43 protein-coding genes and 1 other RNA gene are annotated in these 49726 nt (G+C 40.5%); 33 read left to right on the plus strand and 11 right to left on the minus strand.

Annotated features, from left to right (window positions below; genetic code table 11):
• The first annotated feature begins 66 nt into the window (after positions 1 to 66).
• The 13 genes from DW640_RS19700 (at position 67) to DW640_RS19770 (ending at position 16944) form a co-directional block, all read left to right on the plus strand.
• Positions 67 to 1188, plus strand: a complete 1122-nt coding sequence (locus tag DW640_RS19700; RefSeq protein ID WP_074859735.1) for a Wzz/FepE/Etk N-terminal domain-containing protein — start codon at positions 67 to 69, stop codon at positions 1186 to 1188.
• Positions 1189 to 1232: 44 nt separating this feature from the next.
• The gene (locus DW640_RS19705) at positions 1233 to 2330 is read left to right on the plus strand and encodes an MraY family glycosyltransferase (RefSeq protein ID WP_008762422.1); all 1098 of its coding nucleotides are present in this window, start codon (positions 1233 to 1235) and stop codon (positions 2328 to 2330) included.
• 51 nt (positions 2331 to 2381) lie between these two features.
• Complete coding sequence (gene wecC, locus DW640_RS19710; RefSeq protein WP_008762423.1) at positions 2382 to 3584, plus strand: UDP-N-acetyl-D-mannosamine dehydrogenase; 1203 nt, start codon at positions 2382 to 2384, stop codon at positions 3582 to 3584.
• Between the two features lie 58 nt (positions 3585 to 3642).
• Positions 3643 to 5145 carry a lipopolysaccharide biosynthesis protein gene (locus DW640_RS19715; RefSeq protein WP_117578863.1) on the plus strand — a complete coding sequence of 501 codons (1503 nt, stop codon included), beginning with the start codon at positions 3643 to 3645 and terminating at the stop codon, positions 5143 to 5145.
• A 47-nt stretch (positions 5146 to 5192) separates the two neighbouring features.
• A complete protein-coding gene (locus DW640_RS19720; RefSeq protein ID WP_129593472.1) occupies positions 5193 to 5378 on the plus strand; it encodes a hypothetical protein in 186 nt (61 codons plus the stop codon).
• A gap of 734 nt (positions 5379 to 6112) precedes the next feature.
• Positions 6113 to 7141: a glycosyltransferase family 2 protein gene (locus tag DW640_RS19730; protein WP_032850544.1), complete on the plus strand. Its 1029-nt coding sequence runs from the start codon at positions 6113 to 6115 to the stop codon at positions 7139 to 7141.
• Positions 7122 to 8117 carry a glycosyltransferase family 1 protein gene (locus DW640_RS19735; RefSeq protein ID WP_032850546.1) on the plus strand — a complete coding sequence of 332 codons (996 nt, stop codon included), beginning with the start codon at positions 7122 to 7124 and terminating at the stop codon, positions 8115 to 8117. The genes DW640_RS19730 and DW640_RS19735 overlap by 20 nt, the downstream gene beginning before the upstream one ends.
• Positions 8118 to 9440: 1323 nt before the next feature.
• The gene (locus DW640_RS19745) at positions 9441 to 10517 is read left to right on the plus strand and encodes a glycosyltransferase family 4 protein (RefSeq protein WP_008762429.1); all 1077 of its coding nucleotides are present in this window, start codon (positions 9441 to 9443) and stop codon (positions 10515 to 10517) included.
• A gap of 579 nt (positions 10518 to 11096) precedes the next feature.
• Positions 11097 to 11795, plus strand: coding sequence for a WecB/TagA/CpsF family glycosyltransferase (locus DW640_RS19750; RefSeq protein ID WP_008762430.1), 699 nt, complete (start codon positions 11097 to 11099; stop codon positions 11793 to 11795).
• 2 nt (positions 11796 to 11797) lie between these two features.
• A complete protein-coding gene (gene wecB / locus DW640_RS19755; protein ID WP_032850569.1) occupies positions 11798 to 12967 on the plus strand; it encodes a non-hydrolyzing UDP-N-acetylglucosamine 2-epimerase in 1170 nt (389 codons plus the stop codon).
• Positions 12968 to 13576: 609 nt separating this feature from the next.
• A complete protein-coding gene (locus DW640_RS19760; RefSeq protein ID WP_117578864.1) occupies positions 13577 to 15655 on the plus strand; it encodes a BT4734/BF3469 family protein in 2079 nt (692 codons plus the stop codon).
• Positions 15656 to 15992: 337 nt separating this feature from the next.
• A complete protein-coding gene (locus DW640_RS19765; RefSeq protein WP_008762435.1) occupies positions 15993 to 16466 on the plus strand; it encodes a DUF805 domain-containing protein in 474 nt (157 codons plus the stop codon).
• A 103-nt stretch (positions 16467 to 16569) separates the two neighbouring features.
• Positions 16570 to 16944, plus strand: coding sequence for a RidA family protein (locus DW640_RS19770; protein ID WP_008762436.1), 375 nt, complete (start codon positions 16570 to 16572; stop codon positions 16942 to 16944).
• Here the strand turns inward: DW640_RS19770 and DW640_RS19775 are convergent.
• Positions 16912 to 18387, minus strand: coding sequence for a folylpolyglutamate synthase/dihydrofolate synthase family protein (locus DW640_RS19775; RefSeq protein WP_055301227.1), 1476 nt, complete (start codon positions 18385 to 18387; stop codon positions 16912 to 16914). The two genes, DW640_RS19770 and DW640_RS19775, sit on opposite strands and share 33 nt — an antisense overlap.
• 131 nt (positions 18388 to 18518) lie before the next feature.
• Between DW640_RS19775 and DW640_RS19780 the strand changes: the two genes are divergently transcribed.
• Positions 18519 to 19844, plus strand: coding sequence for a PhoH family protein (locus DW640_RS19780; RefSeq protein ID WP_008764954.1), 1326 nt, complete (start codon positions 18519 to 18521; stop codon positions 19842 to 19844).
• A 106-nt stretch (positions 19845 to 19950) separates the two neighbouring features.
• On the opposite strand, the gene DW640_RS19785 is transcribed toward DW640_RS19780, so the two are convergent.
• The 4 genes from DW640_RS19785 to DW640_RS19800 all read right to left on the minus strand — a co-directional run bounded on the left by DW640_RS19785 (position 19951) and on the right by DW640_RS19800 (position 22765).
• Positions 19951 to 20931 (minus strand): dihydroorotate dehydrogenase-like protein, encoded by a 981-nt coding sequence (locus tag DW640_RS19785; RefSeq protein ID WP_016267231.1) that lies wholly within the window; start codon positions 20929 to 20931, stop codon positions 19951 to 19953.
• Positions 20932 to 20963: 32 nt separating this feature from the next.
• Positions 20964 to 21632 (minus strand): YggS family pyridoxal phosphate-dependent enzyme, encoded by a 669-nt coding sequence (locus DW640_RS19790; protein ID WP_016267232.1) that lies wholly within the window; start codon positions 21630 to 21632, stop codon positions 20964 to 20966.
• A 6-nt stretch (positions 21633 to 21638) separates the two neighbouring features.
• On the minus strand, positions 21639 to 22118 hold the full coding sequence (locus DW640_RS19795) for a DUF4494 domain-containing protein (RefSeq protein WP_008762440.1): 480 nt from the start codon (positions 22116 to 22118) through the stop codon (positions 21639 to 21641).
• A gap of 83 nt (positions 22119 to 22201) precedes the next feature.
• Positions 22202 to 22765 carry an HdeD family acid-resistance protein gene (locus tag DW640_RS19800; protein ID WP_008762441.1) on the minus strand — a complete coding sequence of 188 codons (564 nt, stop codon included), beginning with the start codon at positions 22763 to 22765 and terminating at the stop codon, positions 22202 to 22204.
• A 137-nt stretch (positions 22766 to 22902) separates the two neighbouring features.
• Between DW640_RS19800 and tpx the strand changes: the two genes are divergently transcribed.
• Positions 22903 to 23406, plus strand: a complete 504-nt coding sequence (gene tpx / locus DW640_RS19805; protein WP_008762442.1) for a thiol peroxidase — start codon at positions 22903 to 22905, stop codon at positions 23404 to 23406.
• A gap of 152 nt (positions 23407 to 23558) precedes the next feature.
• Positions 23559 to 24443, plus strand: a complete 885-nt coding sequence (locus DW640_RS19810; RefSeq protein ID WP_008762443.1) for a DUF3078 domain-containing protein — start codon at positions 23559 to 23561, stop codon at positions 24441 to 24443.
• Positions 24444 to 24544: 101 nt separating this feature from the next.
• Here the strand turns inward: DW640_RS19810 and DW640_RS19815 are convergent, their stop codons facing one another.
• From DW640_RS19815 to DW640_RS19830, 4 genes are all read right to left on the minus strand, one after another.
• Positions 24545 to 25186, minus strand: coding sequence for a DedA family protein (locus DW640_RS19815; RefSeq protein WP_008764956.1), 642 nt, complete (start codon positions 25184 to 25186; stop codon positions 24545 to 24547).
• 30 nt (positions 25187 to 25216) lie between these two features.
• On the minus strand, positions 25217 to 26653 hold the full coding sequence (locus DW640_RS19820; protein WP_117578865.1) for a tetratricopeptide repeat protein: 1437 nt from the start codon (positions 26651 to 26653) through the stop codon (positions 25217 to 25219).
• Positions 26654 to 26857: 204 nt separating this feature from the next.
• Positions 26858 to 28597, minus strand: coding sequence for a glutamine--tRNA ligase/YqeY domain fusion protein (locus DW640_RS19825; RefSeq protein WP_054960075.1), 1740 nt, complete (start codon positions 28595 to 28597; stop codon positions 26858 to 26860).
• Between the two features lie 51 nt (positions 28598 to 28648).
• Positions 28649 to 29461, minus strand: a complete 813-nt coding sequence (locus DW640_RS19830; RefSeq protein WP_008762446.1) for a PstS family phosphate ABC transporter substrate-binding protein — start codon at positions 29459 to 29461, stop codon at positions 28649 to 28651.
• Between the two features lie 176 nt (positions 29462 to 29637).
• Here DW640_RS19830 and pstC point away from each other — a divergent pair, with 176 nt between their 5' ends.
• The 6 genes from pstC to DW640_RS19860 all read left to right on the plus strand — a co-directional run bounded on the left by pstC (position 29638) and on the right by DW640_RS19860 (position 34726).
• On the plus strand, positions 29638 to 30834 hold the full coding sequence (pstC, locus tag DW640_RS19835) for a phosphate ABC transporter permease subunit PstC (RefSeq protein ID WP_008764958.1): 1197 nt from the start codon (positions 29638 to 29640) through the stop codon (positions 30832 to 30834).
• Position 30835: 1 nt separating this feature from the next.
• Positions 30836 to 31711, plus strand: a complete 876-nt coding sequence (pstA, locus tag DW640_RS19840; protein ID WP_008762448.1) for a phosphate ABC transporter permease PstA — start codon at positions 30836 to 30838, stop codon at positions 31709 to 31711.
• 7 nt (positions 31712 to 31718) lie between these two features.
• A complete protein-coding gene (gene pstB / locus DW640_RS19845; protein WP_008762449.1) occupies positions 31719 to 32477 on the plus strand; it encodes a phosphate ABC transporter ATP-binding protein PstB in 759 nt (252 codons plus the stop codon).
• 58 nt (positions 32478 to 32535) lie between these two features.
• Complete coding sequence (gene phoU / locus DW640_RS19850; protein WP_010538552.1) at positions 32536 to 33225, plus strand: phosphate signaling complex protein PhoU; 690 nt, start codon at positions 32536 to 32538, stop codon at positions 33223 to 33225.
• Positions 33226 to 33568: 343 nt separating this feature from the next.
• The gene (locus DW640_RS19855; protein ID WP_008766638.1) at positions 33569 to 34171 is read left to right on the plus strand and encodes a riboflavin synthase; all 603 of its coding nucleotides are present in this window, start codon (positions 33569 to 33571) and stop codon (positions 34169 to 34171) included.
• An 18-nt stretch (positions 34172 to 34189) separates the two neighbouring features.
• Positions 34190 to 34726 carry a nitroreductase family protein gene (locus DW640_RS19860; protein ID WP_022469939.1) on the plus strand — a complete coding sequence of 179 codons (537 nt, stop codon included), beginning with the start codon at positions 34190 to 34192 and terminating at the stop codon, positions 34724 to 34726.
• Between the two features lie 235 nt (positions 34727 to 34961).
• Here the strand turns inward: DW640_RS19860 and DW640_RS19865 are convergent, their stop codons facing one another.
• Positions 34962 to 36281, minus strand: a complete 1320-nt coding sequence (locus DW640_RS19865) for a YihY/virulence factor BrkB family protein (protein ID WP_008762455.1) — start codon at positions 36279 to 36281, stop codon at positions 34962 to 34964.
• A gap of 36 nt (positions 36282 to 36317) precedes the next feature.
• An RNA gene (gene rnpB, locus DW640_RS19870) (RNase P RNA component class A) lies at positions 36318 to 36679 on the minus strand.
• A gap of 98 nt (positions 36680 to 36777) precedes the next feature.
• Here rnpB and DW640_RS19875 point away from each other — a divergent pair.
• From DW640_RS19875 to DW640_RS24080, 11 genes are all read left to right on the plus strand, one after another.
• Positions 36778 to 37764 (plus strand): C40 family peptidase, encoded by a 987-nt coding sequence (locus DW640_RS19875; RefSeq protein ID WP_008762456.1) that lies wholly within the window; start codon positions 36778 to 36780, stop codon positions 37762 to 37764.
• A 32-nt stretch (positions 37765 to 37796) separates the two neighbouring features.
• Positions 37797 to 38948 (plus strand): dipeptide epimerase, encoded by a 1152-nt coding sequence (locus DW640_RS19880; protein WP_022469938.1) that lies wholly within the window; start codon positions 37797 to 37799, stop codon positions 38946 to 38948.
• Between the two features lie 219 nt (positions 38949 to 39167).
• Positions 39168 to 40706 carry a trypsin-like peptidase domain-containing protein gene (locus tag DW640_RS19885; RefSeq protein ID WP_008762458.1) on the plus strand — a complete coding sequence of 513 codons (1539 nt, stop codon included), beginning with the start codon at positions 39168 to 39170 and terminating at the stop codon, positions 40704 to 40706.
• Positions 40707 to 40888: 182 nt separating this feature from the next.
• A complete protein-coding gene (locus DW640_RS19890; protein WP_008766632.1) occupies positions 40889 to 41749 on the plus strand; it encodes an RNA polymerase sigma factor RpoD/SigA in 861 nt (286 codons plus the stop codon).
• 135 nt (positions 41750 to 41884) lie between these two features.
• Positions 41885 to 42466, plus strand: coding sequence for a murein L,D-transpeptidase catalytic domain-containing protein (locus tag DW640_RS19895; protein ID WP_117578866.1), 582 nt, complete (start codon positions 41885 to 41887; stop codon positions 42464 to 42466).
• A 76-nt stretch (positions 42467 to 42542) separates the two neighbouring features.
• Entirely contained in the window at positions 42543 to 42944 is a 402-nt protein-coding gene (locus DW640_RS19900; protein WP_008762460.1) for a hypothetical protein, read from the plus strand.
• A gap of 84 nt (positions 42945 to 43028) precedes the next feature.
• Positions 43029 to 44243 (plus strand): clostripain-related cysteine peptidase, encoded by a 1215-nt coding sequence (locus DW640_RS19905; protein ID WP_048693060.1) that lies wholly within the window; start codon positions 43029 to 43031, stop codon positions 44241 to 44243.
• A 531-nt stretch (positions 44244 to 44774) separates the two neighbouring features.
• Positions 44775 to 45755: a site-specific integrase gene (locus DW640_RS19910; RefSeq protein ID WP_008762463.1), complete on the plus strand. Its 981-nt coding sequence runs from the start codon at positions 44775 to 44777 to the stop codon at positions 45753 to 45755.
• A gap of 356 nt (positions 45756 to 46111) precedes the next feature.
• Positions 46112 to 46516: a hypothetical protein gene (locus tag DW640_RS19915; protein WP_008762464.1), complete on the plus strand. Its 405-nt coding sequence runs from the start codon at positions 46112 to 46114 to the stop codon at positions 46514 to 46516.
• Positions 46517 to 46608: 92 nt separating this feature from the next.
• Positions 46609 to 49134 carry a leucine-rich repeat protein gene (locus DW640_RS19920; RefSeq protein WP_117578867.1) on the plus strand — a complete coding sequence of 842 codons (2526 nt, stop codon included), beginning with the start codon at positions 46609 to 46611 and terminating at the stop codon, positions 49132 to 49134.
• A gap of 369 nt (positions 49135 to 49503) precedes the next feature.
• The coding region (locus DW640_RS24080; protein ID WP_233525460.1) for a hypothetical protein at positions 49504 to 49726 on the plus strand (223 nt) is incomplete at its 3' end.

The raw sequence follows: 49726 nt of genomic DNA on the forward strand, positions 1-49726 counted from the left end.
CTACTTCCTTCAGTTCTTTGGGAATGATGATTGCTTCTATTGCTAATCTGATAAAGAAATAAGATTATGTCTGAACAACATGTGAGTAAGAACCAATCTACAGATTTAGATACTTCTTCGAAAGATGAAATTGATTTAGTGGAAATCTTGTGTAAAATTATAGTAATTCGTAAAAAAATATATAAAGTTGCTGGGATAGGACTGATTATTGGCGTTATTGTAGCATTGAGTATCCCCAAACAGTATACGGTAAAAGTGACTCTTTCTCCAGAGATGGGGAGTTCTAAGGGAACTAATGGATTAGCTGGACTTGCTGCTTCTTTTTTAGGTAGTGGAGCTACAACAGGAGATGGCTCTGATGCTCTAAATGCGTCACTTTCTTCTGATATAGTCTCTTCTACTCCTTTTCTTTTAGAGTTATTAGATATAACTGTCTCTTCTTCGAATAAAAGTAAAGATATAACTTTAGCATCATATTTGGATGAACAGACTTCCCCTTGGTGGAGTTATGTGATAGGGTTACCTGGTATTATCATCAATAGTATTAAGTCATTGTTTGAAGATGACAACAATATAGATATTGATAATAAAGTAAAGAGAGGTGCTATTGAACTAACAAAGGAAGAAAGTGAAAAGATTGCTACACTTAAAAGGAGTATAACTGCTTTGGTTGATCAAAAAACTGCAATAACCAATATCTCTGTTACTTTACAAGATCCTAAAATAACTGCTGTTGTTGCAGATTCTGTAGTGTGTAAATTGCAAGAATATATTATCAATTATCGTACTTCTAAAGCTAAGGAAGATTGTAGCTATTTAGAAAAACTTTGTAAAGAGCGCCAACAGGAGTATTATGTAGCACAAAAAAAATATGCACTATATATAGACACTCATGATGATATAATTCTTCAAAGTGTAAGAGCAGAACAGGAACGTTTACAAAATGATATGAATTTGGCTTATCAAGTATATAGTCAAGTTGCTAGTCAACTGCAAGTTGCTAGGGCAAAAGTACAAGAGGAAAAACCTGTTTTTGCAGTGTTAGAGCCTGCTGTTGTGCCACAGTATCCTTCAGGGATGGGATTAAAGATATATGTATTACTATTTATGTTTTTGGCTATCGTAGGCACGATTAGTTGGATATTTATAGGTGACGATTTATGGAATCGTTTAAAAGGAATAAGATAAAAATAGTTTTGTATAATGCTTTGTTATATTCACCTTAACCAATTATGAATTTAATATTTATTATTATATCTTTTGTTATTTCTGTAGGTGTTTCCCGACTTATTATACCTCGTATTTTGATGATTTCATTACATAAGAAATTATTTGATGTACCAAATGAACGAAAAATACATAAGCATGCCATTCCTCGACTAGGTGGTGTCGCTTTTTTTCCTACAATATTGCTTTCTTGTTGTATCGTTTTAGCACTTCGTGCTTTGATGGGGTATAATATATCAATATTGCAGGCTATATATGCATTGCCTGAATGTACACTTCTAGTTTGTGGGATGGTTCTTTTATATCTGACTGGTATAGCTGACGATTTAGTCGGAGTTCGTTATCACCAGAAATTTATTATTCAGATTTTATGTGCAAGTTTGTTCCCTATTGCTGGTCTTTGGATAAATGATCTTTATGGATTATTCGGTATTTATGCTCTTCCATCCTATGTTGGTATACCTTTTACAATATTTACGGTAGTATTTATTACTAATGCAATTAATTTAATTGACGGTATTGATGGTCTTGCTTCGGGATTGAGCAGTGTTGCATTATTGGTTTTTGGTTTCCTATATATTAGTAAGGGCTTATGGTTGTATAGTATGTTTGCCTTTAGTACGTTTGGGGTCCTAGTTCCATTTTTCTATTATAATGTTTTTGGAAGCGCAGAGCGCGATCGTAAAATATTCATGGGTGATACAGGGAGTTTGACTTTGGGGTATATCTTGAGTTTTTTAGCAATCAAATATAGTCAGAATAATGTAGATGTTATTTCGTATACTGAAGGTGCATTTGTGATAGCTTTTAGTACTTTGATCGTACCTGTATTTGATGTGGTCCGTGTTATATTAGTTCGTTTTCGTAATGGTAAAAATCCATTTGAGCCAGATAAAAATCATATTCATCATAAGTTTTTGGCAATGGGATTCACTCCACGGAAATCGATGGTAATTATATTATTGATTTCTTGTACTTTTAGTGGACTAAATATATTGTTAATGCCCTATGTGAATAATACACTCATGTTGATAGCAGATATCTTGATATGGATTAGCTTGAATTTATGGTGGGATAAAATAAAGATGAATAAGCTGATTTAAATATTGACATATATAGGATTAAAGGAAAACTTTTAAAAATCATATTTAGTAATGAAAGCATGTTTTATGGGGTTAGGCTATATTGGTCTTCCTACTTCGATTATTGCCGCAAAAAATGGTATTCAAATTCTAGGAGTTGATATAAATCCAAAAGTAGTTGAAAAAACTAATGCAGGAGAACTTCATATAATTGAACCAGGTATGGAAGAAATATTGAAAGAAGTAGTTATGTCTGGTATGTTTCGAGCTTCAACTATACCTGAAGTTTGTGATGCTTATTTTATGGTAGTGCCGACACCTTTTAAAGGTAATCATGAACCGGATATTTCTTATGTTGAAGCAGCTACGCGTTCCGTAATTCCGTATTTAAAGGAAGGGGATCTTTATGTGATAGAATCAACTTCACCAGTTGGAACCACAGAGTTAATGGCGAGTATTATTTATGCAGAGCGCCCAGAACTTGAAGGACAAATTTATATAGCATATTGTCCCGAGCGTGTATTACCTGGAAATGTAATATATGAATTGATACATAATGACCGTGTTATTGGTGGATTAAATCCAGAGTCAACAGAGAAGGCTATTAATTTTTATTCTCAGTTTGTTAGAGGTGTGTTACATAAAACTAATGCTCGAACTGCGGAAATGTGTAAACTTACAGAAAACTCTTCTCGTGATGTTCAGATTGCCTTTGCAAATGAATTATCAATGATTTGTGATAAAGCGAATATAAATGTGTGGGAGTTGATTAATTTGGCAAATAAACATCCTCGTGTTAATATATTGCAGCCAGGGTGTGGAGTAGGTGGTCACTGTATTGCAGTTGATCCTTATTTTATAACAGCCGAGTTTCCTGCTGAATCTCAGTTGATAGGAAAAGCAAGAGAAATCAATAATTACAAATCTTTCTGGTGTGCTGAGAAAGTAAAAAACGCAATGCTTGAATATGAATTGAAGAATCATCGTAAGCCTATTGTTGCCATGATGGGACTAGCATTTAAGCCTAATATTGATGATTTGCGTGAGTCGCCAGCAAAGTATGTCACGACAAAAGTAATGCAAAATTGTAATAATGCCACTATATTTGTAGTTGAGCCTAATGTGAAAGAACATAACGTATTTAAGTTGACTGATTATGAGGAGGCTTATGATAAAGCTGATATTGTTGTGTTTATGGTTGCACATGATCTTTTCACGAGTCTTCCTTATCGAAAGGATAAAGTTATTCTTGATTTTTGTGGGATATACAAATAATAGATAGATATTGCATACATCCGTTGGTAAAAACAAGCGCATAGCAAAAAATACCCTAATGTTATATATGCGTATGCTGCTTATTATGGCAGTTACGTTATATACTTCGCGCATCATTCTGAATACTCTTGGTGTAGAGGACTTTGGTATTTATAATGTTGTGGGTGGTGTGATTTCTATGTTAGGATTTTTAAATTCTTCATTAGGGGGAGCCAGTTCACGCTTTATTACTTTTTCGTTAGGAAAAAACGATAAGAAGGAATTAAGGAAAGTCTTCTCTACGGTTGTTTTTATACATCTTATTCTTGCTGTTGTTATCATTCTATTGGGAGAGACGCTAGGATTATGGTTTGTTTATCATAAACTAGTTATACCTCCTGAACGTCTGACAGCAGCCTTGTGGGTATATCATTGTTCCATTCTGACTGCAGTTGTGTCTATAATAAGTGTACCTTATAATTCATTAGTTGTAGCCCACGAGCGAATGAGTGCATTTGCTTATATTTCTGTAATTGAGGTAGCTTTAAAATTAGGCATTGTTTATTTTTTGGTATATATTTCACAAGATAAATTGATCACTTATGCTGTGTTATATCTGATCGTGCAAATATTTATCCGATTTTTATATGGATGTTATTGTTCTAGCCATTTTTCAGAGAGTAAGATTCTGTTTGGTTGGAGCCCACAGTTAGTTAAAGAAATTTCAATTTATGCTGGTTGGACAGTAAATGGAAACCTAGCAGTTGTAGGATATACGCAAGGAATCAATATTCTTTTGAATTTGTTTTTTGGTCCAGTAGCCAATGCTGCTCGTGGTATTGCAGTACAAGTGCAGGCGGCGGTAATGACATTTATGCAGAATATGCAGATGGCAGTTAGACCACAAATTATAAAGTCCTATGCTACTTTTGATTTGTCATATATGCATACATTGGTGGTGGCATCATCAAAATATGGTTTTTTTTTAATGTTGGTGCTAACTTTCCCGATTATGTTGTGTGTAGATCCTATATTGAAAATTTGGCTTGGGGTAGTTCCTGGATATACGGTAGGATTTGTGCGAATCATGTTAATGATAGGTTTGTTGGAGTCCTTAAAAGTAGCATTAATTAGTGCTATACATGCTACTGGCGATATTCGAAAATTTCAAATTTATGAAGGAACTTTTTTGTTAACAGTTGTGCCTATTGCTTATGTCTTGTTGAAAGTATATCATATTTCTCCAAATGATGTGATGTTAGTATATTTTTTTGTGGAATTAGTTACTCAATGTATTCGTGTGTGGATTGTTTGTCCTCGTATTCAGATGCCTTTTACTAGTTATTTAAAGAAAATAATTTGTCCGATATTACCTCCTTTGCTATGCATACTTCCAGTCTTATCTTGGCTTTCTCTGCCTAAAGAACTTTCTTTGGGCTGCTTGGCTTTATATTTGTCTTTAGCTGTATTATATGTTTTGATTTGTATTTATCTATTAGGATTAACAAGTTCGGAACGTAGAATAATGTATAATTTTGTTAAAACAAATATTAATTGTATTTTGAATTTTTTACGAGTGTAAAAAATCACAATAAGCAATATAGTAACGAATTGTATAAATAGATGAGAATGACAAATATTGATGTTTCGATTATTATTGTAAATTATGACATCACATCTTTGGTAGTAAATGCAATAGATTCTTTATTTCATAAAATAAAAGATCTTACTATTGAAATAATTGTTATTAGTAATGTTTCTAATGATATCTCCCCCCCCCCTCCCCAAAAAGCAATTGTTAGAAAAAAATGGTAATTTTTTATTGTTGGATTAAAAGGAAGGGTCGGTTTGGGTAGAGTAAATAACGAAGGTATAAAGAAGATTAAGGGAAGAAATATTCTACTTCTCAATTCTGATATACTTTTACTTCTCAATTCAGTAAAAATATTATCTGATTATTTATATACTCATCCTAAAGTTGGGGCTTGCGGAAGGAACCTGTATAATATTAACTAAAAGCTAGTGTATTTTTATCATCGTTTTAGATCTGGAATTTTCTCAGAAGAGTTAGCAGTACTTGTGATGGGAATAAGTAATAGATTTATTTATCAGCCTCTTTTACCTATACCTCTCATCCTATTGCTGTAGGAAATGTTTCGGGAGCTAGTATGATGGTTTCTCGTAAAGTATTAGATGAAGTTGGAATATTTGATCCTGATTTTTTTATGTATTCAGAATAAACTGAATTATCTTGGAGAATAAAAAAATGGATATATAATAAAGAGCGTGCTTCAATCAAGAATTGCTCATTTGGAGGGACAAAGTTTTAAAGTGCCTGAAACAAGAATACGAATGATGTTGGAAAGTTTTATGAAATATTATATCAAAACGAGGGGATGTTTTGATTTGAAAGTAGCTGATATTTTATTATGGCTAGGTGTGGAAATAAATGTAATAGGTTGGAAAATATTAAAAAGAAGGGAACGAGAAATATTTTATAAGACGAAATGGATATTGGTAAATAAAATGTGTTCATTATTTTGGAGGTTATGAGAAATGATATTGAAAAGAGAATATTATCTGTGATTGTTCCTGTATATAATGCAGAACAATATTTGGATCAATGCATTTCCAGTATATTGGATCAATCTTTTTCTGATTTCTATTTGTTTTTAGTTAATGATGGAAGTACAGATAACTCTAGAGATATTTGTGAAAAATTTGCATTGCTAGACTCACGTGTAACAGTATGGCATCTTCCTAATAATGGACCAAGTACTGCTCGAAATTTTGCTTTGGAGAAGGTTTCTACTGAGTGGGTGTGTTTTGTTGATTCAGATGATATTCTTGAAAAGGATTATTTGAAAGTCTTTTTTAAGTACGGTGTTCCTGATAAATATTGTTTGGAGATGCAAGGAATGGAATATGTAGATTGTACTGGAAACAAAGGATTGAATCATATTATATATCCGGAAATATATTTATTGGGAGAAAATGTTAAGAATGGAATTGTTGAGCATAGATTGTTGCATTCGGGGGGGCCATGTCTTAAATTATATAATATAAACGTAATTCGGGAAAATTGTATAACTTTTAATACAGCGTTTCGCTTTCATGAAGATCATATATTTTATCTTCAATATTTATATAATGTAAAAAGCATTCGCTTGTTGTCTGGTGCTAAATATAAATATAGGCAAGTGGAGGGATCTTTGACTCATCGAATACATCCTTATGAGCAGATTGAGTTAGCTTATCACTTATTTTCAAATAAACTCGAACTGGTTATAGGCAAATTCCAAATTGAGGATTCATCTTATTTGAAGCAGATCAGGCATGATGTAGCAAGAATTCATGTTAAAGCAATTCGTTTTTGTTATCTGTCAAAACCGATTAAACTTGAAAGGGTGAAGTTTCTAGAATCTTGTAAAGCGGAGAAAGAAAATATGAAAAAAAGATACTTTCCCACTTCGTGTAAGGAATGGATTTGGAAAGCTATTCTATTGTACGTTCCAGTTTCTTTTCAGGATTTACTATTGTCAATAATAATTAATAAATATGAAGGAAAAGACAGTTAAAAAGGTGTTATTTCTACGAAAAAAAATATCTGGGGAGAATAGCATAGAGGAACTTGCTTATATTTTGATTTCTAAAATCCCTGATTTAGAGTTAGTCATATTTCCAGAGACGGGTAACTCTTTTAGTAAAATAGTTAAAAATATATGTTATGCACGGAAACATCAAGGAGACATAAATCACTTTTTCTCTCCTTCTGATTGTTATGTAATTCCATTTTTGAAAAATAAAAAAGTTGTAACTTGGCATGATGTTGGGACAGGATTGATGTCTCAATCAGTAATAAAAAGATGGATACGAAAGAAATTGTTAATGGCATTCCCTTTGTATTTTGCTGATAGATTAACTTGCATTTCAGAACATACTAAGCAAGAACTGAAAGAATTATATTCTGGTTCAGAAAACAGATCTTTGGTAATTTATAATTGTTATAATCCCAAATTAGAATATACGCAACATACTTTTAATACTCAAAAACCGATAATTTTGCAGATAGGTACTGGTATGCGTAAAAACTTAGCTCATGTTATTGAAGCATTACAAGGAATTGAGTGTGTGTTATATATTGTAGGCAAGCTAAGTAAGGAGCAAAAGAGACTTCTGGAAGAAAATGAAATAAATTATGTATCAGAATATGATGTTGATTTCAAAAGAATAATTGAATTATATAAACTATGTGACATTGTTAGTTTTCCTTCTTTTTATGAAGGATTTGGAATGCCTATAATAGAAGCTAACGTTACTGGGAGGGTAGTATTGACTAGTCGTATGGGGGCTATTCCTGAGATAGCAGGAGATGCCGTATATTATGTAGATCCTCATGATATAAATGATATTCGGAAAGGTTTTTTGCTTCTAATTAAAAATGTAAGTTATCGAAATTCATTGATTGAAAAGGGCAGGATAAACGCTAAACGTTTTACAGTAGATAAAATGATAAATAGTTATAGTGAATTATATACTCAACTTGCGAAATAAGCACCAACTAATGATAATACATAGTTATTATAGTAAATACCTTCTGTTATCTTTCTTGATTAGCTTTCTTTTATACATAGGGTTAATTTTGGTTACTGATACAATAAATGGGGAGTTTGTATGTTGGCAGATATTTACAATATTTTCTTTTTTTTCTTCTTTATATTTAGGGCTAAAGTTGAAAGTAAAAGAACTGTTTTTGCTTATCTTTAGTTATCAAATCATCTTCTCTTATATTTTACATTGGTACTTTTTATTTAAAACTAGTAGTGCTTTTGGATTCAATGCGGTCGATTCTGTTTTATATTCCCAGATTGCGTTTCAAATAAAGGATATGAATTGGATAGAATCTATTAGGGTAATAGAACGTTATTTTTATGATTTGTCTGATTATGGTTATCCGTTGTTTTTGAAATGTGTATATACTTTGGGAGGAAGTTTGGAAAATTCGATAATATTGTTGATATTTATTAATTGCGTGATGCAAACAATTGTTTGTATTATGACGTATGATCTTTCTAATATGCTATTGTATGATAGATATAAATCTCAATGGATAACTTTGTTATGGGGATTAAATACGGCATCTGTCTATTTGAATGCATCTGGACTTAAAGAACCTTTATTTTTGTTCTTATCTGTGGCTACTATTTGGAGTATATATAAATGTAAGGAGAGAAAGAATATTGGATGGCATATACTAGTATGGATGTTAATAACTTCCACTTGGTTTTTTCGTTATTATTTATCTTTGTTTTTTATAATTATATACATTGGATACTATTGGTTTCCATATCTCTATAATCGTTATTTTGGGGTAATTTGTATAGTTTCAATTGTTCTATGCCTTTATTTTACGAGTTTGTTGGTGTACTATTTCCCAGCGATATATTATGCTTTGTTAAATACCGAAGAAACATTTTCGTCTAATGGCATATTGTTTAAGTATGTTTCGTATTTGCTTGCATTTTTAAGTCCAATACCAAAATATTTTCAAGTAGCAACACCTCAAGATTTGATTATGCTTGTTTATTCCATAGTGAAATTCTCTTTTTCAATCTTTGTATTATTAGGTTCATATTTTTTTATTAAGCATAAGAAAACGCAATTTTATCCTTTAATAAGTATCGTTCTGTTTAATGTTTTACTGTTAATTGTGTCTGGTCATATGATTGAATATAGGTATTCATATGTTATAATGCCATGTTTTTTTATATTGATGATAGCTGGAATGGAATATAGAAACAAATATCTTACTACTGTATATTTGTTTTTCTCGGCTTTTATTATTTTATTGTTTAATCTGCGTTTGTATTAGTTTGCATGAAAATTTTGGTTATTTCTAATATGTATCCTTCTGTTAAGGATCCTGTGTATGGGACTTTTGTACAAACTTTTGTGGAACAAATGAAGGTGTTAAACACTGAGGGCAAAACTAATATAATCGTTATTAAAGGGCGTGATGGGGAGTATGGAAGGAAGCTGTTTAAATACGTAAAATTTTATATTAGTATACTTTTTTCTTTACTGTTTCGGAAACATGATATTGTCTATGTACATACAATTACCTATCCTATTATCCCTATCCGTTTAGCTTTACTATTTCGAAAACTTCCCTTAGTCTTTAATGTGCATGGAGGGGACGTATTGACTCATGGGAAAATAGCAGGAAAGATGAAGCAATATGCACGTCCTGTATTACGGAATGCAAGGATGATTGTTTCACCTTCCTTTTTTTTTAAGGAGATATTGTTATGCGAATTTCCTGAGCTAGAGGGGGATAAGATATTTGTATCTTCTTCTGGCGGGGTGGGTGTTGAATTTTATAAAGAGAGGCCGAAAGTGAAAAATGAGATTCCTATAATAGGATATATTTCGCGGATAGATAAAGGAAAAGGGTGGGATACATTGATAGATGCTTTATCTATATTGCGAGAAAGGGGAGTTTCGTATACTGCTATCATTGCTGGTCGTGGTACATTAGAAAAAGAAATGATGAAAAAAATAAGAGATTTATATCTTGATAATTTGATTAAATATATAGGTCCAATACCTTATCATTCTCTTCCTGAAATATATTGTACTTTAGATTTATTTATCTTTCCAACATGTTTGGAAGAAAGTCTAGGATTAGTTGGATTAGAAGCAATGGCTTGTGAAGTTCCTGTGATCGGTAGTTATATCGGTGGATTAAAAGACTATATCAAAGATAAAGAAAATGGATTCTTTTTTACTCCGGGAAATGCGGAAGAACTTTCTAATAAAATTGAATTATATCTATCTTTATCTAGTTCTGAAAAGCAAAAAATGACTGAAGCTGCTAAAAGGAAAGCGCAACGGTATGCTTCAGAAATAGTTGGAAGGGAGTTGTATGCTCAATTATTGAGGTTGATTGATTAAGATTTTATTTATCAAAAATATTATTTATATAATTTGTTTACTCATATATTATGTAATGGTTTACTATTTGTCTTTTTCAACAATACTCTTTGGAAAAATATCCTGTAAAATAAGATCCTTTTTTAATTATTATAATTTACTAGATACGAGAGGTAACTATAGATTTAAACATTAAAAATGAGAATTAAAGGACGGAAATAATTCGGGATTAGAATGTAATTTTAAAATGCAAAATGTAGTTCTGGGTTAGCTAATAATGTTATAATAAGAAGAAAAATGTTGATACCTTGGGTCTCATTTTGATAAAATTGATATTCCTATGAAATTGCAAGACTCGTCTAGTAAAATTAAAATATAAAGTGGTGATGGTGTTTGGATCGGTTCTTGTGTAATTATTCCATCAAAGTTAGAAAGAATAGACAATGGTGTGGGATAGGTGCAGGGAGAGTTACAACGAAAAACATCTCAATTACGCTGTAGCTGACGATCCTACAAAGATTGAAGGCTTAAAACTTTTGGGATAAAGGAATAGTAGATAATAATACATATAAATTTATTATTAAAAGGTTATAAATTAAGATGCATAAGATTGTTGTAAACGGGGTGGAAATTTTCCCTTTTAGTTCGGAAGCGCAGTTATTAAATTACGTAAATGAGAGGAAAGGTATTCTTATTGCTATTAATGCTGAGAAAATATTGAATGCTACAAAGGAAACTCGTTATATTATTAATCGGAATATTGGTTATTGTGACGGTGCTGGTGCAGTGATGGCTTTGAAACGGAAAGGATATAAAGATGTTTGTAAAATACCAGGTTGTGAATTATGGATTAAGATTATTAGTAAATATTGCGAAGAAAAGAGTTTTTACTTGATAGGTGCTAAGAAGCAGGTAATTGAAGATGTTGTTGCTAAATTAAAAGAAGAATATAAGGGAATAAATATACTAGGATATCGTAATGGTTACCTAAAAACGGATGAGGAAAAACAAGCGTTGATTGAAGATATTGTGAGAGTAAAGCCTGACGTGGTATTTGTTGCTATGGGATCTCCTAAGCAAGAATTGCTGATGGAGGATATTCAGAAACATCACGATGCTATATTTCAGGGATTGGGAGGAAGTTTTGATGTATATACCGGTCGCGTTGAAAGAGCACCTAAATGGTGGGTAAAGCACAATTTGGAATTTGCATACAGGCTAATAAAGGAGCCTAAGAGAATAAAACGACAAATTTACCTTGTGAAATTTGCCTATTGGTTAATGATGAATAAAATATGAAAATGAAAAAAGTAATGTTGGTATTTGGAACTCGTCCAGAAGCAATAAAGATGGCGCCATTGGTGAAAGAATTTCAAAAGTATCCTGAGTATTTTAAAACAGTCGTATGTGTGACCGGACAACATCGGGAAATGTTAGATCAAGTACTAAGCTTATTTGAAATCATACCGGACTATGATCTTAATATAATGAAGCAGGGACAAGATTTGTATGATGTTACAGCCCGTGTGTTAACCGGAATGAGAGATGTGTTGAAGGAAGCACAGCCCGATGTTGTTTTTGTACATGGCGATACTACTACTTCAACAGCGGCAGCTTTGGCTGCATTTTATCAGCAAATACCAGTAGCACATGTGGAAGCGGGGCTTCGTACACGTAATATCTATAGTCCATGGCCAGAAGAAATGAATAGACAATTGACGGGACGTATTGCTGGTTTTCATTTTTCTCCGACGGTTTTAAGCCGACAAAACTTGATTGATGAAGGTATCGCAGATAATAGAATTACTGTGACTGGTAATACGGTGATAGATGCCTTATATGTGGTGGTTGAAAAAATTAAAAGAGAAGTGGAGTTAGATGAAACATTGAGAGAAAAGTTAAAGGAGGTAGGATATGATGTGACTCGCTTGGAAGATGGTAGGAAAATGGTGTTGATAACAGGACATCGACGTGAGAACTTTGGTGATGGTTTTATTAACATATGTAAGGCTATTAAAACCTTGATAGATAAATATCCTAATGTGGACTTTATTTATCCTATGCATTTGAATCCTAATGTACGTAAGCCGATTCATGAAGTTTTTGGAGAAGATTTATCATGTCTTGGAAATATGTTCTTTATTGAACCGTTGGAATATTTGAGTTTTGTCTATTTAATGGAGAAGTCTACTATTGTTCTTACTGATAGTGGTGGCATACAAGAAGAAGCTCCGGGGTTAGGAAAACCAGTTTTAGTTATGCGAGAGACGACAGAACGTCCTGAAGCATTGGAAGCGGGGACTGTGAAACTTGTTGGAACTGATTATAATAAAATAGTAAATGAGGTATCTTCTCTTCTTGTAGATAGTATCGCATATGAAAAGATGAGTAAAGCCGTTAATCCTTATGGAGATGGACAAGGGTGTAAAAGGATAGTAAATAGACTTATTAAAGAAGTAGTAAAAGGGTAATATTTAATACTTGTAGTTTTAAAACTAAATTTTCGTCATCATCCGTCACTTCAACTATTAATCAGTTATCAATCAATGAGCTAAGAGTTACGGCAACCAGTGACGGCAAAGTGACGGCAGAATAAATCAAAATTTTGCCGTCACTTTTCTTTTTATCTAGAGTTTAGATATCCTATTGATAGTTGGATGCTTACCACTAAGAGAGTTTACTGAATGCTTATATCTAGACTATACTGCGCGTATTAGAGCAAATGCTAGTAATCTTAATATGCAGACAAGGCTTGGCCAATATGTTTTGTATGGTATATGTTCTCGTTCCATGTACGTGAAGCATTCGGACCACGTATGTGAACCCATGGGATCACGTACACGAACCGATGGGACCACGTACGTGGAACGAATTTTTGTTACTAGAAAGATACATAAATCTAGTATTGAAAACTACTTAATGGAGCCATGTCTTATTATTAAGTCAAAGAGATTATGTAAAGTTAATAGTAGAATTTTTATTTTGGAATAATACTGCTGAAATCCTTTTCTACCTGATATTTAATGACTATCTTTGAGACTCATAACCGTTTATAAATATAAAAATAGAATAAGGTAGAAATGAAGATAACACAGATAAGAGAAACAGAAAGCGCAGAAGCAATTAGTGTATTGAATTTAGAATCGTTTGTAGAAAAAATAAAAGTAGAGATTAAAGCGCGTCCGGTATCCGGATTTCGTGAGGCTTTGCATTATGTTTTACCCGGTGAATCTTGCCATCTTTCGGGTAAACTGCCTAAAATAATTCCAGCTGTTGCATTCGGACGTGTCAATGGAGTGAAGCGTATGAAGGCTTATAATGGCATTGTCGAGTTGAGTGTCGGTCCCCTTGCTGGAAAAGCAGAAATAGAGATCGTCAAGAAGAAAGCGGCGGAACTTCCGCAAACTAAACTTGCTTTTATGGGATCGAGCGGAAAGACCGTCAAGATATGGACTTATTTTACCCGACCGGATGGGACATTACCACAAACACAAGAGGAGGCAGAAATATTTCATGCCCATGCGTACCGGTTGGCGGTGAAATGTTATCAACCCCAACTTCCTTTTGACATTCAGATGAAAGAACCACTTTTGGATCAGTATTCACGGTTGAGCTATGATCCAGAATTGTTTTATCGGGAAGACGCAGTACCTTTCTATCTTTCCCAACCTTTCGGAATGCCTGCCGAGAACAGTTATCGGGAGAAGACGATTGCAGAGAAGTCACCTTTAAGTCGTGCCGTACCGGGGTATGATACAGAAGATGCGTTGGCTGTGCTATATGAGGCTGCTTTGAGGAAAACATTTGAAGAAATGGAAGATGGTTGGAAGCGGGATGATGATTTGCAGCCGTTAGTAGTGAGACTGGCAGAGAATTGTTTTCATTCCGGCATTCCGGAGGAAGAAGTGGTGCGACGGACCATTCATCGCTATTACAGGCAACAACAATCGCTGCTGGTCAGAGAAATGATAGGCAATGTGTATAAAGAGTGCAAGGGATTCGGTAAGAAAGACTTGTTGACCAAGGAGCAGCATCTTAATTTGCAAACGGAGGAATTTATGAATCGCCGGTATGAATTCCGATATAACACACAGGTGGGAGAGGTAGAATACCGGGATCGTTGCTCATTCTTTTTCCGTTTTCGTCCTGTAGATAAGAGAATACAGAACAGTATTTTGCTGGATGCCCAGAGCGAGGGGATTTCTGTGTGGGATCGGGATATCGATCGGTATCTGCATTCCAATCGTATATCTGTCTATAATCCGTTGGAAGAGTTTCTTTTTCATTTGCCCAACTGGGATGGAAAAGACCGGATTGGAGAACTGGCAGACAGAGTTCCCTGTGAAAATAAACATTGGATGATGCTTTTTCATCGGTGGTTTCTCAATATGGTAGCTCATTGGCGTGGGTATGATAAACAGCATGCGAACAGCACATCTCCGTTATTGGTCGGTGCGCAGGGTACCCGTAAATCAACTTTTTGTCGGGATCTGATGCCACCGGAACTTCGCGGATACTATACAGATAGCATCGATTTCGGCCGTAAACGGGATGCGGAAATGTATCTGAACCGTTTTGCACTAATCAATATTGATGAATTTGATCAGGTGACTCTGACTCAACAGGGATTTCTCAAACATATTCTTCAGAAACCTGTGGTGAATCTTCGTAAGCCTTATGGTAATTCCATACAGGAACTTCGGCGTTATGCTTCGTTTATAGGAACCAGCAATCAGAAGGATTTGCTGACTGATCCTTCCGGCAGCCGCCGTTTTATCTGTATAGAAGTAACTGATACTATTGATACGACCCGCCCTATTGACTACGGACAGTTGTATGCACAGGCTATGTATGAGATTTATCATGGAGAACGTTACTGGTTTGATGATGAAGATGAAGCCGTTATGACGGAAAGTAATCAGGAGTTTGAGCAGACTCCGCCAATGGTGCAGTTGTTCTATCGTTACTTTAGAGGTGCTGAGGATCATGAGGAAGGAGAATACCTGTATTTAATGGATATATTGAATTATTTGCAGAAGAAATCGACTATTCCTTTATCTTCCAATAAGGTCAATTACTTTGGAAGGCTACTGCAAAAAGCAGGGATACCCTCGAAACATACGAACAGGGGAAGGCTTTATAAGGTTGTAAAATTATAAAATACAGAAAGCATTTGCTGGTACTTTAGTGACCGAATGATACTGGTGACGGCAAAGCTGCGATTCGGAGTGACGGCAAAATGCCGGGAAGTTTTACCATCACTTTGCCATCACTGCTTGTTATTACTGCTATGTGATTGTATATCAATATATTGGCTCTAAAAGTGACGGATGACGGCAAAAAACATGTTTTTTTCTTTAAATGTATGGATGGGGTTAACTCAATATTGATACATACTTTTTTGCATAAAAGCTTTCTTTATTTAATTTATTTTATATCTTTGCTAGCATATCAAGATTACAATCAACTATTTATTCACATAAACTTAATAAAATTATGTTCAAAGCTCCTTTTTCTTTTGACGGTCGTATTCGTAGGATCGAATATTTCCTGTCTGGTATTATCGGTGGTATCGTTTTTGGTGTTGCCTATTCTCTCGGTTTAGCTACTTTGTTTCTTGGTGCGGCTGCCGGTTCCGCGGGTGGTTCCCTGTTTGGTATCTTGATTGGTATCGTAGCGGGAATAGCTTCCATATGGTTCTCTTTGGCGCAGGGCGTGAAGCGGTTGCATGACTTAAACAAGTCCGGTTGGTTGATACTCATTTGCTGTGTTCCTATCATCGGATGGGTGTTCAGTCTCTATATGTTGTTTGCCGATGGTACGGTAGGTCCTAATCAGTATGGTGAAGATCCGAAGAACCGTATGCCATATCAGCCGCAGCCAACTTCTGTAAATGTAACAGTGAATGTGTCGAGAGAAACTCCTGCTGAAGCATCTGCCGAAGAAGAAAAAACAGAAAAAGCCGAATAGTCTTTAATAAGCAGAAATATGGTTGCCTCTTGCAAAATTCGTTTTGCGAGAGGCATTTTTTTACTACCTTTGAGGATTGGTAAACAGAAAAAAGAAGATAAATATGAAAAAAGTAATTTGCAGTGAAAAAGCACCGGGAGCTATCGGTCCTTATAGTCAGGCGATAGAAGCCAATGGAATGGTATTCGTATCGGGTCAGTTGCCTATCGATGCGGCTACCGGAAAGATGGCGGAAGGAATTGAAGAACAGGCACGCCAGTCGTTGGAGAATATAAAACACATCCTGGAAGAAACAGGGCTGACAATGGGAAACATTGTAAAAACGACTGTATTTCTCCAGGATATGTCTTTCTTTGCCGGAATGAACGGTGTATATGCTACGTATTTTGACGGAGCTTTTCCGGCACGTTCGGCTGTGGCCGTAAAGGCTTTGCCGAAGGATGCGTTAGTGGAGATTGAGTGTATCGCGGTTCGCTAACAAATCGGCGACAATAAAACTGCTGCCTCCCACGAAGATGAAGTCTTTAGGGGGGCAGTTTTCTTTTGCTGCCCGCACGGCATCCACTACGGTAGGGTAGGAGGTGCCTTTCAGTCCCGCTTCCGAGGCCATTTTCATCAGCTCATCCTCCGGCATTGCACGTTTCACGCTCGCTTTTGTGAAATAGTAGGTGGCGTCTTTCGGCAACAGTTCCAGAACACTGCTGATATCCTTGTCGCTGACCATGCCGAATACAATATGCAATTCCTGATGCAACTTTTCGTGTATATACTTCAATTGCTTGCGAATACTTTTAAAGCCATCAGCGTTGTGACCTGTGTCGCAGATGAGGTCAGGATAGCTTTGGAGTTTCTGCCAGCGTCCCATCAGACCGGTCATCTCGCATACATTAGAGAATCCGGTATGGTAATCTTTATTACAGATTTCATATCCTAGGTTCTTTAAAATATCCAGTGCTGCCAGGATTGTGAGACAATTTTCTGTTTGACAGAGACCGCTCAGTTCGTAGTATAATCCCGTCATAAAACTGGAATTATGAATGGATATTGCGTCTTTTCTTTTATCCATGATTCTGTCTATCGCACGTATGGCGTCAGCCGGGTTGATAAGAGAGACAAATTGCATCATTTTCATTGGAAGCGTCTGTATCTGCTGAAGTTTTATTTCCTCCTCCAATAATTCCTGCAAATCGGCTCTGGACTCTTTCAGGTTATCATATGACAAATATTGCACATGGGTGAAACTCTTTAATTCTTCCGAGAAGGTGATGAAGGTATTCATTGCCTTGGCTTTCATCGTAAATACTCTTTTCACCGCTCCGGATACTTTTCCCACTACTACCGGAACATCTTCTTTGATAATTCCTGCCTTTTCTTTGGCTATTTTAGTCAGTGTGTGGCCCAGATATTGCATATGGTCGAAACCGATATTGGTAATAACACACAGATCGGGGGTGATGATATTGGTACAGTCCAGACGTCCGCCCATGCCTACCTCGATCACTGCCACATCTACCTTCTGATCGGCAAAATAGCGGAATGCCATTGCCGTGGTAAGTTCGAAGAAAGAAGGGTGCAGAGGTTCGAAAAAGGAACGGTGGTCTTCTACAAAGTTGACCACATACTCTTCGGGAATCATTTCACCGTTGATACGGATACGCTCGCGGAAATCGATCAGATGCGGGGAAGTGAATAACCCGACTTTATAGCCCGCGGCTTGTAGCACGGCAGCGATCGTATGCGAACAGGAACCTTTTCCATTTGTCCCGGCGATATGTATCGTTCTGAATTCTTGATGCGGATGACCTAAATGTTCGTCCAATTTGTGTGTTGTCTCTAAACCTGGCTTATATGCTTTACCACCTATTTGCTGAAACATCGGTGCACTTTCATATAAGTACTTTAAAGTGTTCTGATAATCCATGTTTTATAATATTTAACTCCGGGCAATCTTTATTGCTCGCAAAATTGTTTATCTTTAGAACCATCATTCCAACTGTAAACGGAGGATTGATGAATGAGACTGCAAATATCAACATTAAAATCTAAGAAATCATGGGAACTAAGAAAAATTTTGTAATTGACACAAATGTTATTCTTCACGACTATAATTGTTTGAAGAATTTTCAGGAAAATGATATTTATCTCCCCCTTGTCGTACTGGAAGAACTGGACAAGTTCAAGAAAGGAAACGAGCAGATTAATTTCAATGCCCGTGAGTTTGTCCGGGAACTGGATTTGCTGACAAGTGACGAACTTTTCTCTAAAGGAGTGAGTCTGGGAGAAGGATTGGGACGCTTGTTCATTGTCCCCGGCAATGTGGATGCTCCCAAAGTTCATGAATCTTTTCCGGTGAAGAAACCCGATCATCTGATATTGGCAGCCGTTGAATATCTGGCGGGTAAATATCCGAAGACTCCGGCTATCTTAGTGACCAAGGATGTGAATCTGCGTATGAAGGCACGTTCCATCGGTATTACCAGCGAAGACTATATCACAGATAAAGTATCCAATGTCGATATATTCGAGAAATCCAATGAGATCTTTGAAAACGTGGATCCGGCATTAATCGACCGCATCTATTCCTCCAAAGAAGGCATCGACCTGAGTGAATTTGACTTTAAAGACGTCATTCATCCTAACGAATGCTTTGTTCTGAAGAGTGACCGGAACAGTGTACTGGCACGCTACAATCCTTTTACCCATTCCATCTGCCGCGTCACGAAGGGACGCAACTATGGCATTGAACCTCGCAATGCCGAACAGAGTTTTGCTTTCGAGATACTGAACGATCCGAACGTCAAACTGGTGGCATTGACAGGAAAGGCAGGAACGGGTAAGACATTGCTGGCTTTAGCGGCAGCTTTAGGTAAGTTGACTGATTATAAGCAAGTATTGCTGGCACGTCCGGTGGTGGCGTTGTCCAACAAGGATATCGGTTTCCTTCCGGGAGACGCACAGGAAAAAGTTGCTCCATATATGCAACCGCTGTTTGACAACCTGAATGTGATCAAACGTCAGTTTGCCGCTAATTCGACCGAAGTGAAACGTATCGAAGATATGCAGAAGAGCGAGCAACTGGTGATTGAAGCGCTGGCATTTATCCGCGGGCGTAGTTTGAGTGAAATGTACTGTATCATTGACGAAGCGCAGAACCTGACTCCGAATGAAATAAAAACGATTATTACCCGTGCAGGCGAAGGCACGAAGATGGTGTTTACGGGAGATATCCAGCAGATTGACCAGCCGTATCTGGATAGCCAGTCCAATGGTCTTGTATATATGATCGACCGTATGAAAGACCAGAATATCTTTGCACATGTCAATCTGGTGAAAGGCGAACGCAGTCAGTTGAGTGAGTTGGCCAGTAATCTGTTATAAATAATAAAGAACTAAAAAAAAGAAGAATGAAGAATTACCGGTAGTATAAATGCGCCGGCGGATTCTTCATTCTTCTTTTTTATTCTTTGTTTCTAGTCCTTCATTCTTAATTTTCTTTCTTACCGAAATATTTTAGGAATTGCGTACGTTCGAACGTATTGATGCCTTGAACGTCTTTAATATTCAGTTTTCCTTTGAACTGAGCAATACTTTCGAAACCTTTCCGTTCCATCCATGCAGATAAGAAGCGGGTGGATTCTCCGATGAATGCGTTCGTGTTCTGATAGACAGCGCTGCAAACTTCTACGGCAGTAGCTCCGGCAAGGATTGCTTTTACTACTGCTTCCGGACTGGAAACACCACCGGAGGCTGCATAATCGATTTTGTCTACCACTGAGGATGCGATTCCAATCCAACGGAGAGGAGTGGCAAGATCGGTGGAAGTGCTGAATACTGCACCGGATATTTGTTCCATATTCTCGATATTGATATCCGGCTGGTAGAAACGGTTGAAGAGAACCACTGCAGCTGCTCCGTTAGCGTACAGCTGATCGATCAGAGCTACAGGATTTGTCAGGTTGTCCCCCAGTTTCATAATCACCGGAATGCTTACTGTCCGTTTGATATGACGCAGGATGTCGATATGACGCTGCTCAAATGAACCGTACGTATATTGTACATCCGATTGCAATGCCAGAATATTGATTTCCAGTGCATCGGCACCGGCTTCCTGTATCTGTTTGGCAAAGTCTATCCATTCCGCATCCGAATAGCAGTTGATGCTGGCTATGATGGGGATGTTACACTCTTTTTTGCTTTCCTTGATTAAGGTGAGATATTCAGCTAATTTATGTTCACGGATATATTCTTCCAGATAATCGCTTGCTTCCGGATAAAAAGCGGGATCTTTCAGTTGATCCGCTTCCAGCATGATTTGCTCCTCAAACAGAGATTTCAGTACGATGGCACCTGCACCTGCTTCTGCCAGTCTCTTATTTTTGCCGGCACTGTTGGTCAGTCCCGAACTACTGATAATGATTGGGTTTCTGAGAGAAAGCCCTGCGAAAGTAGTTTTTAAATCGGTCATAATTATATCTTTTTAAAGTAGTTGGCTACTGATTAATAGTTTCTTTCTCCGAATATCTTGCTTCCTACCCGTACCAGAGTGCTTCCTGCGGCGATTGCTTCGTGATAGTCATGTGACATACCCATCGACAATTCACGGAAAGTATCTGAATCGGCAAACCAGTTTGCTTTTATTTCCTGAAAGAGCCTATTCAGTAAACAAAATTCCTGGTTAATTTGTTCAACATCATCGGTGTTGCTTGCCATTCCCATCAATCCGCAGATGCGTACGTGAGACAGTTCTTTCCATTCGCCGGCATGCAGCATATCCTTGCATTCTTCGGGGCTGAAACCGAACTTGGTCTCTTCCTGTGCAACGTGAATCTGTAACAGACAGTTCACGATACGTCCCGCTTTGGCAGCTTGCTTGTTGACTTCCGTCAGCAGTTTGTACGTATCGATTCCATGTATCATCGCTACGTAGGGGATCATGTATTTGATCTTGTTTGTCTGCAAGTGCCCGATAAAATGCCATTCGATGTCTTTCGGCAACGTTTCGTATTTAGCTGTCATTTCCTGCACTTTGCTTTCTCCGAAAATACGCTGTCCCGCCTGATAAGCCTCTTCTATCGCTTCATTGGGATGGAATTTTGAGACAGCAACCAGCCGGACTCCTTGTGGGAGTTCGGCCAGCACTTGCTTAAGATTGTCAGCAATACTCATGGTTACTTATGCTTTTGACGGATCAAACTCTGGTTTGTCATTCGGTCCGGCACTGTAAGGATATACATCCATCAACGGGGTCTCGGATACCATACCGATCTGGTAGTCGGCCATCGTTCCTTTCATGCCTTCATCCAGCTTCTTCACTGCGTCGCGCAAGTCGGCAGCCTGAACCAGCACTTGGGTAGAAGTCTTTTTCTCTGCACCGCTTTTTTCGTCAAGGGTGATAAAGATAAGTTTGCACTTAAACCAGCGGTCGGCACTTTCCTCGTCGCTGGGGAAAAGTTCGCTATAGTTGGCACGTTTAATGTCCGATACTGTAAATTCTCCTGTTATAAATGGAGTCATCTCCTCGATAATACGTGCTTCTGCTTCTGTAAAGCTGAGTGCATCTACCAGATAAGGTTCAGTCACTTTCTTCTGCATTCCGTTTTCCATCGTTTTCTCGTAACGGATTTTGCACTCAAACCAAGTATGCATTGCCATAATTTTTCTTCTTTTTTAGTTTATTGATTCGTGTAAATTGCCTACAAAGATAAACAAAATACGAAGTAACTACCGAAAGATTTTTATTTTCTTTTATGCAGATTCCTCAATTCGAACGAAAGCATGACGCGGAAAAGTCCGATGATGAAGAAAGTAAAGGAAATCATGTAGACCACGTACAATGCACCTACTGCCGGTTGCCATAATATGATGAGAGCACAGATGATGGCGAGGATACCGAAGGCCATATACCAGCCCCAGTCGCGGGTGCCGTAACGTTTGAGGTCGATGGAATAGCCGGTAGAGGAAAAGCCCCGGAACATGAGCCAGAAGGCGATGATAAACGGAATCACTTCCATGCTGACCATCGGATAGGCAATCAGGTAAATACCTAAGATAAGGTCGATAATTCCTCCTACCAGATACCAGCCCCAACTCGGTACTCCCTTGCGGTTGCTGAGGGAGAATATAATTTCGAGAATACCGCTTATCAGCATCGATATGCTGAAAACGATGCTAAGTGCCACATAGCTGCTGAGAGGTGAGAACATAAGCCAAAGGGCGACAATAATATACACGATTCCTAACAGGAGAGAGGTCCACCAGTTTTTTACTGAATGTTTGATCTCATTGAAAACAGTTTCCATACGTTCTTTAATTTTAAATGAATACTCTGTGAATTTGTGGAGGAATAACAAATTGATTTTAGAAAAGGTTTTCGTGTGAACATATTCCGGGGATAAGTTGTTTTTATTATAAAGTAATTTTAAAATGTAAATGCAATATGGCAACAACAAATTTCAAAGGACAACCGGTGAAACTGATCGGTGAATTTATACAAGTAGGTAAAGTCGCTCCTGACTTTGAGTTAGTAAAAACAGATTTGTCTTCTTTCTCCCTGAAAGACCTGAACGGCAAAAATGTGATTCTAAATATTTTTCCAAGCCTGGATACCAGTGTCTGTGCAACATCGGTACGCAAATTTAATAAAATGGGAGCAGGTCTGAAAGATACGGTAGTATTGGCTATCTCCAAAGACCTTCCTTTTGCCCACGCACGTTTCTGTACGACGGAAGGCATCGAAAACGTAATTCCATTGTCAGATTTCCGTTTCTCTGATTTTGACGAGAGCTACGGACTGCGTATGGCAGACGGACCGTTGGCAGGCTTACTGGCACGTGCAGTAGTCGTAATCGGCAAAGACGGCAAAGTAGCATATACGGAACTTGTTCCGGAGATTACTCAGGAACCTGACTATGAGAAGGCATTGGCGGCAGTTAAAGAATAGGTAATAAGTATTAGGTATTAAGTAATAAGTATTAGGTAATAAGTATTAGCCGAAGTCGCTTATTTCATTATTGGCATTAATTATGCGGAGTATTACTTAATACTTATTACTTAATACCTATTACCTATTACTTTACATTAAACCTTAACCACATGGACAAAATTCGATTTTTCTTCATCGCCCTGTTAGGTATGGGCGCTGCACACTTGTCGGCTCAAACGGCCGATAGTACACAAACTTCTCCCTGGACAACGGAAGGTTTTGCCGGACTCAAGCTGACGCAGGTTAGTTTGACCAACTGGTCTGCCGGAGGTGACAATTCTGTCGCTTTTGACTTGCAAGGTACTTATCAGGCTAACTATAAAAAGGGAAAGCATATATGGAACAACCGTCTTGAACTGGCTTATGGCTTGAATAAGACAGGGGAGGATGGCATGAGAAAGGCCAATGATAAAATATATATGAATACCAACTATGGGTATTCTATCGCCAAAAACTGGTATGCAAGTGCATTTACCACTTTCCAGACACAATTCTCGCCAGGATACGACTATTCAGTCAATAAGGATGTCGCTATCTCCGAATTTATGTCTCCGGCATATCTGACTACCGGTTTGGGATTCACATATGATCCGGGAAAGATTTTCACGGTTGTATTGTCTCCTGCCTCTTGGCGCGGCACCTTTGTTCTAAATGACCGTTTGTCTGATGAAGGCGCTTTTGGTGTCGATCCCGGCAAACATCTTTTGTCGAGCTTCGGTGCTAATCTGAAAGGAGAGGTGAAATATGAATTCTTAAAGAACATGACTGTATATTCCCGTCTGGACTTGTATTCTGACTACTTGCATAAACCTCAGAATATTGATGTGAACTGGGAAGTGCAGATTAATATGGCAATCAACAAATGGTTCTCCACTACGCTGACTACCAATATGGTCTATGACGATGATATCAAAATAGTTCAGAAAGACGGCAGCAAAGGATCACGCCTGCAATTCAAAGAAGTACTGGGCGTAGGAGTGCAGTTTAATTTTTAGGTAATAGGTATTAGGTAATAAGTATTAAGTATTAAACCATGCGGATAAGCTGATAACACAGCAGCTTCGGTTAATACTTAATACTTATTACCTAATACTTATTATTTATTTCTCTTCATTCCTTTATAAACCAGAAAGCCCACGATGAATATTCCGATTGCGATGAAGCAATAGCCGATTTCGTGGCTGTATTCTGTTACTTTGGCAATCAGTTGTTCTTCGCTTTCGATGCCGGGCACTGTCGAGAGGTAATACCCGATTACGGCGAGGATTGTATTCCATAATCCGGCTCCGATAGTGGTATACAACAGGAAGGTGTGCATTTTCATGCGGGCAAGTCCTGCCGGTATGGAAATCAGTTGGCGAACTGCCGGAATCAATCGGCCGATGAAGGTGGAAAGTGCGCCATGCTTGTCGAAATAAGATTCGGCATGTTGTACTTTGGCTTCGTCGATCAGACACATGTGCCCGATGCGGCTGTTGGCAAATTTATAAATAATGGGACGTCCCAGCCATTTGGCCAGATAATAGTTGATTAATGCGCCGATATCTGCACCGATGGTGGCAAATAAGACTACCAAGTAAATATTAAGCTCGTCATTGACAGCTGCTTTGTATGCTGCCGGCGGGATGATCACTTCCGATGGGAAAGGGATGAAGGAGCTTTCTATAGTCATTAATAAAGTGATTGTCCAATAATTCAGATGTTCGAGACACCACTGGATAAAAGCTACTGATTCCATGTGTTTTTGGGCTAAAGTTTATTAATATAATTATTTATTTCCTTTCTCTTTCTTCATGCGCTTCCAGACTTCTTTGAGCATTTGTTCGCCTTCCTCCGTTTGGTTAGGTCTGGACAGCAGATCCAGAATGATGTCCTCGCTGATCGGATGGGCACTTTCACTGTTGTACTTGAAGAAGTCGTCTATCTCGTTATGCATCAGACTGAGAATACTCAGTTTCTCTGTGACGTCTGCATAGTTGGGATCAATCCGGTATGACTCTTCAAAACAGAGTTTGGCTTGATATAAGTACTCTGCGTCCGAATAGGCCAAAGCTACCAAATACCACATTTCTGCACTCGGTTCCATCACCAGTGCTTTGTCAAAAGCCTTGACTGCCTTTTTTTTCTGACCTTCCTTCATGTAGAGTTTACCTTCTGTCAGATGGATACCGGGATCATCCGGCTGGATCTTTTTGGCTTTTTTACATAACAGATGCGCTTCCTCATGCTTGCCTAGTTGGGAGGCGGCTACAGCTTTGTTGGTATAAGTATCTATCAATAGAGGAGAGTTGCCGGCTCCGTCTGCTACAAAACGGTCGATGACACGTTGGTAGCAATCGTCTGCTTCTTGCCATGCTCCTTTGTTGGAATATGCCATCCCCAAAAACATGTAACCCATTTCGGGAGGAAAGGCTTTGTATTCTATCGCCTTTGTATAATTCTCAATGGCGGCATCCGAATTGTTCAGATAGAAATAGCAATGTCCGCGGTAAGCGTAGGCTTCTCCAAACGTCTCGTCGGCAGCCAGTGCAAAGTCACAGGCTTCGATTGCTTTTTCGCTGTCTTCAGCTGCAAAGCGGCATTTGGCAAGTCCCACCCAGTAACTGGCATTGTAAGGGTCCATATCAATCAGTTGATTGTAATAGGTCGATGCGGCTTCGAGTTCATTGGTGCCTGCGAGATAGTCTGCCATGACAGCTATGAAATCTTCTTTTTTACCGAATCGGGGGGTACCTTTATCCAACCATTCCTTGGCGGCTTCGGGGTATTCCATATCCATATAGAGATAGATGATGTTAATAATTGTTTCCAGTTCATCCGTATCTTCTATGGTATCTAATGTGCTTCGGGCTGCTTCCAGTTGTCCTTCGTTCAGCAGAAGTTCCGCTTTCAGCATTTTTACATCAGTAATATAATCATCTGTGATGCTTTCTGCAACTTTTTTCGCCAGAGGTATTTTACCGGTATCAAGATAAAGATAGGCCTGCTCTACCAGTAGATCTGTGCTGTCGGGATGCAGGTGGAGGCCGTAAGTTATGACCTCTTGCGCTTCGTCGAATTTCCGTTCGGCAGCGTATCGGTCAGCAATGTCGGCTAGTTGGTCTCCGTCCAGATAGAGTTGTCGGTTTTCTGCTTTTGCCGTTTCATATTGAGCGATTAACTCGTTTAGTTCTTTATTTGCGGACGGTGAATTTTTTCTCCCCATTCTGATTTATTTTGATTTGAATAAAGCAGCGCTAAAAAGATGTTTAGGCACGGATTACACAGATTGAAGCGGCTTGTAAGTTACGTGAACTCTTTAAATCCGTGCAATCCGTGTAATCCGTGCCTGAATAATATCATAGATTTATTCCTTATTCGGCTTTTGGCACTGCCTTTTTATGTTTAAGTAGCCTGTGAGGGCTGAATTTTATTTATTGATTTTGCCCCAGGTATCCTTTAATCCTACCGTGCGGTTGAATACAAGTTTCTCCGGAGTCGAGTCTTTGTCGATATTGAAATAACCGATGCGTTGGAATTGCAGGTATGAGAGCACAGGCAAGGTTGCCGCAAACTTCTCGATATAGCAATTCGGCAGAACTTTCAAAGAATCCGGATTGATGATTTCCTTCATTGCTTCCAGAGCTTCGCAGTTCTTTGCTTCACGGATGGCAGCCAGTTCGTCGCGTGGGTTTTCTACTTTCCACAGACGGTCGTAGAGGCGTACTTCTGCTTGCAGGCAGTGGTTGCAGCTTACCCAGTGGAGCGTACCTTTCACTTTGCGGTTGGCATCCGGCATACCGCTGCGGGTGTTCGCGTCATATTCACAATATACTTCTGTGATTACGCCGTTCTCATCCTTCTTGCATCCGGTACATTTTACGATGTAAGCGTTTTTGAGGCGTACTTCCTGTCCCGGAGTCATGCGGAAATATTTCTTGGGCGCGTCTTCCATAAAGTCTTCGCGTTCCATCCATAATTCACGGCTGAACTCGATCATGTGGCTTCCTGCTTCCGGATCTTCCGGATTGTTGATAGCTTCCAGTTCCTCCACTTGTCCTTCCGGATAGTTGGTGATGATGAGTTTCACCGGGTTGATGACAGCAGATACGCGGGTAGCACGGCTGTTCAGATCGTCACGTACGGAGCTTTCCAGCAATGCGATATCGTTCAGGGCATCGTAAGTCGTATAACCGATTTTATCGATAAATTTATGAATAGATTCCGGAGAATAACCACGACGGCGGAAGCCGCAGATAGTCGGCATACGGGGATCGTCCCATCCGTTCACCAATCCTTCTTTTACCAGCGTCAGCAGGTTGCGTTTGCTCATCAGCGTGTAGCTCAGGTTCAGCTTGTTGAACTCAGTCTGACGGGGACGGTTGTCGTTCAGATCCTTACCTTCTTTCAGCCAGTCGATGAAGAGATCATAGAGCGGACGGTGTACCACAAATTCGAGCGTACACAGAGAGTGGGTTACTCCTTCGAAGAAGTCACTCTGTCCGTGGGCGAAGTCGTACATCGGATAAGCCTTCCAGGTAGTACCTGTGCGGTGGTGCGGATGCTTCACGACACGATAGATGATCGGGTCGCGGAAGTGCATATTAGGATTGGCCATGTCGATTTTGGCACGGAGTACCATAGCGCCTTCTTCTATCTCACCGCTGTTCATCTTCTTGAAGAGTTCCAGGCTTTCTTCGATTGGGCGGTCACGGTACGGGCTGTTCACACCTGCTTGCGTGGGAGTACCTTTTTGCTGGGCAATCTGTTCAGCTGTTTGCTCGTCGATATATGCTTTTCCTTCCTCGATGAGGCGGATGGCGAAGTCCCATAATTGCTGGAAATAGTCGGAAGCGTAGTATTCGTTTCCCCATTGGTAGCCAAGCCATTGAATATCTTCTTTGATGGCTTCTACGTATTCCACGTCCTCTTTGGTCGGGTTTGTGTCGTCGAAACGAAGGTTACATACACCGCCATGTCTGGCAGCGATGCCGAAATCAAGGCAAATAGCTTTGGCATGACCGATGTGAAGGTATCCGTTCGGCTCGGGCGGGAAGCGGGTCTGCACTTTTCCACCATTTTTACCTTCCTTCAAATCCTTCTCTACTGCCTGTTCAATAAAGTTCAGGCTTTTCTTATCGCCTGTGTCTTCGTTTTTAATATCTGTCATAACGTTAAAATGTTAACTCTATTTATAGGCTACAAAAGTAGGACATTTTTTTTATTTTACTGGAATATAACCGCTCTTTTTTATAATCTCCTGTCCTTCGGGCGAAAGAATGAAGTTGATCAGAGGAGCTACCTGCTCTTTGTTCTTCACATTATAATAGTAATAAAGGGGGCGGACAATGGGATAAGTCTTGTTCGTTGCGTTCTCCACTGTCGGGGCGGCGTAGTGGCTTCCGTCATACGAAACGGAAAGCGTTTTGGTGCGGGGAGATACGTATGCCAGCCCGACGTACCCGATGGCTCCCTTCGTCTGGCTGACGGACTGGATGATAGCACCTGTGGCGGGCATGGAAAGGCTGCCTGCCATATAGTTCTTGTTTTTCAGCACGTTTTCCTTGAAGAATTCGTAAGTTCCCGAAGAGGTTTCGCGGGAATAGACAACTATTTTGCGGTCGTCTCCGCCCACTTGCTTCCAGTTGGTGATTTTTCCGCGGAAGATATCTTCCAGCTGCTGGCGGGTGAGCTGTTTCACCGGATTGGAAGGGTGCACCACTACGGCAAGGGCGTCGTAGGCTACGATCACCTCGTCCACCTCTTGTCCGGCTTCTTTGGTTTTCATCTTTTCGCTGAATTTGATCGGACGGGAAGCCATGGCAATATCCGTCGTATTATCCATCAGTGCGGAGATGCCGACCCCGGTGCCTCCTCCGGTGACAGTGACCCGCGCATCCGGATGCTGATTCATAAATCGCTCTGCTGTTTGTTGGGCAACAGGCAATACGGTGTCGCTGCCTTTGATACGCTGTGCGTTGGCGCTGAGAGACAGAAGGGAAAGGGCGATTAATAAATTTCTTCTCACTTTCATAATTATTCTTTTTATTGTTGGTGCAAATAAAACAATCGCATATTACATTTTTGTTTCAGATAAGGGAGAAATAATGTTTGTAACACAAATGTAACAGCATTGAAATACTTCCTTCAAACGTTAGTCACACCTCCTTAATAAGGAGTTGCTTTCTTTGCATCAGAAAACCAATAGGTATGAAGAAGATTTTTGAGAAAATAATAGAAGGAATTCTGACTTGTAGCGGTTTCGTAACAAGTATTACAATCCTGCTGATCGTGCTTTTCCTGTTTACGGAGGCTTTCGGGCTGTTCAATAGCAAGGTGATTGAAGAAGGGTACGTGTTGGCTTTGAACAAAGGCAATAAGGTAAATACGCTGAGTCCTGCTCAGATAAAGGACGTTTTCGACGAGGAGATAACGAATTGGAAAGAACTCGGTGGGGAGGATCTCCCTATCCGGGTTTTTCGTTTGGAAGACATCACGGAGTATTATACGGAGGAAGAACTGGGTCCGGCTTACGAGTATGCTGGCGAAAGAATCACGCAGTTGGTGGAGAAGACGCCCGGTATCGTGGCTTTTGTCCCGCAGAAATTTATAGTGCAGCCCGATGCAGTGCATTTTATCAAGGATAATACCATTTCGGTAAAGGATGTCTTTGCGGGTGCCGAATGGTTTCCGACAGCGACTCCTGCCGCCTTATTCGGGTTTCTGCCGTTGATAGCGGGTACCTTGTGGGTGAGTCTGTTCGCTATACTTTTTGCACTTCCGTTCGGGCTTTCGGTATCTATCTATATGTCTGAGGTCGCCAATCCGAAGGTGCGTAACTGGCTGAAACCGATTATTGAGCTGCTGAGTGGTATTCCTTCGGTGGTTTATGGTTTTTTCGGCCTGATCGTCATCGTTCCGCTGATTCAGAAATTCTTTGATCTGCCGGTAGGGGAGAGCGGTTTGGCGGGAAGTATCATCCTGGCTATCATGGCGCTGCCTACTATCATAACAGTTACCGAAGATGCCATGCGCAATTGTCCGCGTTCGATGCGGGAAGCAAGTCTGGCGCTGGGAGCTTCGCAGTGGCAGACTATATATAAGGTCGTGATTCCCTATTCGATCTCCGGAATCACTTCTGGCGTGGTGTTGGGCATCGGACGTGCTATCGGAGAGACGATGGCAGTATTGATGGTAACGGGTAATGCCGCAGTGATACCGACAACAATTCTCGAACCGCTCCGCACGATTCCGGCAACGATTGCGGCGGAACTGGGAGAAGCTCCGGCAGGAGGACCGCACTACGAAGCGTTGTTCCTGTTGGGTGTCGTACTGTTCTTTATAACATTAATCATCAACTTTAGCGTGGAGTATATCTCTTCTAAAGGAATAAAACGTAGCAAGTGATATGGAAATACGAAGTAATAATAAAGCGAAACACCGTTCTCAGAGGCTGGCTTTCGGAATTTTCCGGTTGTTGAGTCTCTGCATAGTGTTGATTTTGTTTGCGATTCTCGGTTTCATTATATATAAGGGAGCGGGCGCTATCAGTTGGGAGTTCATCACTTCGGCACCTACGGACGGGATGACCGGCGGAGGTATCTGGCCGGCTATTGTCGGTACTTTCTATCTGATGGTTGGCAGTGCGCTTTTCGCTTTTCCAGTGGGAGTGATGAGTGGAATCTATATGAATGAATATGCTCCGAAAGGGAAGCTGGTACGTTTTATACGAGTGATGACGAACAATCTGAGCGGTATTCCTTCTATCGTTTTCGGTCTGTTCGGTATGGCGCTGTTTGTCAATTATATGGGCTTTGGTGACAGTATTCTGGCGGGTTCTTTGACGTTAGGTTTACTTTGCGTACCTTTGGTTATTCGTACTACGGAGGAGGCATTGAAAGCGATTCCCGACAGTATGCGTGAAGGAAGCAGGGCATTGGGGGCTACCAGATTGCAGACGATCTGGCATGTGATTCTTCCGATGGGGATGCCGAACATCATTACGGGATTAATCCTTGCTTTGGGACGTGTTTCAGGCGAGACGGCACCGATTCTGTTTACCTGTGCCGCTTACTTCCTGCCGCAGTTGCCGACGAGTATTCTGGACCAGTGTATGGCGCTGCCGTATCACCTGTATGTGATTTCGACCAGCGGAACGGATATGGAAGCGCAGTTGCCGTTGGCTTATGGTACGGCTTTGGTACTGATTGTGATTATCCTTCTGGTTAATCTGCTGGCAAATGCATTGAGAAAATATTTCGAGAAAAGAGTAAAAACGAATTGATAAGTATATGGATACAATAAAAATAGATGCGCGTGATGTAAACTTCTGGTATGGTGATTTTCATGCCTTGAAAGGGATCAGCATGGAGATTGAAGAAAAGTCTGTAGTTGCCTTTATCGGACCGTCGGGATGTGGTAAATCGACTTTCCTTCGTCTTTTCAACCGGATGAACGACTTGATTCCCGCTACCCGTCTGGAAGGTGAAATCCGGATTGACGGGCATAATATTTATGCCAAAGGGGTGGAAGTGGACGAGCTTCGCAAGAATGTGGGCATGGTTTTCCAACGCCCTAACCCTTTCCCGAAAAGCATATTCGAGAATGTCGCTTACGGGCTTCGCGTCAATGGAGTGAAAGATAACGCTTTCATCCGTCAGCGGGTAGAAGAGACGCTGAAAGGGGCTGCGCTTTGGGATGAGGTGAAAGATAAACTGAAAGAGTCTGCCTATGCTTTATCCGGCGGACAGCAGCAACGTCTCTGTATTGCCCGTGCCATGGCGGTATCTCCTTCGGTACTGTTGATGGATGAACCGGCTTCTGCGCTCGATCCTATTTCTACAGCCAAAGTAGAGGAACTGATTCATGAACTGAAGAAGGACTATACAATCGTGATCGTAACTCACAATATGCAGCAGGCAGCACGTGTCAGTGACAAGACGGCTTTCTTCTACTTGGGAGAGATGGTAGAGTATGGTGATACGAAAAGGATATTCACCAACCCTGAGAAAGAGGCTACCCAGAATTATATCACAGGACGTTTCGGCTAAGCGCCACCGGAGTGTTTGTGAAAAACGAGAATATTAATCATTTATATATAAATAGACTATGGTAAAGTTTATAGAATCGGAACTCATTCTATTGAAGAAAGAAGTGGATGAAATGTGGACACTGGTGTACAATCAGCTTGACCGTGCAGGGGAAGCAGTCATGACACTTGACAAGGAACTGGCACAACAGGTAATGGTTCGCGAACGTCGGGTGAATGCCTTTGAACTGAAGATCGACAGTGATATAGAGGATATCATTGCGTTGTACAATCCGGTGGCGATTGATCTCCGATTTGTGCTGGCAATGCTGAAAATCAATACAAATCTGGAACGTCTGGGAGACTTTGCAGAAGGGATAGCCCGTTTCGTTATTCGCTGTAAAGAACCGGTGCTGGACGCCGATTTGCTGGCTCGTCTGCGTTTGGGAGAGATGCAGGCAGAGGTATTGTCCATGCTGGAACTGGCAAAACGTGCCTTGAACGAAGAGAATATTGAAATGGCAACGGCGGTATTCGGCAAAGATAACTTGCTGGATGATATCAATGCGGAAGCCACAGGCATCCTGGCAGATTATATCCGTGAACATCCGGAGACGGCGCATACTTGTGTTGACTTGGTTGGCGTGTTCCGCAAACTGGAGCGTTCGGGCGACCATATTACTAATATAGCCGAAGAAATAGTCTTCTTTATTGATGCGAAAGTCTTAAAACATAGCGGAAAAGTGGACGAAAACTACCCGAAATCGTAATTTTTTGCATGTTTTTAAACAAAAATTAGGGCTACTTAGAAAATAATCCTATATTTGTCCCTTGTAACGGACAAGTTATGGGCGGTTTTGCGTCAAATGATAATAAATCCAAAGAAATTTCAAAAAGATGTTATATGACATGTTTTATAATTTGGAGAGTATCAGTAAAAGCGACTATATTTGCACCGTTATCCTGAAAACAATCTTTTTACCTTAAAAAAAAACTAATACCTATTGAAAACTGAAAAATGGAGCTTTGTGAAAAGCCCCATTTTTTTTTGCTCTTATTTTTTAAGCTCCTTCCTTATTTGTATCTTTGAGCCGTACTAAAATAAATAACATTATGTTTTCTGGAATCGTAGAAGAGTACGCTACTTTGGTAGCACTGGTGAAAGACCAGGAGAATATACACTTTACATTTAAGTGTTCGTTTGTAAATGAGCTGAAGATTGATCAGAGTATTTCTCACAACGGAGTATGCCTGACGGTAGTGAGTCTGACTGATGATACGTATACGGTAACTGCCATGAAAGAAACGCTGGACCGTTCGAATCTTGGTTTGCTGAAAGTGGGCGATAAGGTGAATGTAGAGCGCAGCATGATGATGAATGGCCGACTGGATGGACATATCGTGCAGGGACACGTAGATCAGACGGCTACTTGTGTGGAAATCAAGGATGCGGAAGGAAGCTGGTATTTTACATTTAAATATGCATTTGATAAAGAAATGGCGAAACGTGGCTATATCACGGTAGACAAGGGTTCGGTGACTGTTAATGGTGTCAGTCTGACGGTATGCAATCCGACGGATGATACTTTCCAGGTAGCTATCATACCTTATACTTACGAATATACCAACTTTCATACATTTGAAATCGGTAGCGTAGTGAATATCGAATTTGATATCATCGGTAAGTATATCAGCCGGATGATTCAGTATAGATAATTAAAAAATAGATGTCTGATGGATTTTCTGCAATTGGTACTGTCTCGTCAGAGTGACCGGGCGTATGATAAAGAGCGTCCGGTAGAAGCGGAGAAGCTGGAGCGCATTCTGGAAGCTGCTCGTCTGGCTCCTTCTGCCTGCAATGCGCAGCCATGGAAGTTTGTGGTCGTGACGGACCATGAGCTGGCTTCAAAAGTGGGGAAGGCGGCAGCCGGACTAGGCATGAATAAGTTCGCCAAAGATGCCCCTGTACATATTCTGGTTGTAGAAGAGTCTGCCAATATTACATCCTTGCTTGGAGGAAAAGTAAAAGGCAAGCATTTCCCGCTGATTGATATTGGAATCGCTGCTGCTCATATCACATTGGCTGCAGAGAATGAAGGACTGGGTTCCTGCATCTTGGGCTGGTTTGATGAAAAAGAGATCAAGCAATTGACAGGTATTCCTGCTTCCAAACGTTTATTGCTGGATATTGCAATCGGGTATCCGGTGAAAGAGAAACGAAAGAAGATGAGGAAGCCGAAAGAAAAGGTCATTTCTTATAATCAATACTAATTGAAAAAAGATTACTCCTTGGACTTGCCGGAGTAGATATACAGTAAAAAGCCTCGTTGGTTTAAAAGGAAGAGGTCGTTCCTTTAAAACCAAGGAGGCTTTCCTTTAAAACCAACGACCTGTTTCTTTTAAAGGAAAAAGTAGAAGTCTTTAATCTCTTGATTATGAGATATTTGCCTGAATGTGATTCTCGAAATTGAGAATTGGTAAAAAACAAAGACGTTTATGGGAATTTCTATAGGTCTTTCAGTAGCACTTTACTTGCCTTCTTATAGTATTCTTCTCTGGATTCAGTCAGTACTTTCCATTCGTCATTAAATTCCTCATCCTTGTCGATCTTGAAGTTTTCGGACCCATAAGTATCCAGTCGGTCGAGCAAGATGGCTACATTCAGCTGGTTGATATCCATAGAGGGCTGGTAGCCGATATCTTCACTTTTTTGGTCGGTCACTACCTCGTGGATCAAGTCTATTTCTTGTAATTGATAGAGTACCTGATTAGTCAGCCGGATGGGGATTTGATGCTCTTCCGATATTTCTGCTGCTGTATAGGGCGGTTCATTCCTTTCGAAACGTTTGGCGATAAGTGACATGATCAGGATAGAGATAAAGTCCCGGTAACGTCTGCTGATGTTGCGGGTATCCTGATCGAAACTAAAGCTGCGGATATTTTGTCCGGCATACGTCAATTCAGCTCCGAACAGACAGATGGTCCATGAGATTTGCAGCCAAAGCAGAAACAAGGGGAGGGCGGCGAAGCTACCGTAGATAGCATTGTATTTCGATACCCATAACTGGCTGTTGATATACAGGAACTGGAAGGCCTGATAAGCGGAACCTGCCAGGATACCTGCAATCAGAGCGTGCTTGAATTTTACTTTCGTGTTGGGCATGAAGATATACAGCCCTGTAAACATCAGCCAAGTCAAAACAAATGGGATAAGGCGGATCATGAACTTCATGACGGGAGCCAGTAAAACGAAATCGTCCATCTGCTTCAGCACGGTACTCACAAACAGAGAAAGACCGCCCGATACCACAATCAGAATCGGCATGAGCAGGAACATGGAGAAATAGTCCGTAATCTTCCGGTACATGGAACGCGCTTTCTTTACTTCCCAAATACGGTTGAAAGTGATTTCGATATTGCTCACCAGATTGATCACGGTCCATAGCAACATCACCAGACCTACCCCAATGAAAATACCGCCTTTGGTTTGCGAGAGGTAGGAGTTGACAAAAGAAAGAATAGCTTCCGTCGTTTCTATATTTCCTCCGAAGCCGCTCCGAAACTGGTGCTCCATCAGATTATCAAATCCGAATCCGCGGGCCACGGCGAATAGGATGGCAAGTATAGGCACAATAGCAAGCAGTGTGCTGTATGTCAGTGCTGAGGCCTTGTTTGCCATCCGGTCTTTAGTAAATCGGTTGATACAGAGATAGATGGTTTTGATAATATTGTAGAGCGAGAATTTCGTTCTAGTCACTTCATCTTCCGTGATGCGCCAGATGTCATACGTGATGAATTTCCATATATCGGTGATTTTCTTCTTCATGGCTCAGAATTTTAAAAAAGCAGTTTAAAAAAGAAAAAAAGCAGTCAGCCTGTAAGCCGAGTTCTGTACCTTATAGATATAAGGTGCCTGTCATTTATCTGAGTGGCGTGTCACCACGACACTTTAGCGGTCTACCCTCCGACATGGAGCGAGCAGCTCTCATAACGCCGGTTTACATGACCTTACAACTCCTAAGACGTACAGCCCGTATGTCACCATACGACTGGTAGGCTCTTACCCTACCTTCTCACCCTTACCTCTCCCCGAAAGGAGCGGCGGTTATTTTCTTCTACGTTACTCTACCCTCGCGGACAGCTTTCTGTTAGGAAGTAGGATGCTCTGTGTTGCCCGGACTTTCCTCCTGCGCGAAACGCGCACGCGACAGACCGGCCAACTGCTTTAGAGTGCAAAAGTACGTCATTTATTTTGTTTTAGCCAAAGAAAGTGTCACAAATAGAAATAATTTCTACCTTTGCTATCATTAAATCATGATTCAATGAAGAAAAATATCCTTTTTTTCTATTGCTTGCTGGTAGTAACGGTAGTTAGTCTGAAAGCTCAGGAAATACGCTCCATGCCTGCTGATTCGGCTTATGGGGTAGTGCACATTTCTGTTTGTAATATGCGCGATGAAGGTAAGTTTACATCCGGGATGAGTACGCAGGCGTTGCTCGGAATGCCGGTCAAGGTATTGCAATATACCGGCTGGTATGAGATTCAGACTCCGGATGACTATACGGGATGGGTACACCGGATGGTGATTACTCCGATGTCGAAAGAGCAATACGATGAATGGAACCGTGCTGAGAAGATCGTGGTGACTTCCCATTATGGATTTACGTACGAAAAACCGGATGATGACTCTCAGACCGTATCGGATGTCGTTGCCGGCAACCGTCTGAAGTGGGAGGGGAGTAAAGGGCGCTTTTACAAAGTGTCTTATCCCGACGGTCGCCAGGCATATATATCCAAACATATTTCACAACCCGAAACGAAGTGGAGAGCTTCATTGAAACAGGATGTCGAAAGCATTATTCAAACCGCCTATACAATGATCGGAATCCCTTATCTGTGGGCGGGAACTTCTTCGAAAGGAGTCGATTGCAGCGGTCTGGTCCGGACAGTGCTTTTTATGCACGATATAATCATCCCGAGAGATGCGTCGCAACAGGCTTATGTAGGCGAACGCATTGAAATCGCTCCTGATTTCTCCAACGTGCAACGCGGAGACCTCGTCTTTTTCGGTCGCAAAGCCACAGCCGACCGCAAAGAAGGCATCTCGCACGTAGGCATCTACCTGGGCAACAAACGCTTCATCCATGCCCTGGGAGACGTACATGTCAGCAGCTTTGATCCCGAAGACGAGTACTACGACGAGTTCAACACCGGCCGTCTGCTTTTTGCCACTCGCTTCCTGCCTTATATAAATAAGGAGAAAGGCATGAATACCACTGACCATAACCCCTATTATCTATATGACTAATCATTATCAATTATCCATTATCCATTCAACAAATGCCAAATAGAAGAGATTTCCTGAAAACGGCCGCCTTTGCAACTTTAGGCTCCGGAATAGCTGTCAGTCAGGTATTGGCGGGAGAATCTATAGCTTCCACCATTCATATAAACAAACAGGGTATGGGAGGAAAGATGAAAATGACTTTTTTCCCTTATGAGTTAAAGTTGAGGCACGTCTTTACGGTAGCCACTTATTCGCGTACCACCACACCCGATGTGCAGGTAGAAATCGAATATGAGGGAGTGACCGGATATGGAGAGGCGTCAATGCCCCCTTATCTTGGGGAGACGGTGGAGTCGGTGATGAACTTCCTTAAAAAAGTAAATCTGGAGCAATTCAGTGATCCTTTTCAGTTAGAGGACATTTTGTCATACGTTGACAGTCTGTCGCCGAAAGACACGGCGGCAAAGGCAGCGGTAGATATTGCCCTTCATGATTTGGTGGGAAAACTGCTGGGAGCTCCGTGGCATAAGATATGGGGATTGAATAAGGAAAAGACCCCTTCCACCACCTTTACGATCGGTATTGATACGCCCGATGTGGTGCGCGCCAAAACAAAAGAGTGTGCAGACCGGTTTAATATATTAAAGGTAAAGCTAGGGAGAGACAACGATAAGGAAATGATAGAGACGATCCGTTCGGTGACAGATCTTCCGATTGCCATAGATGCCAACCAGGGATGGAAAGACCGCCAATATGCGCTCGATATGATCCATTGGCTGAAAGAGAAGGGGATTGTAATGATAGAGCAGCCCATGCCGAAGGAACAACTGGATGACATTGCCTGGGTGACACAGCAAAGCCCTCTGCCGGTGTTTGCCGATGAGTCGTTACAGCGTTTAAAGGATGTGGCCGCTTTGAAAGGTGCGTTTACGGGAATCAACATCAAACTGATGAAATGTACCGGTATGCGTGAAGCATGGAAGATGGTGACGCTGGCGCACGCTTTGGGAATGCGCGTGATGGTGGGCTGCATGACGGAGACTTCGTGTGCGATATCTGCTGCCTCGCAATTTTCTCCGGCGGTCGATTTTGCCGATCTCGATGGCAACCTGCTCATCTCCAACGATCGCTTTAAAGGGGTAGAAGTGGTGAAGGGGAAAATCACCTTGAATGACTTACCCGGAATCGGTGTCATGAAAATCTGATCTTACTGAATGAATGTCAGACTGTTAAAGCCATCTGACATACAACGAATGTAAATTTGTCAGTTGCTGTCGTTAAGCGCTGTTAAGCCTCAAATATTCTCTGTTAAAAGAGGACAAAAAAGAGTGACAAGTAGAATAAGTGAACGATATTTGTTATTATTTTAACGTCGTAAAAGTTAAAACAATGTCGAATATTAACATTTTAAAGAATTATAAATCATGAAACAGACAACAAAGAACATTCTGGGAGTAGGAGCTATTATTCTTCTTAGCTCAGGAGTTGCAGGATTGACAACTTACAAATTGTTGCAATCCAATGATGCTGCCAAAGAGACATCTTTTAATGAGATGTTCCAGCAGAATCCCAATGTCAAATTGGCTGCTTTTGACGCGGTAAACGCTCAACCGGTTGACTTGACACAAGCTGCGGAGAATTCGCTTCATGCTGTCGTACATATAAAGTCTACTCAGGAAGCTAAAACAAGAACCGTTCAGCAAGCGCCGGATATTTTTGACTTCTTCTTTGGAGACGGACGCGGACAGCAGCGTCAGGTACAATCCCAGCCTCGTGTTGGTTTTGGTTCCGGAGTCATCATTTCCAAAGACGGATATATCGTAACCAACAATCACGTAATTGAAGGTGCCGATGAGATCAGTGTGAAGCTGAATGATAACCGTGAGTTCAGAGGACGTGTGATCGGTACTGACCCGAGCACAGACCTTGCTTTGATCAAGATTGAGTCTGATGATGATCTGCCTACTATTCCGGTTGGAGATTCCGAAACACTGAAAGTAGGAGAGTGGGTACTCGCCGTAGGAAACCCCTTCAATCTGAACTCTACAGTGACAGCAGGTATCGTAAGTGCCAAAGCCCGTACTTTGGGAGTATACAATGGCGGTATTGAATCTTTCATCCAGACAGATGCCGCCATCAACCAGGGAAATAGTGGTGGTGCACTGGTGAATGCGAAAGGCGAACTGGTAGGTATTAACTCCGTGTTGTCTTCACCTACGGGAGCATACGCCGGATACGGCTTTGCTATCCCTACCAGCATTATGACTAAGGTAGTTGCCGACCTGAAACAATACGGAACAGTACAGCGTGCCCTCCTTGGCATCAAGGGAGCTTCTTTGGGCAGCAGCATCATGGAAGATCAGAGTCCTATCGATAAGTCCGGTACTACACTGCGTGATAAAGCGAAAGAATTTGGCGTGGTAGACGGCGTATGGGTACGCGAAATCGTTGATAACGGTTCGGCTGCCGGTGCTGATATCAAGGTGGATGACGTAATTGTCGGTTTAGATAACAAGAAAGTACATAACTTTGCCGACTTGCAGGAAGCATTGGCTAAACACCGTCCGGGCGATAAGGTAACTGTGAAACTAGTTCGTGACAAGAAAGAAAAGTCAGTAGAAGTGACGCTGAAGAACGAACAGGGTACTACCAAGATCGTGAAGGAAGCTGGTATGGAAATTCTGGGTGCTGCATTCAAAGAACTGCCGGATGACTTGAAGAAACAGCTGAATCTCGGCTATGGTCTGCAAGTGACAGGCGTTTCTTCCGGTAAGATGTCAGATGCAGGAGTTCGCAAAGGTTTCATCATCCTGAAAGCTAACGACCAGCCGATGCGCAAAGTAAGTGATCTGGAAGAAGTGATGAAAGCCGCTGTTAAGTCTCCGAATCAGGTATTGTTCCTGACCGGCGTATTCCCGTCCGGCAAGCGCGGATACTTTGCAGTAGACCTGACTCAGGAATGAGTTATAAATTAAGGTAAGAAGATTGTAGGATAAGCTAATGAAATAGAAAAAGGATGCCGTCATACAACTTGTCGGCATTCTTTTTTGTTTTATTAGTTGAAAATATAGTGAAAAAGTTGCCTAAATATGTATGTTAACAAATTATTTGTCGTAACTTTGCACTCCAAATCTGTTTTTAAAGAATGAGACAACTAAAGATTACCAAAAGTATCACTAACAGAGAGAGCGCTTCTCTTGACAAGTATTTGCAGGAAATCGGCCGTGAGGACCTGATAACAGTCGAGGAAGAAGTGGAACTCGCTCAGCGCATTCGTAAGGGTGACCGTGTAGCATTGGAAAAATTGACACGTGCCAATCTTCGTTTCGTCGTATCTGTGGCCAAGCAGTACCAGAACCAGGGTTTGAGTTTGCCTGACTTGATTAATGAAGGCAATTTAGGACTGATCAAGGCCGCCGAAAAGTTTGATGAAACACGTGGATTCAAGTTTATCAGCTACGCCGTATGGTGGATTCGCCAGTCTATTCTGCAAGCATTGGCAGAGCAGTCGCGTATTGTTCGTCTCCCGTTGAATCAGGTAGGTTCGCTGAATAAGATCAGCAAAGCCTTCTCAAAGTTCGAACAGGAAAACGAGCGGCGTCCGTCTCCCGAAGAGTTGGCAGATGAACTGGAAATTCCGGTTGACAAGATATCTGATACACTGAAGGTATCCGGCCGTCATATTTCGGTGGATGCGCCTTTCGTGGAAGGAGAAGACAACAGCCTGTTGGATGTGTTGGTAAACGACGATTCGCCTATGGCGGACCGCTCTCTGGTTAATGAGTCTCTTGCGAGGGAAATTGATAGAGCTCTTTCTACGTTAACCGAACGCGAAAAAGAAATCATACAGATGTTTTTCGGTATCGGACAACAAGAAATGACATTGGAAGAAATCGGCGATAAGTTTGGCCTCACACGTGAGCGCGTTCGTCAGATTAAAGAAAAAGCAATTAGAAGACTAAGACAAAGTAATCGTAGTAAATTGCTCAAATCCTACTTGGGATAAGTGAGGAATATCAGTTTCTGAAAAAAAAGAATTAGGGTCGCATAAGTTGCACTTCTTGGAGTAATCATCTGAAGAATGTACTTATGCGACTTTTATTTAGCCGTTATTCGTCAATACTATACTATGCACAATTTTATGAAGAAGTCTGCTCTGATATTATTCACGCTTGTTGGTCTGAACATTGGCATCGTAGCCAAAGCCGAACAACCCTTACGGGAAAAAGCCCTTGCAGCGAAAACCTATTGCGTAGAGAAAGGGTTTAATACGAATTATTGCTTTCTGGTAGATTTCAGCATTCCTTCCGGCAAAAAACGTTTCTTTGTCTGGGATTTCAAAGGCGATTCCATCAAATATTCAAGTCTGTGTGCTCATGGATATGGTAAGGAGAGCACGCCGAAGAAACCGGTATATAGTAATGTGGAAGGCAGCTATTGCTCTTCTTTGGGGAAGTATAAGGTAGGAATCCGTTCGTATAGTAAATGGGGGATTAATGTACATTATAAACTGCATGGATTGGAATCGACCAACAGCAATGCTTTCAAGCGTTACATTGTGCTCCATTCGTATACTCCGGTACCGACTTTGGAGATATCCCCCATGCATCTTCCATTGGGGATTAGCCAGGGATGTCCTGTGATCTGTGATGACGCGATGCGGAAGGTCGATGCACTGCTGAAAGTCGAGAAGAAGCCTGTGTTGCTATGGATATATGAATAGAAATACTAAATCTTAATGATAAATAGATGATATTTCCTCTTTTTTGTTACCTTTGCCACAATTAAAAATTTATGATATGAAATACGTAAAAATACTATTTGCAATGGCACTTGTGTTGACAATGTGCTCGGCTTTCTCTTTAAAGAAAGACCACTCAAAAACAGTTTATGCCTTCGGAATTGCCGCTTCCTTTACGGATACAGTCGTGTATTTTACGGATATTCAAATATTGGATAGCGCAAAGGTTAGCAAGGAAGGTTTTCTGACTCATCGTGATCTGTACAGCTATCAGCTGAAGAATTATGTGGAAGATAACGGACTGCAACAGAATAGTACCTGTATGATCTATTTCTCAGAAAACAGGAAAAAACTGGAGAAAGAGGCAACGAAGATTCTGAGTAAATATAAAAGGAACAGGAATACCACAGTAACACGGATTGATACTGATAAATTCCACTTTATAAAACCGGAAGAGTAAAAGATTAATTGTTAATATGATAAGAGATGCAGGTTTGCATCTCTTATTTTTTTATCTTTGCAGCCGTAACTAATTGGTAATCTAATGAAAAAGATTAAAATATTATCCCTTCTCATGGGTTTGGCTGCGTTGTTTGCAGCTTGTGAGAATAATGAAAACGAAGGTCCTGAAGGACCCGAACCACGTGAGCAGGTAGGACGTACAGTGTTGGTCTATATCGTGGGGGATAATGGAGTCAGTGAGTTATCAAGCCTTTTTAAAGTCAACTTTAGCGATATGAAGGCGGGTATGGAAGAGGTTGATTATTCCAAGTGTAATTTGGTTGTTTATAGTGAGATGGTAAATGACGTTCCTCACTTGATTTCATTGAAACAGAAGAATGGTAAAGTAGTGGCCGATACTCTTTTTACTTATGATGAACAAAATCCGCTGGATAAGGAAGTTATGGCCAGTGTTATTTCCCAAACAGTTAGTTATTTCCCGGCAGATAGTTATGGGTTTGTATTTTTGTCTCATAGCTCTTCATGGGTGCCGGCCAGTAATAATGCGAACTCTCGCTCCATCGGATATTATCGTAGGACTCAGATGAATATACCGGATTTCCGTGAAGCATTGTCCTCTGCTTTTCCAAAACCATTAAAATTTATATTGTTTGACTCATGTAATATGCAATCTGTGGAAGTCGCCTATGAACTTCGTGACTGTTCCGAATATTTTATTGGTTCTCCTACGGAGATTCCGGGACCGGGTGCACCTTATAAGGCAGTAGTACCGGAAATGTTTACTGAAACAAATTTGGCGACGAATATAGCAGAGGCGTATTATGGATATTATGAAAAATCTTATACAGGGGTTGCTCCTGTTAGTAATGAGAATTGGACGGGAGGAGTTGCTACTTCTGTGATAAAGAGTGCGGCTTTGGATAATTTGGCAGCAGCAACCAAGACAATCATTCCTAAATATATTCAAGAGAAAAGGGAAGTAGACCGTAGTGATATACTAGCTTATGATTTTAACGATGACGCTAATTATGATTTTGAAAAACTGATCCGAAATTTGACAGGTGGAGTAGATAATACGGATTATCGGTCTTGGTATACAGCCTTTGAAGCAGCTGTTGTATATAGGAAAACAACTCTCAAAAACTATTCCGGTATCATTCATAGAATGTTTACTATGGAAGGTTCGGAAGGACTCTCTACATATATACCTACTGGCGCAAGCAATTCTACTATGAATACTTTCTATCGTACTTTGTCATGGTACACTGCTGCCGGATGGGATGGAACTGGATGGTAAGAATAAAGTCAGAATAAAAAGAAAGTGTGCCGCCCTGAAGCAGCACATTTTTTTTTATCTCCCCCCTACAACCATTCATACTCCTTCCTCGCAACCTCCGGACACTTGATTCAGACATCCGCACTTAACTGATAATGCCCTACGATTTTCGCCTGTGGAAATAACAGTTTCAGTTCTCCTAATATCCGTAGTAGCGTTTCTTTTTGTTACGTCGCCGTGTATTCATTGGTGCTACCCCCTCCGGGTTTCTCGTCAAGTTTCGGAGAATCTTCGTTTTCTTCCTCAGCATCCGCTTTGTAGAGAGAATATTTCATCACCTTACACATATGTTTTATTAAAACGCTGCAAAGGTAAAAATCGTTTGCAGGTGTGGAAAAACCGTGAAGCACCGCATTGGTAATAAGGGTAAGGAGAGTACATTCCTTTTTATTTCGACAAAAAAATCGGTTGAACATTGTGTAGGGTAGTTCATTTTATATAGTTTATGGCGAAAAAAGAATCTCAATTATGAACTTAAAAAGAAAGGATTATATGAAACAGCATAGCTTTACAGACTTTGTTTACGAAGTTATTGGCGAGTTGCGGCAAGAGAACCGTTTTGCGACGGCCTATATCTATCACTATGCCTTGCAGGCATTCACCGCTTCTGTAGGTGGTGGCAAAATATTTTGGGGAGGACTGAACCGAAGAAGCTTGTGTAAATTTCAATATTATCTGGAGAAAGAGCAGAAGAGTTATAACACAACTTCTACTTATATCCGTGCGCTGCGTGCTATTTATAACCGTGCGGTAGATCGTGGGGTTGTGGCGGGAGAATGTCGCCTGTTTGTCAATCTCAAAACAGGGGTATCTTCCGAACATAAATTGGCATTAACTGCCGGGCAGACGAGCCGATTGCTGGGTGATGTTGTTGACGGAAAGTATTCTTCCGGCAGACTCTCCAGTCCTGTACTCCCTCCGGAGGTGTACCGGGCGCAGGACACAATGCGATTGATGCTGTTGCTGCAAGGGATGCCTTTTGTAGACCTTGCTCACTTGCGCAAAGTGGATTTGAAAGGGGACCTGCTGATATGCCGACGCCAAAAGACGGGTACTGAACTTTGTGTCAAGCTTATGCCGCAGGCACGTCAGCTTATCGAACGTTATAGGAGCCGGGAAGAATCTTCGCCCTATCTGTTGGATATCCTTACTCCCACTTCTTCCGATAGAGAAGCTTTTGATGATTATCGCCGTTGCTTGCGTAAGCTGAACTTCAACCTTTCGAGACTACCCGGACTGATGGGAATGGAGGAGGTAAAAGTCAGTTCCTACACGGCACGCCACACTTGGGCTACACTTGCCAAATATTGCCAGGTTCCCGAAGAGGTGATTTCCGAAGGACTGGGACATTCTTCACTTGAAGTCACACGGACGTATCTCAAGAGTTTTGAAGGGGAGGAACTTAATCGGGCAAATATAGTCGTTAATAATTACATAATCACAGGGGAAAAGAGAATGTGGAATGAAGCTTAAGATGCTGTTACTTCGTAAGTAACAGAGAGTTATTGATGCTGCAAAGATATAAGAATTTTAATAAAAAATATATTATTTACAAAGTTATTTTCATTAGATCACTAAAAAAGTTTCGACACAAGGCAAAAAACAAGGATAGGGATACATACTAGTTGCAAGAGTTATGAAAACGCATATAACTTTTTCTTCCCACTTTGAAATGAATAAAGCGGAATACACTGCTATTTGTCTTTCTTGACTTAAATAATCTGTTGATAATCAGAATTATGGTAGAACTGCGCTCTGTTCTGTCATAAAACAAGTTTCTGTTACTTACGAAGTAATTTTCGCCTATACAAACGGACAACTTAAGTATAATGAAGCAAAAAAATAAATTCATAAAAGAGCGTCTTAAGCACAAACAGGAGCAGCTTTCCATGCAGGCAATCAGACAGGAACGTCTTAACCGTACCATGCAAAATACCAAAGATGATATTGATCAGCTCATCTATGCCCTTCACGAACTGGAAGAAGCCGAAAAAGGTAATCATAAACGTCATACTATTCCTTATAATGAAGTCTTCAGTTTCTTTACGCGCATCTGCCGTCTGTTCGACTATCTTCAACACCGTTGCCATAAATATTTTAATTACCGGCTGACCTGCCTTGTGATACACGCCCATTACCGATTTCGCAGCCGGACACGGGCACCCGGTCGTGAGTATCTTAGTCCCGGAACCATACTTACCTATTTCAAGCATGAATGGGAAATGGTTGTATAACTTCGAACTTAAAATAATCATTGCATTTATAACACTTCTTTTTTCTTAGGGATCTGATAGCGATTTACATTATTAATTAATAACTAGAGAATATGGGAAAATTAAAACATTTAGGTATGTCACTCCTCTTGGCAACAACATTTTTCAGTTGCGGAGATGACTATGACGACACTGCTTTGCGCAACGATGTGAACGACCTTAAATCGAGAGTAGAAAAACTGGAATCATGGTGCAGCACTACCAATACACAGATCAGCGCCTTGCAGGGACTGGTTTCAGCATTGGAACAGAATGACTATGTGACCGGAGTTACTCCTATTGTAGAAGGATCAGTAGAAGTGGGTTACACTATCACTTTCACTAAAAGCAAGCCCATCACCATCTATCACGGCAAGGATGGTAAGAACGGTGCTGACGGTATAAACGGTGTCGACGGCATCACCCCTCTTATTGGTGCGGAGAAAGATACCGACGGTATATATTATTGGACTATAAAGCTCGGTGATGCCGATTCTGCATGGTTGACTGATGCTGATAACAATAAAATACCTACTACCGGTAAAGATGGAGAAAATGGAAACGATGGTGAACCTGGAAACAATGGTGAGCCTGGTAAGGATGGTGAGCCCGGTCATTCTCCCGTTATCAGTGTAGATACGTTTGAAGGCAAACTGTACTGGAAAGTAGATGATGAATGGTTACTGGACAGTAATAGTAATAAAGTGGCTGCCACCGGTGAAAAGGGAGATACCGGTTCCGCTGGGAAAGACGGGGAGAAAGGTCCGCAAGGTGAGCAGGGGGATTCTGTTTTCAAAAAAGACGGTGTGAAAATAGAAGACGGCAAAGTGATCTTCACATTAGCAAATGGAAAGGAATTCACGCTTCCGATGCTAGTTGACGGCCTCGCTGTGGGTATTGGTGGCAGCGATTTGTTCTATGCATCGCCTTCAGACAATTCTATAGATGTCACTTTTGCTTCTACTATGAAAGAGGAAGATTATAAATCCATTGTTGCTACTATTACGAATGGTAATGAAGCAGACTGGATTATTAAAAGTCGTGGTGCGGTAGATACATGGAAAGTAGCAGTAACGGAACCGACTTTCACCGGCACAGACGGAACATATACTCCGGGAAGTGCAAAGATTACTATTACCCCTCCGGCAAATGTCAAACTGTCGGATACAGCTCTATTGACGGTGACAGTGACTGACGCTAATGATGGTACAATATCAGTTTCGAGAGAAGTGAAATATTTTGATGGTGAGATAGTGGCATGTACCGGAGGTGATTTAAGTATCAAAGGATTGGATACATCTGTGAAAAGACTGGCCCTAAAGGGCTCTATTACGGTAGAAGATTTTAAATATATCAGAGAATCATTAACTGCACTTGAAGTGCTGGATATTTCGATGACCGACTTGACTGAACTGCCGGATCGTGCATTACGTTTCGGTGGTGATACACCAAACACTTCATTGAAAGCAGTCAGACTGCCTTTATCTATGAAAACTATCGGTTATGCAGCTTTCACTAATTGCAGAGCATTGACAAGTATTGATACTGAGAATGTGGAAATCATAGGTGAATGGGCATTCGAACAATGCCGCGGTTTGGTGGAAGTGAAATTGCACGACGGATTGAAAGAGATTCGTAGACAAGCCTTCAATAATTGTATTTCACTGACATCGATAGATATTCCAGGTAGTGTAACAGATTTGGGCAAAAATACAGAAGTATCTACGTCACAGTATGAAGGTTGGGTGTTTGAAAACTGTACGAACTTAAGTACGATCACTTTGCATGAGGGTTTGAAGAAATTATATGTCTCAACCTTTTCTCGTTGTGGAGTCGTATCTATCAATATACCTACGACAGTAACAGATATCCCTGACTATGCTTTTCAGGAATGTCAGAATCTGGAGCGCGTCACATGGCATAATGGTATCACTCAGATAGGGGAGGCTGCATTTTTAAGATGCCGTTCATTAAAGGCTATTACTATTCCTACAGAAGTAACAGTACTCAGGAATAATCTATTTGATGAATGTGCGAATTTGCAGTATGTGACATTACATCATAATATCACTGAGATACAAGTAAGAGCTTTCTCTTATTGCACTTTACTTAAGTCAGAGTTTTTCCCTTACGAAGATGCTTATATAGATAGAGCAGCACTCCCCAATGCACTGCAAACTTTAGGAGCAGGTGTATTTACGGATTGTAAGAACATGGAAAGTATTAATATGCAACGTACACAGGTGAAAAATATACTCAGGAATACATATTCCGGATGTAGTGGTATAACTACCTTCTATTATCCGAATGTAGTAGAAACAATCGGTGAGTTTGCTTTTTCAGGTTGTTCTGCGTTAGTGGGATCTTTTTTCCCGGCTTCATTAACATCCATTGAAACAAATGCATTCCACTTATGTACGAAAATGAGCCAAGTTTACTGTTTGGGAAGTACTCCACCTACGCTTGGTACGGCTGCTTTTGATTCTTCTCTAAAATCAATAAGTACACTATTTGTGCCAGAGGCTGCGATTTCGGCATATAGTAGCAGTAGTTGGAATCCCTATTTTAAAGAAATAAAGAAAGATTTACTCCATCCATAAAATTCAGAAATTCAAATGATAACCAGGTTCCGTTGCTTTTCTTGGCAAGAAAGGTGGCGGAATCTTTGTTTTGTTACACTGTTCTGGCAATTCGATATAATAAAACTTAAACATATTCTTCCATTTTTTTTATTATCTTTTTTATTCCATACGTTTGTAAATGGCAAGCTTTTCCGCAGGTTTGTATATTATTCACGCTCACTGATTCATCGATATTAATTTTGTAGTCGTGATTTTTATCTATTCAATCCTTTACTCACGCGTGAATATATATTAATGTATAAAGAAAATAGCTTTTACAATTACAGTAGAAAAAGATACTCTACAATATCATTGTCAATCAGGTGGTTACAGAAAAGTTTCAAAAAAGTGGTAGAAAATAGTCAGATATATTTGGATTGTATAGCAAAACCTCGTACTTTTGCACCCGCTTTCCAAGAGAGGGACAGCCTAACAATTGACATTCTGCTAAAGTTTAAGGCTTTAGAAAATAAAAACAAAAAAACTTCGGAAAAAGTTTGGAAGTTATCTGAAAAAGTTCTTATCTTTGCACCCGCTTTTAAAACGAAAGCAGCAAGTTCTTTGAAATATT

The organism is Bacteroides sp. AM23-12 (assembly GCF_003434395.1).
In the GTDB taxonomy this organism is placed as follows: domain Bacteria; phylum Bacteroidota; class Bacteroidia; order Bacteroidales; family Bacteroidaceae; genus Bacteroides; species Bacteroides thetaiotaomicron.

What these genes read in the sequence shown, in the direction of transcription:
- wecB (WP_032850569.1), top strand. Translation starts at nt 11,798, where the DNA reads ATGAAAAAAGTAATGTTGGTATTTGGAACTCGTCCAGAAGCAATAAAG.
- DW640_RS19775 (WP_055301227.1), bottom strand. Translation starts at nt 18,387, where the DNA reads ATGGATTATCAGAACACTTTAAAGTACTTATATGAAAGTGCACCGATG.
- tpx (WP_008762442.1), top strand. Translation starts at nt 22,903, where the DNA reads ATGGCAACAACAAATTTCAAAGGACAACCGGTGAAACTGATCGGTGAA.
- DW640_RS19915 (WP_008762464.1), top strand. Translation starts at nt 46,112, where the DNA reads ATGAAGCAAAAAAATAAATTCATAAAAGAGCGTCTTAAGCACAAACAG.
- DW640_RS19750 (WP_008762430.1), top strand. Translation starts at nt 11,097, where the DNA reads ATGCATAAGATTGTTGTAAACGGGGTGGAAATTTTCCCTTTTAGTTCG.
- DW640_RS19920 (WP_117578867.1), top strand. Translation starts at nt 46,609, where the DNA reads ATGGGAAAATTAAAACATTTAGGTATGTCACTCCTCTTGGCAACAACA.
- DW640_RS19730 (WP_032850544.1), top strand. Translation starts at nt 6,113, where the DNA reads ATGAGAAATGATATTGAAAAGAGAATATTATCTGTGATTGTTCCTGTA.
- DW640_RS19905 (WP_048693060.1), top strand. Translation starts at nt 43,029, where the DNA reads ATGAAAAAGATTAAAATATTATCCCTTCTCATGGGTTTGGCTGCGTTG.
- DW640_RS19890 (WP_008766632.1), top strand. Translation starts at nt 40,889, where the DNA reads ATGAGACAACTAAAGATTACCAAAAGTATCACTAACAGAGAGAGCGCT.
- DW640_RS19790 (WP_016267232.1), bottom strand. Translation starts at nt 21,632, where the DNA reads ATGAGTATTGCTGACAATCTTAAGCAAGTGCTGGCCGAACTCCCACAA.
- DW640_RS19705 (WP_008762422.1), top strand. Translation starts at nt 1,233, where the DNA reads ATGAATTTAATATTTATTATTATATCTTTTGTTATTTCTGTAGGTGTT.
- DW640_RS19810 (WP_008762443.1), top strand. Translation starts at nt 23,559, where the DNA reads ATGGACAAAATTCGATTTTTCTTCATCGCCCTGTTAGGTATGGGCGCT.
- DW640_RS19780 (WP_008764954.1), top strand. Translation starts at nt 18,519, where the DNA reads ATGGGAACTAAGAAAAATTTTGTAATTGACACAAATGTTATTCTTCAC.
- DW640_RS19815 (WP_008764956.1), bottom strand. Translation starts at nt 25,186, where the DNA reads ATGGAATCAGTAGCTTTTATCCAGTGGTGTCTCGAACATCTGAATTAT.
- DW640_RS19855 (WP_008766638.1), top strand. Translation starts at nt 33,569, where the DNA reads ATGTTTTCTGGAATCGTAGAAGAGTACGCTACTTTGGTAGCACTGGTG.
- DW640_RS19830 (WP_008762446.1), bottom strand. Translation starts at nt 29,461, where the DNA reads ATGAAAGTGAGAAGAAATTTATTAATCGCCCTTTCCCTTCTGTCTCTC.
- DW640_RS19765 (WP_008762435.1), top strand. Translation starts at nt 15,993, where the DNA reads ATGTTCAAAGCTCCTTTTTCTTTTGACGGTCGTATTCGTAGGATCGAA.
- DW640_RS19770 (WP_008762436.1), top strand. Translation starts at nt 16,570, where the DNA reads ATGAAAAAAGTAATTTGCAGTGAAAAAGCACCGGGAGCTATCGGTCCT.
- DW640_RS19745 (WP_008762429.1), top strand. Translation starts at nt 9,441, where the DNA reads ATGAAAATTTTGGTTATTTCTAATATGTATCCTTCTGTTAAGGATCCT.
- DW640_RS19795 (WP_008762440.1), bottom strand. Translation starts at nt 22,118, where the DNA reads ATGGCAATGCATACTTGGTTTGAGTGCAAAATCCGTTACGAGAAAACG.
- phoU (WP_010538552.1), top strand. Translation starts at nt 32,536, where the DNA reads ATGGTAAAGTTTATAGAATCGGAACTCATTCTATTGAAGAAAGAAGTG.
- pstA (WP_008762448.1), top strand. Translation starts at nt 30,836, where the DNA reads ATGGAAATACGAAGTAATAATAAAGCGAAACACCGTTCTCAGAGGCTG.
- DW640_RS19720 (WP_129593472.1), top strand. Translation starts at nt 5,193, where the DNA reads ATGACAAATATTGATGTTTCGATTATTATTGTAAATTATGACATCACA.
- pstC (WP_008764958.1), top strand. Translation starts at nt 29,638, where the DNA reads ATGAAGAAGATTTTTGAGAAAATAATAGAAGGAATTCTGACTTGTAGC.
- DW640_RS19820 (WP_117578865.1), bottom strand. Translation starts at nt 26,653, where the DNA reads ATGGGGAGAAAAAATTCACCGTCCGCAAATAAAGAACTAAACGAGTTA.
- DW640_RS19875 (WP_008762456.1), top strand. Translation starts at nt 36,778, where the DNA reads ATGAAGAAAAATATCCTTTTTTTCTATTGCTTGCTGGTAGTAACGGTA.
- pstB (WP_008762449.1), top strand. Translation starts at nt 31,719, where the DNA reads ATGGATACAATAAAAATAGATGCGCGTGATGTAAACTTCTGGTATGGT.
- DW640_RS19700 (WP_074859735.1), top strand. Translation starts at nt 67, where the DNA reads ATGTCTGAACAACATGTGAGTAAGAACCAATCTACAGATTTAGATACT.
- DW640_RS19880 (WP_022469938.1), top strand. Translation starts at nt 37,797, where the DNA reads ATGCCAAATAGAAGAGATTTCCTGAAAACGGCCGCCTTTGCAACTTTA.
- DW640_RS19865 (WP_008762455.1), bottom strand. Translation starts at nt 36,281, where the DNA reads ATGAAGAAGAAAATCACCGATATATGGAAATTCATCACGTATGACATC.
- DW640_RS19760 (WP_117578864.1), top strand. Translation starts at nt 13,577, where the DNA reads ATGAAGATAACACAGATAAGAGAAACAGAAAGCGCAGAAGCAATTAGT.
- DW640_RS19900 (WP_008762460.1), top strand. Translation starts at nt 42,543, where the DNA reads ATGAAATACGTAAAAATACTATTTGCAATGGCACTTGTGTTGACAATG.
- DW640_RS19895 (WP_117578866.1), top strand. Translation starts at nt 41,885, where the DNA reads ATGAAGAAGTCTGCTCTGATATTATTCACGCTTGTTGGTCTGAACATT.
- DW640_RS19825 (WP_054960075.1), bottom strand. Translation starts at nt 28,597, where the DNA reads ATGACAGATATTAAAAACGAAGACACAGGCGATAAGAAAAGCCTGAAC.
- DW640_RS19800 (WP_008762441.1), bottom strand. Translation starts at nt 22,765, where the DNA reads ATGGAAACTGTTTTCAATGAGATCAAACATTCAGTAAAAAACTGGTGG.
- wecC (WP_008762423.1), top strand. Translation starts at nt 2,382, where the DNA reads ATGAAAGCATGTTTTATGGGGTTAGGCTATATTGGTCTTCCTACTTCG.
- DW640_RS19785 (WP_016267231.1), bottom strand. Translation starts at nt 20,931, where the DNA reads ATGACCGATTTAAAAACTACTTTCGCAGGGCTTTCTCTCAGAAACCCA.
- DW640_RS19860 (WP_022469939.1), top strand. Translation starts at nt 34,190, where the DNA reads ATGGATTTTCTGCAATTGGTACTGTCTCGTCAGAGTGACCGGGCGTAT.
- DW640_RS19885 (WP_008762458.1), top strand. Translation starts at nt 39,168, where the DNA reads ATGAAACAGACAACAAAGAACATTCTGGGAGTAGGAGCTATTATTCTT.
- DW640_RS19715 (WP_117578863.1), top strand. Translation starts at nt 3,643, where the DNA reads ATGTTATATATGCGTATGCTGCTTATTATGGCAGTTACGTTATATACT.
- DW640_RS19735 (WP_032850546.1), top strand. Translation starts at nt 7,122, where the DNA reads ATGAAGGAAAAGACAGTTAAAAAGGTGTTATTTCTACGAAAAAAAATA.
- DW640_RS19910 (WP_008762463.1), top strand. Translation starts at nt 44,775, where the DNA reads ATGAAACAGCATAGCTTTACAGACTTTGTTTACGAAGTTATTGGCGAG.